Raw genomic sequence first — 57378 nt, 5'->3', positions numbered from 1 at the left:
CAAGCGCATGCTGGCGGCGGTAGGCAATCACGTGGCGGCGCTGCACCGGCTTCGGGTGGGCGACATCGTCCTGGATCCGGAGCTGGCGCCCGGCGAGTACCGTGCCCTGACCACCCAGGAAATCGCCAGTGTCAGCCAGGACTGATCAGATCCGCTCGAAGCGCTTGGCCTGGAGGTTCTTGCGAACGGCGCCGGCCTCGAACACCTCGCCGTTCATGGCGATGTAGACACCCGGCGGCAGCAGTTGCACCGCCGACCAGGCAAAGCCCAGGTTGAACACGGCATCGGTACGGCGCATCCGCGCCGGCTGCATGGCTCCGAACAGCACGATGGTCCGGTCGGTCAGTAACGACAGCCGTTCCGCCGTCTCGGCCAAGGTATCCGTGCCATGGGTGATCAGGATCTTCTTCCCCTCACAACCGGCCACGGCATCGAAAATCCTGTCCCTGTCGTCATCGGTCATATCCAGACTGTCCTTGCGCAACACCTCGTGGACACGATAGCCCTCGTGGATGTTGGATTCCGACAACAGTTCGGGCAACAGGGAATCACCAATCTCGAACTTGCTGCTGGCATCAAAATACACCTTGTCGATGGTGCCGCCGGTGGTGAAGATCTCGATCATGGTTCGGGTCAGCCCCTGTCAATTCACTGTGGAAGGGCCGTTGTCAGCAACCGCGTAGGAGGCGTTCTTTTCCTGCTCGTAGCGGCGGGCCGCCTTTGCAACGGTACCGGTTTCACCGGAAGCCAGCCAGCGCTTGATGCGCCCCGAATCCCCCAGTGGCGAACGGGTGCCCAGGGAGTCCAGCAGGACCGTCACGACCTTGTCACCGTTCATGTCTGAAACCATCACCAGGCAACGCCCTGCCTCGGACAGGTAACCGGTCTTGCTCAACTGGACGCCCCAACTGTCCCGGTGCACCAGCGGGTTGGTGTTACCGAAAGAAAGACTGTACCTCGGGTTCCGGAAGTGGGCACGGTAATAGCCGGTGGTGGAATACTCCCGAATCTCGGGATGCTTCAGGGCAGCATTCACCAGGCGGACCAGGTCCGAGGCCGTGGAGATATTGAGCGCCGACAACCCGGTGGGATCCACGAACCGGGTTCCGGACATACCCAGAGCCCGGGCTTTTTCGTTCATCGCTTCCACAAAGACGTCATAGCCGCCGGGATGATTGCTGGCCAGGGTGTAGGCGGCAAAGTTCTCCGAGGACATCAGCGCGATCCGGATCACCTCGGACCGGGGCAGGGTCGAATCCACGCGAATCCGGGTGTAGGCATTATTGGCCGCCGGGGTGTGACGTTCATGGAAGATGAGCGGTTCATCCAGGGGCTGGCCGGATTCCAGCACCACCAGGGCGGTCATCAGTTTGGTGACCGAGGCGATGGTCACCTGCCGGTCCGCGTTCTTGCCAAAGACCAGATCATTGTCACCAACCCGGGCCACTGCGGCATTTACCGATGCCAGATTCGGCCCCGTACCGGCCTGCACGGCAGTTACAAGTACCATCGCCAGAAGCAGCAACGCCCCGCTTGTCAATTTCCCGATCATGCCTGTCACTGCTCCCCCTGTATCGAGCTCCGGTGATAGCGCCCCACTATATCAGCGAGACGAATGTCTGACATGTCACATTTTCCCTGAAGCGTCCTGGCCAGCAAATGCAAAATAACTTAAAAATCTGTAAAATTTCCGTTAATTCATGAAGTTACAAAATATTTCCAAACGTAGCCGAACTGTAACACTCCGCATTTTCGGCCCCCAGGAAGCCCCGGATGGATTCGCAAGCCCAAAGTCATGCCAACCCGCGAGCCCCCGACTCCGCTCTGCAATACCCGGCGACCTGGCTGAAACGATGGTTGCCCCTGATGATGCTGTTGGCCAGCGTCACCTATGGGCTGACAGCCAGCCTCTGGCTTGCACCTGGCAATGGCGCCCGGGAATTATCGGGTATCCGGCAAACGTCCGTAGACACCCCGGTTTCCACCTCTCCCCGGTGGGCTTACCGCATCCAGTCACTGGCGACGATACTTGCCAGCCGATCCTGGGCCGCGCCAGAAGGCTGGACCCGGGTCGATCCCGAAAAGTCCGGCGTGGGTTACCCCTACCGCCCTGTCACTTACCGTCTTCAGCTGGAAAACAGCTCCGATTCGCCAGCTCAGCAGAATCTGATTGTTTCCGCCCCCTACCTCGACCACCTGGCGCCGGCACTGATCCATCCGGACGGACGCACTGAACAACTCGCGATCCTGGGCGATCGCTACCCGTTCGATCGCCGTTATGTTGGCCTGCCCCAGTGGATCTGGCCCATTACCCTGCAGCCCGGTCGGACCACTCTGCTGGTGGAGGTAGAGAATAACGGGCCCGTGCTCCTTCCCGTTTCGCTGGCCACAGCGGACGAAGTGGCCAGCCAGGGTGCCGCCAACCTGGTCTGGAAGGCATTCATTACAGGCCTGCTGGTTTTCGCGCTGTTACTGAACCTCAGCGTTGTGGTCAGGCTCCGGCGTCCGGGTCTGGCCTGGCTCAGCGTACTCATGGTAGCCGTCATTCATAGTCAGCTGGTGATGGACGGGTTGGGATTCTGGCTACTATGGCCCTATCACCCTGAATTGAATGCGCTTTTGGGGATCACCCTCCCCCTTTGCCTGATTGCGCTGTGTGAGTTCACTCCTCACTTCCTGTCCGTTGGCAGATCCTCGGCCAGGCTTCTGCGCATGTTCAGCCTGCTCGGTAGTCTGCATCTCCTGGCAGCCCCCTTTGCCATCAAACTGATTGGCCAGGATAGCTTCCTTGTAACCAGCGTTCTGGGCGGCGCCTTTATCTGCGCTCTGGCATTCTGGCACCGGCACCATGTCTACGGCCGCTACTTTGCCATGTCCATTCTGGTCATCCTTCTGGGTGCGACGATAACGTCCCTGCGCACCATCGGCTGGCTACCCGTCAACACCGTGACCGACTCTGCTTTCTTCCTGGGGGCCGCCCTGGGCTCGCTGATCCTGACCAGCGGCGTTGGCCGGTTGCTGGTGCAGGAACGCAAGCGCCTTATGGGGTCCGATATCCGTGTTCGTCAGGAACGGCAGCTCAGAACCAGGATCGAACAGGAATACGACCAGCTGATGAAAACCCACCGGGTAACCGGCAAACCCAACCGGCCCGTCCTGGAAGAGGCACTGGAGGCCATTAACAGCAGCCAGTCACCCTATACCCTGTGCACCGTCCGGCTGGCCAGATTCAACGAGCTTGAGCAGGCTCTTGGCTACCACACGGCGGAAGACCTGCTGAAGCAATACCTCAGACAATTGAACAGTGTCCTCAAACGTTGCCTGGGCGGCCGTCTGATTACCATTAACGGCCAGGGTCTGGCCACGCTCGACACCAGCAACCATGCCTTCGCCTTTTATCGGGACCCGAACGCAGGACTGGCGGACCCGGCGCTTGATGCCATCACCCGGTGGTTGGGCAAGAACTTCCGGGAAGGCCGGTTCTCCTTTTCCTGGGCTCCCAAGCTTGGCCTGGCGCACGCCCCCGAGCACGGCAGGGATGCGACCACCATCCTGTCATCCGCGGGATTCGCCTCGCTTGATGATTCCCGGCCGCTATCGGTGTACGACCCCTCGGTCGCCAGCCGCCTGTACCGCCAGCAGATGCTGATCCTGGATGTTGAGGAGGCTCTGAAGGCCGGTGAAATGTGGCTGGAGTACCAACCCAAGGTAAACATCCGGGATGGCCGGACAGACTCCCTGGAAGGACTGATCCGTTGGCATCACGGCGAGTTTGGCAGAGTGCCACCAGACCAGTGGATCCCCCTGGCGGAGGAGGTCGGCATCATCCATACGGTGACCCTGTGGGTGCTGGACCGCGCCTGTCAGGACTTTGCCGCCCTGCGCGACCGGTTCGGCCAGAATATCTCCGTCTCGGTCAACATTTCTGCCAAGGATCTTGCACAGCCCGGCTTTCACAGGGTTGCCGCCCGTATAACCCGTCGCCATGGCCTATCACCGGAGAACATCATTCTGGAGATTACCGAAACCGCCATGATGAGCGACCCCGCCCTTGCCCGGAAAACCATCAGCCTGCTCAGTGGTACCGGTTTCCGGATTGCTCTCGACGATTTTGGCGCCGGACACTCCTCGCTCGGGACGCTGGCCACCTTCGACCTGGATGAACTGAAGATCGACCGGAGTTTCCTGAAAAACATCATGCGCTATCCCAAGCGCCAGCGGATTCTCCGGGTAGCCCTGGAGCTGGGCCAGAGCCTGGATCTGGATGTGGTTGTGGAAGGGGTCGAGGACGAAGCCATCGCCATCTGGCTCCAGCAGTTCCCCGGCCTGCATGGCCAGGGTTACTACTGGGGCCCTCCGGTCCTGCCTCAGGAGTATTAGGGCAGATCGGTTACCGCACCCCTGGAGGCCGAACTGACGGTCCGGGCGTATTTGGCCAACACCCCACGAGTCACCCTCGGCTCCGGCGCCTGCCAGGCCTGGCGCCGGCGTTCCATTTCCGCCTCGGATACGTCCAGCTCGATGCGGTTTCCGACGGCGTCAATGGTAACCGTGTCGCCATCCTCCACCAGTGCAATGGGGCCGCCTTCCGCTGCCTCCGGGGTGATATGGCCGACCACGAAGCCGTGGCTTCCACCGGAAAACCGTCCATCGGTGATCAACGCCACGTCACTGCCGAGCCCCTTTCCCATGATTGCGGACGTGGGGCTGAGCATTTCCCGCATGCCGGGACCACCTTTCGGGCCTTCATAGCGGATCACCAGCACATCGCCGGCCACCACGGTGCCGTCCAGAATCCGGGCCTGGGCCTCCTCCTCCGAATGAAAGACCCGGGCGCGACCGGTGAAATGGGTGCCTTCCTTGCCGGTGATCTTGGCCACCGCACCGGTAGGCGCCAGATTGCCGTATAGAATGCGCAGGTGGCTGTCCGCCTTGATGGGATCCTCGAAGGCATGGATGATGTCCTGTCCCTCGGGATAGGGCTCGACGTCCGCCAGGTTTTCCGCCAGGGTCTGGCCGGTTACCGTCAGGCAGTCGCCGTGCAACAGCCCCCGCTCCAGCAACATCTTCATCAATGGCTGGATACCGCCGATGGCCACCAGCTCGGACATCATGTAGTGGCCGCTGGGCCTCAGGTCCGCCAGCACGGGGACCCGTTTGCCGATCTCGGTAAAGTCTTCCAGATCCAGGTTCACACCGATGGTGCTGGCCATCGCCAGCAAGTGCAGCACCGCATTGGTGGAACCGCCCAGGGCAATGACCACAGTGATGGCATTCTCGAACGCCTTGCGGGTCATGATATCCGAGGGCCGGACACCCTTTTCCAGCAGGTTCAGTACCGCCGCACCGGCGGCCCGGCAATCCTCCGCCTTGGTCTCGGAGACCGCATTCTGGGCCGAGCTTCCGGGCAGGCTCATGCCCATGGCCTCGATGGCCGAGGCCATGGTGTTGGCGGTATACATCCCGCCACACGAGCCGGGGCCGGGTATGGCGGTCTCCTCGATCTGTTTTACCTCGATGAGGTCCAGATCGCCCCGGGCATGGGCGCCGACTGCCTCGAACACGGAGATGATATCGGTGTGGTTCTTACCGGGCATGATGGTGCCGCCATAGACAAACACCGATGGCCGGTTCAGCCGCGCCAGCCCCATCAGGCAGCCCGGCATGTTCTTGTCGCAGCCGCCGATGGCCACCAGACCGTCAAAGCCCTCGCAGCCGGCGGTGGTCTCGATGGAGTCGGCAATCACCTCACGGGAAACCAGGGAGTACTTCATGCCTTCGGTGCCATTGGCGATACCGTCGGACACCGTGATGGTATTGAAGATCAGGGACTTGCCGCCCGCCTCGTCGGCACCGGCGGCGGATTCCTCGGCCAGCCGGTTGATGTGCATATTGCAGGGCGTGAGATTGCTCCAGGTCGAGGCAATGCCCACCTGCGGCTTGCGGAAATCCTCATCGGTAAAGCCCACGGCCCGGAGCATGGCCCGACTGGCGGACTTGCCAATGCCATCCACCACCGGAGATGAGTATTGACGGCGTTTGTCGTCTGTCATGGCAGCCTCCAGATCTTCAGGAATTATCGGCTCAGGATCTCAGATTCGTCGGTTAACCTCAAAATACCCACCGGAAACAATATGCAGTTCCGAATGACCTGCATCAAGGGGTCCCGTTCTGCCAGCTTTTACAATCGTTGACAGATCTTCCCAGCCACGGAGGCGTCCAATGCCATCGCCAACTCAATCCCAGCCGGTGCCGGGCACCGGTCATTCCCGCCCGGCATACGATCTGTGGCGTCGTGGCTACGGGGTCGTTCGGCACTCAGAGGCCACCTGCGCACAAGTCCAGGCGCTGGCGGAGCGCCTGGTGCAGCGCGGACTGCAACCAGACACCGAAGCAGTCTATCGCAAACTCGTGGCGCTGGACCGGCTCACCAGTGCCGGCCTGTGGCTGGTGGTGCACATGACCTACAGCCGACGTGTGGACGTCACCGGAGCGCCCCTCACCCCCCAGGATTTCAAAACCAGCCCGGAAGGCCACACCGGTGGTGCGCTCAACATGGTCCCGGCCTACGCTGCCTACCTCGCACTCAACAGCCTGACTGGCGAGACCCGAAGCTGGCTGATGGGCCAGGGCCATTGCGTGGCCGCGGTGGATGCACTCAACGTCCTGAGCGGCAATCTCCATCCCGAGCAGCAGGAGCGTTACCTGGGCGCTGAGGGCCTGACGCGACTGGTTGGGGATTTTTACAGTTATCGGCAGAACCCCGATGGTTCCATGGCGACGCCGATCGGCAGCCACGTCAACCCGCATACCGCCGGCGGCATAATCGAGGGTGGCTACCTGGGGTTCGCGGAACTCCAGTACGCCCACATGCCCCTGCCCGGAGAATCCCTGGTGGCCTTCCTCTCTGACGGTGCCGCCGAAGAACAGCGTGGCAGTGACTGGGTCCCACGGTGGTGGCGGCAGGAAGACTGCGGGCAGGTTCTGCCGATCATGATTGCCAACGGCCGGCGCATCGAACAGCGCACCGAGCTGGGCACCCGGGAAGGCCTGGAACGGTTCGAGGCGCACCTGAGTCACCGGGGCTTTGACCCGGTCCGTTTCGACGGCCGCGATCCGGCGGCCTTTGTCTGTGCCCTGTTCTCCATGGAGGAGGCCCTGAAGGACCACGGGCAAGCCGCGATCAAGGGCGAGATACGTTATCCGGTGCGTATCCCCTATGGTATTGCCGAAACCGTCAAGGGTTACGGGTTTTATGGCGCCGGCAGCAATGCCGCCCACAACCTGCCCCTGCCCGGCAATCCCCGGATCGACGCCCGGGCCCGGGAGCTGTTCCACACCCACATCGCGCCACTCTGGGTCAGTCCGGACGAGCTTCAGGACGCGGTCCGGCAACTGACTGACCATGGCCTTCATAACCGGCCCCTGGAGCGTGATCATCCGCTGGCACGCCGTAACCCGGCGGACCCGGTGATTCCCCGACTGACTCCGTGCCGGGAGCCGTCATCATCACCCATGAAGGCCGTCGACCACTTCTTCCAGGCCCTGGTTACCCAGAACCCCGGCCTGCGGGCACGGGTCGGCAATCCGGACGAACTCGCCAGCAACCGTCTGACAGGTATCCTCAAAGCCCTCAAACACCGGGTCAACGATCCCGAGAACGACCAGGAGGATATCCACGGCAAGATCATCACCGTGCTGAACGAGGAAGCGGTGATCTCCGCGTGCCTGGCCAACAAGGCCGGGATCAACCTGGTGGCCAGCTACGAGGCTTTCTGCGTCAAGATGCTGGGGGCAATCCGCCAGGAACTGATTTTCGCCCGGCACCAGAAAGTAGTCGGCCGGCCGGCCCTCTGGCTCGGGTTCCCGGTCATCGCCAGCTCCCACACCTGGGAAAACGGCAAGAATGAACAATCACATCAGGACACCACCTTCTGCGAGAGCCTCCTGGGCGAGATGAACGATGTCTCCCGGGTGATCTTCCCGGCGGACTACAACAGTACCCTGGCGGCGCTACCCTCGGTCTACACCGATCGGGGGCGACTGACCTGCATGGTGGTGCCCAAGCGGGAGCGCCCCTGTGTCTTTGACGCCAGTGAAGCCGATATCCTGGCCCGACAGGGCGCGCTGGTGGTGGATGAAGACACCTGTGCCGGGGAACCTCTGCTACTGATTGCCAACGGGGCCTATCAGCTCTCCGAGGCAATCCGGGCCTGCGAGCGCCTGCGGGAGACCGGAACCCCCTTCCGGCTGGTCTATGTGCAGGAACCCGGCCGTTTCCGCCAGCCCCGGGATACCCACGAAGCTACCGTCTGCGCTTCGGAATTCGAGCGGGAACGGCTTTTCCCCCATCGTCTGAAACGCCGAGTCTGTCTGACCCACATGCGCCCGGAGGTCTTCCGGGGGCACCTGCACACCCTGTTTCCGGAGGCGGCCCATACCCGGGTATTGGGCTACATCAACCAGGGCGGCACCCTGAACGTGGCCGGCATGCTATTCGCCAACCGGTGTTCCTGGGGTCACGCGCTGGCCGCCTGTGCCCAGGTGATGGAGCAGCCGCCGGGCGAATGGCTGTCCAGCGCCGAACTGGCTGCCGTGGAAGGCCGGGGGGATCCGTCGGTCATTACCCGGGGCCTGCCCACCGCCTGAGCCAGGGCATACTCGGGCGGCTTGCCAGCGGGCCCCGGGAAGCCGGGCAAGCCTCCGGTTTGTGCGCTAGTATTCCTACTTTGATCAGTGGATAGCGAGTCTGTTTTATGGAGTTGCCCGCATACCTCAAGGTCATGGCCGATAAAGGAGCCTCGGACCTGTACTTCTCCACCGGTGCTCCGGTGATGATCAAGATCGAGGGTCATACCCGGCCCATCACCCAGAACACGCTGCCCCCGGGCACCGTCAAGCAGCTGGCCTATTCGGTGATGAATGACCGGCAGCGGGCGACCTTCGAGCGGGACCTGGAACTGGACATGGCCATCGGCGTCAATGACATCGGCCGTTTCCGGGTCAATGTGCTCTGGCAACGGGGCGAGGTGTCGATGGTGATCCGCTACCTGAGGAACGATATCCCGTCAATCGAATCCCTCGGCCTGCCCGGAATCCTGGAGCAGCTGATCATGGAACCCCGTGGACTGATCCTGGTGGTGGGCGCCACCGGCTCTGGCAAGTCCACGACGCTGGCATCGATGATTGATTACCGGAACCGCCATCGTAGTGGCCATATCCTCACCATCGAGGATCCCATTGAATATACCCACAGCCATGGCATGAGCGTGATCAACCAGAGGGAAGTGGGGGTCGACACCCACTCCTATTCCGATGCACTGAAGCGGGCCATGCGCGAGGCACCGGACGTGATCATGATTGGCGAGATCCGGGACCGTGAGACCATGAAACAGGCCCTGACCTACGCCGAAACCGGGCACCTGTGTATCTCCACCCTGCATGCCAGCAACGTTGACCAGACCCTCCGACGCATCGTGAACTTCTTTCCCGATGAGGCCCACCGGGAACTGTTCATGGATCTCAGCCTGCACCTGCGGGCGGTGGTTTCACAGCGCCTGTTACGCAGCTTCGACGGCAAACGGGTTCCGGCGGTGGAAGTAATGCTGGCCAGCCCCTACATCAAGGAACTGGTCAACAAGGGTGAGATCGGAGGCATCGGCGAGGTGATGGAGAAAAGCCGGGAGATGGGCATGCAGACCTTCGACCAGGCCATCCTGGACCTGTATCACCAGGGCAAGATAACCAAGGATGAGGCTTTCGCCAATGCCGATTCCCGACACAACCTGGAAGTGGCCATCCGCCTGGAGCAAGGCAAGATGGGCGACAGTTCAGGACTTCGGATCGACGACGGCAACTGAAAACCCGCGGCTAAAACCTCGAAGGGAGCCCACCTGGCTCCCTTCTTTCTTTGGCATTTCGTGATTATCTGGCGACGCTGTCGCCGATCACCCGCTGACGAACACCGGACCGACGCCGAAATTCCAGAGAATGACGGAACCGACACGGGTAGACACCAGGATCACCAGGGCCACGGTCAGCAAGGCACCGGCATACATGACTGCCCGCTCCTTCTCGATTCCCATGACGATCGGCAGGCCATCATACATGAGCCAGGCGCCATAGCAGGCCGCAATCAGGAACACGATCGCGTTGAACCAGGGCACCGGGTATAGCAGGGCGAAGCCCGCCAGGAACAACGGTGTGCAGGAGTATGCCGCCAATGCAATGCCGTTGGACGGCACGTGCTCTTCCTTGGCGCCGTAGGTTCTCGCCATCCAGTTAATGGCGTACCCGAGGGCAAAGACCCCCACCAGCATGGCGAGGTAGGTCAGCACACTCAGTTGCAGGGCACTGATTTCCGTCAGCTTGATCAGCCGTTCGTTACCCACCGTCCAGCCAAAATAGGCCGTCGAGATGTAAGCACAGATCGGAGCGATCGCCGCCAGAACCAGAACGTAGGCCACGTACAGACGTCGTGGGGTCTCGTGTTCTTTGCGAATGGACACCCACTCTTCATCGGGGTGCGTGAAAAGACCGAAGGCATGTTGCAGGAGCATGGACACCCCCTTTTCTTGCTGTTGTTGGTATGGTTAGGTACGTTTCCCGCACGCTTCTGGATCTGAGAACGGTACCTGAACTTAACTATAGTCAAGAATGAGGGGGTGAAAAGGCAGCTTTAATGCCTTTTTGTTATTTCGAAAGGGCTTTCAGATCCTTTGGTTCTGGCAGGGCCCCCTGAACCTTTCAGGAGGCCCAGACAATCAGGCCTGGCGGGGATCGGTCTGGGCCACCCAGGGCTTGTCCCTGCGGCTGTCCCTGAACGCCAGCAGGCTTTCAACACCGGTGAAGTCCACCAGATCCCTGAAGTCGAGCCAGTCCACCAGGCAGTACAGACAGATTGCCGGATAGTTCCAGGCCTCGAATTGTCCTTCCTCGACCTGGGCCGCCAGGGTCCGCAGGGTGGTCATGATCCGTTCCCGCTGCAGGTTGAAGAACATCAGATCGGCGTCGACATCAATGCCGGAACGCTTGGATAACAGCAGGGTGACAGCAGAATCATTGGCCCCATCGATCAACGTCAGCTGGTTCTGCTGGTCCCAGGTCAACGGATCACGGTTCTGTTTGGCGCTGATGTAGCGGGCGATGATTCGGGAGTCGTAGATTTCCTGCCCCTCATCCTCGATCATGGGAATCTTCAGCGCCGGATTGTTGCGCCGCAGCTCGTCCCGGTCCTCGCCGTAGATATCCAGGTTGATGAACTCATAAGGTTCCTCATCCAGCAGGATACGGATGCGGCGCACGTAGGGAGAGGTGGTGGATCCAATCAGCTTCATATCTGCTCCGGTTGTCAGGTTCCCAGCAGGGATTCAGGTTCTGTATACGGATACCCGGTGGCTTCGGCCACTTCCCTGTAGGTCACCTTGCCGGCCATGACATTCAGGCCCGCCAGAAGATGGGGATCATCCTTCAGGGCCTGTTTCGGCCCCCTGTTGGCCAGGGCAGCAATAAACGGCAGGGTGACATTATTCAGCGCCAGGGTGGACGTTCGAGCCACCGCACCGGGCATGTTTGCCACGCAGTAATGTACCACACCATCGACAATGTAGGTCGGATTGTCATGGGTGGTGGGTTTAGACGTCTCGGCACAGCCGCCCTGGTCGATGGCCACATCCACGATGACACTACCCTCGGGCATGCGCCGGACCATGTCCCGGGTAATCAGCTTGGGCGCCGAGGCGCCGGGAATCAGCACGCTGCCGATCACCAGATCGGACTCGATAACTGCCTGGTCAAGGGTGTGGGCGGTAGAGAACAGGGTGGAAATCTGGTTGCCGAAGCGGTGGTCCAGGTGCCGGAGCACCTCCATATTGCGGTCCACCACCGTCACCTGGGCGCCCAGGCCGACCGCCATGGCGGCCGCATTCTGCCCTACCACGCCACCGCCAATGATGGTGACCCGGGCCGGATTGACCCCCGGCACACCACCGAGCAGGACGCCCCGTCCACCGAGGTATTTCTCCAGACAATGGGCACCCGCCTGAATCGACATACGGCCGGCCACTTCGGACATGGGGGCCAGCAGCGGCAGCCGGCCGGCGTGATCGGTGACGGTCTCATAGGCAATGCAGGTAGCCCCGGATTTCACCAGGTCATCGGTCTGCTCCTGGTCCGGAGCCAGGTGCAGGTAGGTAAACAGGGTGTGCTCCGGCCGGAGCATGGCCCGCTCGCCGGCCTGAGGTTCCTTGACCTTGATGATCAACTCCGCCTGTTGGAACACCTCCTCTGCAGTAGCCACTAACCGGGCACCGGCCTGCCGATAATCCTCATCAGAAAAGCCGATGGCCGTTCCGGCCCCTTCCTGTACATACACCTCATGGCCATGGCCACACACTTCATGAACCGACGCCGGAATCATGCCGACCCGGTACTCATGGTTCTTGATCTCCTTCGGAACCCCGACTTTCATGGACAATCTCCTGCACTGTGCCAAAGTGAATCCGTGAGTCTCTGGCTCAAGTGTAGTAAAAAGGACGGTATTCCGGATGACGCAAATGAATGCATCGGTTTTCCGGCCAAGGCCGTATCAAATGGCACAAGAAAACCAGAACCAGAAGGAACAGGAGGAAGCATGAACCCGATCAGAACGACAACTCTGGCAACCGCTCTTGGCCTCTCCCTGGCCAGCACAGGAGTCCTCGCCGAAATGCAGACCGAAACCATCGAATACACGATTGATGGCACCACCTTCACCGGCTATCTGGCCTGGGACGATGAGGATGAGGGCCAGCGCCCCGGCGTGCTGGTGGTTCACGAATGGTGGGGCCATAACGAGTTCGCCCGGGACCAGGCAGAAAAGCTGGCGGCCGCCGGCTACACAGCGCTGGCGCTGGACATGTACGGCTCGGGCAAGGTCACCGACCACCCCGACACGGCCCAGACATTCATGCAGGAAGCCACCAAGGACATGGATCAGATGAAGGCGCGCTTCCTCAAGGCCAAGGAACTGCTGCAGAACCACGAGAGTGTCGATGGCGACCGTATTGCGGCCCAGGGTTACTGCTTCGGCGGTGCGGTGGTGCTGAACATGGCCCGCCTGGGCGTGGATCTGGATGGTGTGGTGAGCTTTCACGGCGCGCTGGGCAGCCCGATCAAGGCCCAGGCCGGTGAGGTGAAGGCCCAGGTTCAGGTCTACACCGGCGGCGCCGACCAGATGGTCCCCTCCGATCAGGTCGCCGGCCTGGTCAAGGAAATGCAGGATGCCGAAGTGGACCTTACCCTGGTGAGCTTCCCGGGTGTCCGGCACTCCTTCACCAATCCCGGTGCCGACAAGGTCGCCGAGGAATTCAACATGCCCATCGGTTATGACGAAGAGGCTGCCACCCGCTCCTGGCAAGGCACCATGGAGTTCTACCAGCGTATCTTCGCCCAGTAAGCGGCAACCAGCGCGCGTCCCGGAAGCTCCGGGGCGCGCCCCTACCTTTTCGGCTCCAGGGCGCCAGCGATCGTTGCCCGCACCTCGTCCATTAGCACCTCCACCGGCTTGTCCGAGGCACTCACGGGGGGATGGATGACAATGTGGATTTCGCCACTGGTAAAGGCGGCATGCCCCTTGGGCAGCCGGTCATGGGAGCCGACAATGGTGATCGGCAGGATCGGCAGTTCGCCATCCCGGGCAATCACGAACCCGCCCCGCTTGAAAGGCAACAGTTTGCCGTCCCAGGAACGGGTCCCCTCGGGAAACAACAGGATACCGGTACCATCCGGCAGTTGGGCGACGCCCTGCTTGATGCTCTCAAGAGCGTCCGCGCCCTTTGACCGGTCGATGAACAGGTTCCGGGACGTTTCCAGTGCCAGGCCGAACAGGGGTACCTTGCGCAACTCCTTCTTGATCACCCACCGGTACTGCAGACCCAGGGCCAGCACCAGGGCGGGCGGATCGAAATAGGAGGCGTGGTTGCTGAGAATGACGTAACGCTGGCCCGGCTGGATATGTTCCTTGCCTGTGACTCGCAGGCGGATGCCGCACACCTTCAGGATAATCCAGGCATAGATCTGGGTGCCGTGGAAGGCGGCATCACCCCGCTTGCCGGCAAGGGCGGCAATCACGATAGGAAGGAACAGGATCAGGGTAAGCAGGACCGCCCAGAACAGGATCCAGGTGGCTTTCAGAAATCGCAACAGCATGGAGGGAATCCCTGTATTTCTCGACAACCGGTTAAACGAGCAACAGGGGAACAAAGATTACATACTGCCGGGGAAATCACAAAAAAAGGCAGCCGAAGCTGCCTTTTTTGCGTGTTGCTGAATCCTTCAGGGATTACAGAGCAACAACGTTCTCCGCCTGAGGACCCTTCTGGCCCTGAGTTACGGTGAACTCGACCTGCTGGCCTTCAGCCAGGGTCTTGAAACCGGAGCCCTGGATGGCGCTGTAGTGAACGAATACGTCCGGGCCGCCTTCACGAGTGATAAAGCCAAAGCCTTTAGCTTCGTTGAAGAACTTAACAGTACCGGTAGTAGTAGACATACTTAAACTTCCTGAAATCAATCATTTACTCTACTGCCTCACGCCACAACGGCGTTTGGTCAGCGTTTGCGGAAATACAGAACTCGCTTAATCAAAAACAGGACGGCACTACTGACTACAGGTACGTCTTATTCATGAAACGCTTTACTGACTCTTTCCTTGAGATCCAACTCTACGCGGGAATCCCGGGAATGCCAAGCGAAATTTCAAAGATTTATGTAGGTAAAGATACCCACCGCCAGGGAGTCATCCCCTGATCAGGGAAAAGGTGTAAAAACCGAGGGCGGTCATCAGGATAGAGCCCACCACGTGGGCGAGAATGCCGGCCATCGCCATGCCCCATTTCCCTTCCTGGAGCGCCGCAAACATTTCCAGTGAAAACGTAGAGAAGGTGGTCAGGGCCCCGCACAGGCCGGTGATGGCAAACAGGCGCCACTCGGGCGAGAGCGACGTGCCGTGAGTGAAATAGCCCATGAGCAGGCCAATCAGCCAGCCACCACTGAGGTTGGCGACCAGGGTTCCATAGGGAATGGCATGGTAGGTGGTATTGAGCCAGAGCCCCAGCGCCCACCGGAGGTTGGCACCGATCACCGCACCCATACTTACCGCCAGAACCGATAGCCACATGCGTGTTTACTCCACCCTGAACACGGAAGGCGCCCAACAGGGCGCCTTCCATTACACTACGGAATATCCGGCAATGATCAAGCCGGATTGTGGTCAATCACGGTTTCCTGGTTGCGGGCAAAGGCATCGAACGGGAAATCGTCTACGGTCAGCATTTCAAGGACAACCTCCTCGTACTGCCGCATGAAATCCGCCTCCTCCTTGGTATAGATGCCTGCCTTGAGAGCCGCCTCAAACCGCTCCTCGGGATGCAGGGCCGTCATCGGCAACTCACCCTTGGCGTAGGCCTTGGTCACCTTGCGGTACAGCTGCTCGGCCTTGTCGTAATCCTTCAGCAGGCCATTGTAGCGGGCTACCGGGTTCTCGACCGTGCCCTCACCGTCGGTGCTCCAGATACTGGCCAGCAGCTTGTGGCGGATCGGGGTATCGGTGGAAATGGCCCTGGCAAGCTTGCGGGCCAGGCTATCGTGGGGCGCATCCCAGCGACGCCCCAGGGGCATGGTGATTGCCCGGAGCGCCAGCGCCACCGACCGGTTCGGCAGGTTCTGCAGGAATTCGTCCAGGGCGTTCTCCGTGCGGTTGAGCAGCAGCTCCAGGCTGTATTCCATCACCTCCCGCTCGCCTTCAACCGGCTGGGTCTCATGCCAGTTTTTCAGCACCATGGACGCCAGGTACAGGTTGGAGAGCATGTCTCCCAGGCGGGCAGAGATCAGCTCACGCATTTTCAGCTCACTGCCCAGGGTGGTCATGGCGGCATCGGCGCACAGACCGAAGGCGGCGCTGAACCGGGCCACCGCCTGGGCGTAGCGGCGACTGGAGCTGTCAAATGGCACATCGGCACGGCCCAGCCCCAGCGCCTGGGTAAACGCCCGGGACGCGTTGCCGAAAATCAGACCGGCGTGGCCGAAAAACGCCTTGTCGAAGGCCCGGATATCGTCGTTGTCCTTGGCCGCCAGCTCCTCCAGAACGTAGGGATGGCAACGGATCGCACCCTGGCCGAAGATCATCAGGCTGCGGGTCATGATATTGGCGCCTTCCACGGTAATGGATACCGCGGCGCCGCTGTAGCCGATGCCAAGGTAGTTACGTGGCCCCAGGGTCACTGTCTTGCCACCATGGACATCCATGGCGTCGGTAAGGATCCCGCGCTGGAACTCGGTCAGATGGTATTTCAGGATGGCCGACGGCACCGCCGGTTTCTGGCCGTTGTCGATCATGTTGGCGGTGTGGTTCACCGCGGACTGGGCGATGTAGGTCTTGGCGGCGATGCGGGCCAGGGGCTCCTGTACGCCTTCCATCTCGGCCACCGGGGTATTGAACTGGCGGCGGATACGGGTGAAGCCACCGGCAGTCCCCACCGAGTAGGCGGCAGCGCCCGCTGCGCCCGACGGCAGGGTGATGCAGCGACCAACCGACAGACATTCCACCAGCATGCGCCAGCCCTCACCGGCCATCTCCTGGCCACCGATGATGTAGTCCAGCGGGATGAAGACATCCTTGCCCCGGATCGGGCCATTCAGAAATGGCGTACCAATGGGGCAGTGGCGACGGCCGATTTCCATACCCTTGGTGTCCCGGGGAATCAGGGCACAGGTAATACCGTAGTCTTCGGTGTCTCCGAGCAGGCCATCGGGATCGAACATGCGGAAGGCCAGACCAACTACCGTCGCCACCGGTGCCAAAGTGATCCAGCGTTTCTCGAAGTTGAGCCGGATGCCCAGCACTTCCTTGCCGTCCACCTCCTGCTTGCACACGATGCCGGTATCTGGCAGCGAGGTGGCATCGGAACCGGCGCGCGGGCCGGTCAGGCCGAAGCAGGGAATCTCCCGACCATCGGCCAGGCGCGGCAGATAATACTTTTTCTGTTCTTCGGTGCCGTACTTGACCAGCAACTCGCCGGGACCGAGGGAATTCGGCACGCCGACGGTGACCATCAGCATTTCGTTTGCAGCCAGCTTCTGCAGCACCGCGGTCTGCGCCTTGGCGGAGAATTCCAGGCCGCCGTATTCCTTGGGAATGATCATGCCGAAGAACTTCTCTTTCTTCAGGAAGTCCCATAGCTCTTTCGGCAGGTCCGCCCGCTCCACCGCGATATCCCAGGCGTTACACATGGAGATGGCGTGGGTGCACTGGTTATCCACGAATGCCTGCTCTTCCTCGCTCAGGCCGTTGTTGCGGTTGATCAGCAGGCTGTGCCAGTCCGGCCGACCGGTAAACAACTCGCCATCCCAGCCAACGGTACCGGCTTCAAGGGCCACCTTTTCGGTGTCGGAGACTTTCGGCGCCACCTTCTTGAACATGGCAAAGATACGAGGAGTCAGCCAACCCTGGCGAAAGCCCGGCAAGCCGGCCGCGGCCGTGGCAGCGGCACCGAGAAACAATATCAGGGCCAACCAGCCGGAGGCGAAGATCCAGGACAGGAATCCCACCACCACCATCACACCGATGGCCGGTTTGGCCCCGGCCTCACGGCGCATGACGATCAGAAGGCCCGCCAGCGCTACCACAAACAGAATGAAAGTCATCATAGGTTTTCTCTGTCCTCCATGGATTGCGAGAACTCCGGCGGCTGACGGCTGCCAGCCGGTCCCGGAGCACCAAGACTACACTGTGTTACGTTCACGGTACCTCATCAGATGAGGGCTGACCAGCAATTGCTTCCCAGTCAGGGAGTTACCGCCATCAGGCGGTCACAATCACGCGAATCCCCTCCAGGGCCAGGCTGGCATGACTGACCGCTTCCCGGGCCGCCGCCAGCTGGTTGCGGAAATAGTCGATCTCCTCATCCCGAATGGCCGGGTTTACCTTCTGCAGGGCCTCTAGCCGGCGGATTTCCGGGCCGAAAACGGCCTCGACACCGGCCAGCGCTTTCTCCTTCATGGGCTCCAGGTGCGGTTCGGACAGGCGCTCGGCGTGATCCACCATGGTCTCCACCTGGGGCCGGATCTGGGGCACGATCGCCTGTGCGGTGCGACGGCGGATGTTGGAGCACAGCTCATTCAGCCGGTCGTGGGGCAAGGCGGCAGACAGCTCCTTGCCATTGACGTCCACCAGCAGCCGCAGGGGCGACACCGGCAGGTAACGGGTCAGCTGCAGCGACTCCGGCGCCGGGCAATGCACGGTGAACAGGGCCTCCATCAGCAGGGTCCCCGGCGGCAGTGCCTTCACCGAGAGGCTGGCCAGTGCGGCCTTGCCAAGCCCGGAACTGGTTACCGAATCCATCACCCCGGTCACCATCGGGTGCTCCCAGCTCATGAACGCCAGATCTTCGCGCTCCAGGGCCTGCTCCCGGCTCCAGGTCACTGTCAGGCCGTCTTCCGGCAGGTCGCTGACATGCCCGGCGTGGTAATGCTCACCGGGCTTGAGCACATCCGAGTGCTCCCCGTGGTCTTCCACGTCCACGCCGAGGATGTCGAAGGCCTCGATCATGTAATCCCGGACCTGGGCGGAAGCTTCTTCCTCCTCGATCCGGCCGATCAGCTCCTCGGCCACGTCCCGGCGGCAGGAATTCAGCTCGATCAGGGCATCCCGTCCGTTCTGCAGCATGGTCTTGAGCCGGGCGGTTTCCCGGGAAGAGGCCTCGATCAGTTCATCCAGCACGCCGGTGTCGCCATCAATGGCCTGCTGCCACTTGTCCTGGACCGCCTCCTGGACGGCCACGCCCACGGCGCAGCTCTCGGCAAAGGCATTCAGCCCGTCATGGAACCAGCGGTACTGGACTTCCTGGCTGGTACCCTCCAGGTACGGGATGTGGATCCGGATGGCGTCGGTCTGGCCAATGCGGTCCAGCCGTCCGATGCGCTGCTCCAGCAGGTCCGGGTTGGCGGGCAGGTCGAACAGCACCAGGTGATGGGCGAACTGGAAATTCCGGCCCTCGCTGCCGATCTCGGAACAGATCAGGGCCTGAGCCCCCTGTTCGCTGTCGGAGAAATAGGCCGCCGCACGATCCCGTTCCACCAGGCTCAGATGCTCATGGAACGCCGCACTGCGGATCCCGGCACGCAGCTGCAGATAATGCTCCAGCGCCATGGCCGTCTCGGCGTGGGCACAGATCACCACCACCTTGGCCGGACGCAGGCCCAGCAGGGTCTTCTCCAGCCAGGCAACGCGGGGGTCCTCGGCCAGCCAGCGCTCCTCGTCGCGGCCATGCTCGGGACTCAGCCCCTCCAGCCCCACATCGAGGCCGTCATAGAGTTCCGGGCATGGCAGCGGGACCGGCTCCGGCTGGCGTTCGGGGAAGCCCCGGATCGCCGCGCGGGTGTTGCGGAACAGGATCCGGCCGGTGCCGTGGCGGTCGAGCAGGGCGTCGATGATGGCCTGGCGGGTATCGCTTTCCTGCTCCAGCTGGTCCAGTTCATCGCCGAGCCAGCCGCGCAGGGCCTCGCGGTCCGCATCACTGATCGCCTCATCCTGTTGCAGGCGACGCACCACCTGGTTGATGGTTTCGTAATGGGCTTCCTCTTCCCGGAACGTCTCCAGGTCGTGGAAACGGGCCGGATCCAGCAACCGCAACCGGGCGAAGTGGCTGGCGATGCCCACCTGCTCCGGTGTGGCGGTGAGCAGCAGCAAACCCCGGGTCCGGGCCGACAGGGATTCCACCACCTCGTATTCCGGGCTCGCCGCCTCCGGCGCCCAGGCCAGATGATGGGCCTCGTCGACAATCATCAGGTCCCAGCCAGCGGCCAGGGCATCCTCGCGGGCACCGGCGTTCTTGGTCAGGAAATCGAGACTGCACAGGACCAGTTGGTCGGTCTCGAACGGGTTTTCCGAATTCTCGTCACCAAAGATGTGGTTCACCAGGGCGTCAATGTCATCCTCATCATCCTTGAGGGCGTCATAACGTTCCTGGTCGATGATGGAAAAGCGCAGGTTGAACCGACGCAGCATTTCCACCAGCCACTGGTGAATCAGGGAATCCGGAACCACGATCAATGCCCGTTTGGCGCGACCGGTGTGGAGCTGGTAATGCAGGACCAGGCCAGCCTCAATGGTCTTGCCGAGGCCGACCTCATCCGCCAGCAAGACCCTCGGCGCGTGGCGCCGGGCCACTTCCTGGGCGATGTAGATCTGGTGCGGCAGATGCTGGGTGCGCGCACCGATCAGCCCCTGGGCCGGCGACGCCCGCAGACGATCCTGGTGCTGAACGGTGGCGTAACGCAGCCGGAATGCCCCGTTACGGTCAAACTGACCGGCAAACAGACGCTGGTGCGGGGCCGAGAAATTGACCGATCCGGCCAGCTTCACCTCGGAAATCTGGTGGATGTTCTCGCCGTCATCGGCGTGGTACATGAGCACACCGCCCACGTCCTCCACGGCGCGGACGGTGTAGCGGTCGCCGTCAAAGGTCTCGATCTCTTCGCCTATCTGGAAGACGATGCGGGACAGGGGCGCGTTGTCGATGGCATAGGTGCGCTCCTCGTCTGCGGCTGGAAAACCCAGGGTGACCCGACGCCCGGAAATATCCGTGACAATCCCCAGGCCCAGCCCGGTGTCGCTGTGACTGACCCAGCGCTGACCAATGACAAAATCCGATGTTTCCAAGAAGCCTCCAAACCGAAATTACTTGCCGAAATTTTTGCAGAACTTATTTGAGAGCCGGGCCGTTTTCCCGCACCCAATAAGCGGTGGCGCCGCAAACCGCCGCCGGCACCACCACCAGGTTCAGCACCGGCACCATCGCCGCCAGCGCCACCGGCAACCCAAACCCGAGGGCCGAAAGCCGGGTGTCACCCAACAGCCGGCGCAGGGCGGGAAAGCTGACCTTGTGGTTATCCGCCGGAAAGTCCACATATTGCAGGGCCATCATCCAGCAGTTGAACAGGAACCAAAGCACCGCCGCCACCAGGTTGACCACGGGAATAAGACCGATGATGAAAAGGCCGATGGCGCGGGGCAGGTAATACAGGATCTTCTGGACCTCCCGCCACAGGGCGCGGGGAATGTCCTTGATAATCAGCGCCCAGCTGTCATCGGTATTGATTTCCTGGCCGGTCAGGTGCTTCTCGGTAAGCTCGGCCAGGTAGCCGTAGAACGGGGAACCGATCAGGTTGGCGACAATGACGAACCCGTAGGCGAGCATCAGCAGGATCACCGCGCCGTACAGAATCCAGAACAGCCAGTCGAGGGCCTGCAGCCAGGTCCAGTCCGGCAGGAATCCCATGGCCATGGCAATCAGCGCCGCAAAGCCCTCGGCCATGAAATAGAACATGATGCCGAACAGGAAGATGTTTATAACAATGGGGATGACGACGAACAGGCGCAGGCCGGGCTGTCGAATCAGGCGGAAACCCTCCCCCAGGTAACCCAGTCCGCGAAAAAAGTTACCCTTGAGCATGGCTGGCTGATCCTCCGCTTCAATGACAGTGACGGGGCGCAAAGCATATCATGTTGGAAAATATCCCACAGCCCGGAAGGACTCTCGGAAACTCCCCATGGCATCATTGAAACAACTCGGTCAGGCCCTGCTTCACAACCGGACACTCTGGCGGGTAGCACTGGCCGTGTCCCTCACCGCCATCGTGATCCTGGCCACCATGGACACCCGCTACCCCATGCCATCCACCCCCAGCGACAAGATCAACCACCTGATCGCGTTTCTCGAGCTGACCATCCTGACCCGTCTGGCCTGGCCGGAACTGCGGGCACTCTGGTACGTGCCGGCACTGTTGCTGTTCGGCCTGGCCATTGAACTGGTGCAGGCGACCCTGCCCTACCGGGATTTTTCACTGAAAGACCTGCTTGCCGATGGCATTGGCATCGCCATTGGCCTGCTGCCGTGGCCGGGACTGCCCAGGGCCGGAAAGTTGGATTTGAGAGATTCGCCCGAATCCTTGTGAGATATTTCCTACATTGCTGTGCGAGCTTTCAGCATCAATGGGTGCGAAGGTATCGGAACGCCGCTTCATTGCGCGTTAACCCATTGATCTGATTGAACCAGCCCGGATGTGATACAGCATTTCAAAGGCAAAACTCTCTCCCGTCAAACGTTTGTCAACGTTCCCTTGCTATAGTGATTTCGTCAGGGATGACAAGGAAGTGGACGACGCATCGGATGCACCCCGGCATGGAGCGCGGGGAGAGGCAGGGACACAGGGACGCCTCGCTTAAGGGATAATTAATCGGAAAGCCGGCCAGGATGCTGGCGCCAGGGAGCGGAGACCAGGGACCAGCAACAAGGCAGTTGCCCCAGCGCATGGACGCGCCGACCTGTTCCGAAAGGGTGGCCAATGGCCACCCTTTGTTTTTTCAGCCCCCGGCTTTCGCCCGATAGATCCTCACCCTGTTGAATTCCTCGAATTCGTTGAGATCCGGCCAGGTTCTGGCTTCGATCACTGCCTGTTTTTCATAACAGTCGTTACCGAGATTCCTGACCCGGGAATCCGCCAGCAGAACCTCTGGCGCCGCCGCCAGAAATACCTCCAGTAGAGGGCGATTTTCCGGATCGTAGAGCACGTCTGCCGCGGTCACCAGATCAATGCCCTCGGGGCGCCGGTTCCAGTCATTGCAAAACTCCAGCATCACACCGTTGAGCGCGGCATTTGCGGCAGCAGCATCCAGCGCCGCCGGATCCAGGTCACAAGCGATCACCCGCGCCGCACCGGCCAGCGCGGCCGCCACCGCAACCACACCCGACCCGGTTCCGAAGTCCAGCACCACCTTACCCCGGACAACTTCCTGATGCTCCAGAATCCACCGGGCCAGCACCTGGCCGCTGGCCCAGCAGAACGACCAGTAGGCGGGTTCCGCCACCACCGCCTGGGCCTCGTCATGGGACAGGGGGCCTTCCAGTACTGCCGGGTCAAACAGGTACAGGGGAATTGCCGGACAGCTCGAGGGCCGGGTCTCTGCCACTCGCCCTCGACTCAGGGTCTTGCGCAAGTGCTCGTTCAACCGTTCCGGTGACATTTCCCCTCCAGTTCCGGATTCAAAAGGCCGGCTATTGTACCCGCCCGAAGGCCCGGAGACAGCGGCCGATGGTCAGAAAGACGCCGGATCCGTTATACTCTCGCCTCACATTTTCAACCTCCAGGTCCGTGCAATGGCGACCCGACCCGACACCGACGACTACCTGTCACTGTTCCTCAATGACGTGCCACTGATGGACGTCCGGGCACCGGTGGAGTTTGCCAGAGGCAGCTTTCCCAGTGCCGAGAATGCGCCACTGATGAACGATGAGGAACGGCACCGGGTCGGGATCTGCTACAAGGAAAAAGGCCAGGACAAGGCCATTGAGCTGGGGCACCAGCTGGTCTCCGGCGACATCAAGGCCCAGCGCATCGAGGCCTGGAAGCGGTTTGTTGCCCGCCATCCGGACGGTTACCTGTTCTGCTTTCGTGGCGGACTACGCTCCCGCCTGACCCAACAGTGGATCAGGGACTCGGGCATCGACTACCCGCTGGTCAAGGGCGGCTACAAGGCCCTGCGCCGGTTTCTGATCGACAGCCTTGAGGAGTTCATTGAAAAGAGCGAATTCCGGGTGCTCAGTGGCCGCACCGGTACCGGCAAAACCCGGGTCCTGCATCAGCTGCTCAACCCGGTGGACCTGGAGGGCCTGGCCAACCATCGTGGCTCGAGTTTCGGCCGCCGGGTCACACCCCAGCCTTCCCAGATCGATTTCGAGAACCGCCTGTCGGTGGCCATGCTCAAAGCCCATCACCTGACTGGCGGCCCGATTTACCTGGAAGACGAGAGCCGCCTGATTGGTCGCTGTGCCCTGCCCGAAAGTCTGCGGGAACGCATGGCCAGTGCCCCTTTGCTGGTGCTGGAGCAACCCATGGAAGAACGTGTCGCCATCATCCGCAAGGACTACGTGGAAGACATGCATGCCGACTACGTGGCCCGGGATGGCGAGGAGGCCGGCTGGCTGAACTTCAGCGACTACCTGTTGTCCGCCATGGACCGCATCCGCAAACGCCTCGGAGGCGAGCGCCATAAGCAACTCCGGGCGCTGATGGAAGCTGCACTGTTGGCCCAGGAACAGCAGGGTGACCTGCACGGCCATGATGCCTGGATCGAAGCGCTCCTGACCGACTACTACGACCCCATGTACGACTACCAGCTCAACCGGAAAGAGGGGCGGATTCTTGTCCGTGGAGGCCCCGAGGTAATCACCGAGCAAGCCAACCTGGCCCGGCCTGCGTAAATCTCCGGCCTTACCGGTTTTCCCCGCTGTTATACGGCTGACGCAAATGTCTGCTATAAACAAGGCTGGAAGGTACCGGTTTTATCAGCTTTTTTCGAAGCCTGAACTCACTCTGAAAAACTCTAAGGAACAAGGAGCCCCTTGATGGAAGACCTCATTGGCGCCAACGGGCGCGCATCCGAACTGCTGGATCAGGCAATCGCCCTGGTGATGACCTACGCTCCCAAGGTGGTGCTGGCGATCATCACCCTGGTGATCGGTATGTGGCTGATCAACAAGCTGATAGGCGTACTTGATGCCAAGCTCAGCCAGAAAGACCCCACCCTCAACAAGTTCCTCTGCGGCCTGATCGGGGCGATCCTCAAGATCCTGCTGCTGATCTCCGTGGCCTCCATGGTGGGCATTGCCACCACCTCCTTCATTGCCATTATCGGTGCTGCCGGTCTGGCAGTCGGCCTGGCCCTGCAGGGCAGCCTCGCGAATTTCGCCGGCGGCGTCCTGATCCTGATCTTCAAGCCCTTCAAGGTTGGCGATGCGATTGATGCCCAGGGTTACCTCGGCTCGGTGCGTGAGATCACCATTCTCTACACCATCGTCGATACCTTCGATAACCGCCGGATCGTCATCCCGAACGGCCAGCTGGCCAACGCCAGCCTGACCAACCTCAGTGCCTACGAGACCCGTCGTTGTGACATGACCTTCGGTATCGGCTATGCCGACGATATCGACAAGGCCAAGGACATCTGCAAGCGCCTGATCGAGGAAGACGAAAGGACGCTAAAAGATCCGGAACCGCTGATCGTGGTGGGCGCCCTGGGGGAAAGCTCCGTCGACCTGACCGTCCGCGCCTGGACCAAGTCCGGGGACCTGTGGCCGTTCTACTGGGATATGCAGGAGCGCGTGAAGAAGGCCTTCGACGCGGAGGGCATCAGCATCCCGTTCCCCCAGCGCGACGTCCATCTGTATAAAACCGAGTGAACCGTATCGCAATTGATACATCCGGTTACTCGCAAACTGCGTAACCTCAACTAAGATGAGCAGTAAAGGCAGGGTGTTGAACCGGCACCCTGACGAACCCCGGCGGAGCCAGGTTCCTCGACGCCCAATGGCTCCGGGACGCTGTCATTGCTGGTAGGAGGTTGTCACTATGCCGGTACAGCAGTTGAAGGATTACCTCGACCAGGCAGGTGTGGAATACATGTGCCTGTCCCACCCCCCGGCGTTCACGGCCCAGGAACTGGCCCACCACGTCAAGATTGCAGGCGACCGCGTCGTCAAGACCGTTATCATCGAACTCGATGGCAAGATGGCCATGCTGGTGATGCCCGCCACCTGGCGTATCCGCTGGGACCGCCTGTCACAGATTCTGGATACCGATTTTGTCGACCTGGCCGATGAACAGGAATTCCAGGATCGTTTCCCGGACTGCGAAGTGGGTGCCATGCCGCCGTTCGGCAACCTGTTTGGCATGACCGTCTATTGCGCCGAATCGCTGACGGAGCAACCGGAGCTGGCCTTTGCGGCCGGCAGCCATACCGAATCGGTGCACATGAAGACCTCGGACTTCCTGAACCTGGTGCAGCCGATGGTACTGAATCAGGGCTTCGTGAAACCCGGCGCCCGCAAACCGGCCTGGCTGGTGAAACGCCGCCGGCACCGGGAGCTGGACGAGGAACGGGTGTCCGGAGCCGCCGGCTACTGACAACCCGGCCCCGGGTTGATCCGGGTCGCTTGTCTGAATGCCTCCATCGCGTAAACTGACGGCATCAGACAGGAACCCGCTATGACCCAAGCATTTGATATTGTCATTGTTGGCGCCGGCATGGTCGGTGCCGCACTTGCCACCGGACTGGGCCGTGAAGGTCTCTCGGTCGCGGTGATCGACCGGGCCTCTGCGCCCCCATTCAAACCCGAAGCAGCCCCCGATATCCGGGTATCCGCCCTGAGCGTTGGCAGCGAACGCTACCTGGCCAGCCTGGGCGCCTGGTCCCGTATTCTCGACATGCGGACCACCCCCTACCGTCGCCTGGCGGTCTGGGACGAGACTCCGCACCCTCTCAGCAGCCTGGTGCCACGTCGGTTGACGGAAGTGACCTTCGATGCCATGGATCTGGGCGCTCCGCATCTGGGGCACATCGTGGAAAACTCCGTCACCCAGCAGGCACTCTGGCAGGCGGCCGAGTCCGAGCCGGGTGTTTCCATTATGGCGGGTTCCGGTGTTGCCAGTGTGGCCCAGGATGAGGATCAGGCGACGATCACCCTGGAAGATGGCCAGACCCTGAGTGCCAGACTGGTGATCGGTGCCGATGGCGCCCAATCCCGCATCCGCGATATGGCCGGGATCGGGGTCACCCGGGACCAGTACGGCCAGCAGGCCATGGTCATTTCGGTGCGTTACCGAGGGCCGGTGGAGGACATCACCTGGCAGGGCTTCTACCCCTCCGGCCCCCGGGCCTTCCTGCCACTGCACAGTGCCGGCGAAGCCTCCCCCGGGGAAAGCTGGGCGTCACTGGTCTGGTACGATGCCCCCGAGCAGCTGGCACGCCTGAAAAGCCTGGATGACGAGGCCCTGATGGCCGAGATCCAGAGCGCCTTTCCCGAAAATCTTCCGGTACTGACCCACATTGATGCCCGGGCCAGCTTTTCCATTGCCCGCCAGCACGCCAAGCATTATTTTGCCGGGAGAATGGTTCTGGCGGGCGATGCAGCCCACACCATCAACCCGCTGGCAGGCCAGGGTGTGAATCTCGGATTCCAGGATGCCCGGAGCCTTCAGACCATGATCCGGGAAGCCCTCCGTGCCGATGGCGATCCCGCCAATCCGCACTGGCTGGCCCGCTACGAGCAGGAACGCCGACCTGCTAACCGGCGGATGATGATGACCATGGATCTGTTCTACCATCTGTTCAGCAACCGCATCCCGCCGGTCCACCTGCTGCGCAACCTGGGCCTGGGAACCGCCCGCGCCCTGCCCTTTGCCCGCAACCGGGTTGCCCGTTACGCCATGGGCATTGACGACCAGTTACCGGCGGTCCTGAAGCAGCTTGCCGAACGGTTACCCGGCCTGGGCCGGCTTTGAAAGATCACGACTGAAAACAAACAAGGAGCCACCATGTCAGAGACGATTTTTTCCAAGATCATTAACCGCGAAATCCCCGCCGATATCGTCTACGAGGACGATATCAGCCTGGCGTTCAGGGACATCAATCCCCAGGCGCCAGTGCACCTGCTGGTGATTCCCAAGAAGGCGATTGCCTCCATCAACGAGATCGAGGAAGGTGACCGGGAGCTGGTGGGGCACCTGTATTACGTGGCCAGCAAGCTGGCGAAGGAGATGGGTTTTGCCGAGGATGGTTACCGGACGGTCATGAACTGCGGGGAGAATGCCGGGCAGACCGTGTTCCATATCCATCTGCACCTGCTGGCCGGCAAGCCCTTTGGCTGGCCGCCGTATACCGACAAGATGAAGCAGGCCTGAGGGCTGGCATGAAGACGGGGTCAAAAGCGTGAAGACGGGGTCAGATGAAAGCTTTCATCTGACCCCGACCTGGGAGCAAACTCCGAGTCAGCGACCAACCACCCGCTCGGCTTCTTCCACCGGCGTGTGGCGCACATCTTCGCCCTTGACCATGAAGATCACGTTCTCGGCGATGTTGCAGGCGTGGTCACCCACCCGCTCCAGGGCTCGGAGCACCCACATCACCGACATGCACCGGGAGATGTTCCGGGTATCTTCCATCATGAAAGTCAGCAGGGTGCGGGCTGCAGCCTGGTATTCCTCGTCCACCCGCTTGTCTTCCTTCATGATGCGCAGCGCCTGCTCGGAATCGAGCCGGGCGAAGGCATCCAGGGAGTCGTGCAGCATGCCGAGGACGTGGGTGCCGATGTGGCGCACTTCCACATAGCCCCGCGGCGCCTGGCCTTCCTCGGACAGCTTGATGGCCAGCTTGGCAATCTTCTTGGCTTCATCGCCGACCCGCTCAAGGTCCGCCACCATCTTGATCACGGATATGACCAGTCGCAGGTCCCGGGCGGTGGGCTGGCGACGGGCGATGATCAGGGTCGCTTCCTCGTCCAGATCCATCTCCATCTTGTCGACCTGTTTGTCCTTGGCGCGGATCTGCTCGGCCAGGTGGCCGTCGCCGTCCACCAGGGCCTGGATGGCATTCTCCACCTGGGCTTCGACCATACCGCCCATTTTCAGGAACTCGGTCTTGAGCTCCATGAGCTCGTCGTTGAACTTGTGGGAGATATGATCTCCGTAAACATCGTCCTTCTTTGTAGGCATACTATCTTTCTCCAAAATTCCCCGGTTCCGGAATCAGCCGAAGCGACCGGTGATGTAGGATTCGGTCAGTTCATGTTCCGGCGAGGTGAATACCTTGTTGGTCTCGTTCACTTCCACCAGGTGGCCGAGGTGGAAATAGGCGGTGCGATGGGATACCCGGGCCGCCTGCTGCATGGAGTGGGTCACGATCACAATGGTGTAGCTCTCGGACAGCTCGGCAATCAGCTCTTCGACCTTGGCAGTGGCAATGGGGTCCAGCGCTGAGCAGGGTTCGTCCATCAGCACCACTTCCGGACTGACCGCAATGGCCCGGGCAATGCAGAGACGCTGCTGCTGGCCACCGGACATACCGGTCGCGGTGGCATCCAGGCGATCTTTCACCTCATCCCAAAGGCCCGCCTTGCGCAGGCTGTTCTCGACGATCTCGTCCAGGTCCGATTTCCGGTTGGCCAGGCCATGAATCCTGGGACCGTAAGCCACGTTGTCATAGATCGACTTCGGGAACGGGTTGGGCTTCTGGAACACCATACCCACCCGGGCGCGCAGTTCTACCACGTCCCGCTTGGGATCGTAGATATCCTGGTCATCCAGGTGCAGCGAGCCTTTGACCCGACAGATATCGATACTGTCGTTCATCCGGTTCAGACACCGCAGGAAGGTGGACTTGCCACAACCGGACGGTCCGATAAAAGCAATCACCTCATTGCGGGCGATGTCCAGGCTGATGTTCTTGATGGCGCGGTCCTGGCCGTAGAACACCTCGACATTGCGTAGTTTGAACTTGGCATCGTCCGAGAAGGGACGACCCACTGTCTTGCCCTCCTCGATCACGGTTTCCGCCGGCTTCTCTTCCTGGACAGGAACAACATTTTCTTCAGGCATTTCAGCTTCACTGGTTACCGTTGTATTCAGGGTATTCATGGAGATTCTCCTTACCACCTGCGCTCAAGACGCTTGCGCATCCAGATGGCCAATGCATTCATACTGATCAGGAAGGTCAACAGCACCATAATCGCTGCCGACGCGCGTTCGATAAAGGCAAGTTCCGGACTGCCCGCCCACAGGAAGACCTGCACCGGCAGCACCGTGGCCGAGTCAAAGAAGCCATCCGGTACATCCACGATGAACGCCACCATGCCGATTAGCAGCAGTGGCGCGGTTTCGCCCAGCGCCTGAGCCATACCAATGATGGAGCCGGTCAGCATGCCCGGCATCGCCAGTGGCAACACGTGGTGCAGGACTACCTGCATCTTGGAAGCTCCGATACCTTCTGCAGCCTCGCGAATCGACGGCGGCACACTCTTGATCGCCGCCCGGCTGGAAATGATGATGGTCGGCAGGGTCATCAGAGTCAGCACCAGACCACCCACCACCGGCACCGAACGGGGCATGCCGAACAGGTTGATAAACACGGCCAGACCCAGCAGACCGAAGATAATGGACGGTACCGCCGCCAGGTTGTTGATGTTCACCTCGATGAAATCGGTGAGCTTGTTCTGGGGCGCGAACTCTTCCAGGTAGATGGCTGCCGCCACACCGATCGGGAACGACAGGATCAGGGTCACGAACATGGTCAGCAGGGAACCCACCACGGCGCCAAGAATACCGGCTTTGGAAGGGTCCCGGGAGTCACCGTTCTGGAAAAAGACATCGTTGAACGAGGTCTCCACCACACCGTCTTCCTGCAACTGATCCACCCATGCTTGCTGCTGTTCGCTCAGCTTGATGGAATAGGCCTCGTCGCCAGCATGCTTGGCGTAGACATCCACGTCCGTATGGGCCAGGAACGTCATGGTCCGGGTGGTGTTCAGCCACTCCGGATTTTCCTTCAGTCGATCCCTCAGCGTCACCGAGGCGTACGGATTGATGAGATCGCGCACCGCATCCCGATCGGCTTCCGTTGCGGATGGAATCTCCCGGATCAAAGCCTGAACGAGAGGCTCGACGAAATCCGCCATTTTCAGTTGGCGCTCGTCCGTAGCGTCGTCCAGATACATCATTTCGCCATCAATCTGGACTTCCATCGTCAGGGTCGTCTTCATGAACCCGGTATAGCCCTTGCCGATGATGTCGGCAAACAGGATCACCAGGGCGGCGAGGGCTACCGCGATTGCCGCGATGCCGTAGGCCCGGAAACGACGTTCCTTGCGATAGCGGCGCTTGAGTGACTGGCGGACGATCTCCGCCTGAGAGCGTTGGTCAGTCATACTGTTCCCGATATTTACGTACAATTTTCAGGGCGATCACGTTCAGCAGCAGCGTGGCCAGGAACAGCATGGCACCCAGAGCAAAGGCGGCCAGTGTCTTGGCGCTGTCGAATTCCTGGTCACCGGTGAGCAATGTCACGATCTGCACAGTCACGGTGGTGACAGTTTCCAGGGGGTTGGCGGTAAGGTTCGCCGCCAGGCCAGCTGCCATCACCACGATCATGGTCTCGCCAATGGCACGTGATACCGCCAGCAGGATACCCCCCATGATGCCCGGCAGCGCCGCCGGGAAAATGACCTTCTTCATGGTTTCCGACTGGGTGGCACCCAGGGCGAGTGAGCCATCCCTCAGGGACTGGGGCACCGCGTTGATGACGTCATCCGATAGCGACGAAACGAAAGGAATGATCATGATGCCCATTACGCCGCCGGCAGCCAGGGCGCTCTGGGACGAGGCTTCAATTCCGAGCGAAGCTGCCAGGTTACTGATGAATGGCGCCACGGTCAGGGCTGCAAAGAAGCCATAAACAACGGTGGGAATACCGGCCAGCATCTCCAGTAATGGTTTCACGATGCTGCGTACCCGCTTGTTGGCATACTCGGACAGATAGATCGCCGAGAGCAGTCCCACCGGCACCGCCACCAGCATCGCGATGGCAGAAATCAGCAGGGTACCGGTAAACAGCGGTATCATGCCGAATGCACCCTCGGCGGCAATCTGATCCGCCCTCAACGCCGTTTGAGGACTCCAGCTGGTACCGAAGAAAAACTCGAAAAACGAGATCTTCTCGAAGAATCGGAAAGTCTCGAAAGCAACCGAGAAGATGATGCCGAGGGTGGTCAGAATGGCCAACGCGGCACAGGCAAAGAACAACCACTTCAGAATGGACTCCACCTGTTCCCGGGCGTTGATCCTCGGACGTATACGCAGCCAGCCAAGGAAGCCGGCCAGCACCGCTACCGAAATCACCAGGGCGGACATCAGCATCCGGCTCTGGCCCCGCAAAGCCTTCAACCGCTCGGCTGCTTCCGCGATCGGGGCTTCAACAAAACCCGGGGGCAAAGCGCCACTGGCCACATTGCTGATCTTGCTCAACAACAGACTCGCGTTGCCTTCATCCGCGGGAATCATTTCCGGCGGCAGGGAGCCGATCACCAGCATCTGAATGACCTTGCCCTGGAATGCCGCCCACAATGCCAGCACAATCAGCGCGGGGATCCCGCACCACAGGGCTGCTCGGGCGCCGTAATAGAATGGCAGGGACTTGAGATGACGGATCCCGCCCAGGGGCATCGCCAGCGCCCGGGACCGGGCATAGCCCAAACCGTATGCGACGACGGCCAGGACCAGGGTCAGTAGAAGGAGATTGGCAGGTTGCATGAATTATCCTGTCTGACGCTTCAAATAGGCAACAAGTGTAAAGACTTAAAGTGAGTTTCGCACTTGGTGCTTTTTACGTACGAAAGGGTGCGAGCCCGTGAGGACTCGCACCCTTGTCAGTTACTTGTTTGTGTAACTGGTTTACATCAACTCTTTTTTCTGCAGGTTCGGCATGTTGGCTGCCTTGTCCTGCAGGTCCATCAGAGCATCACGCGGCGGAACAATCAGGCCAACGCTCTTGAGGTAACCGTTGGGACCCATGGCAGCCGGGCTGACAAACTCCTCAACGTACTCTTCCATGCCCGGGATAACACCGATGTGGGCTTTCTTCACGTAGAAGAACAGGGAACGGGCAACCGGGTAATCATCGGCAGCGATCGCTTCAGCGGTCGGCACCTTGCCGTTCAGGGTCGCGGCCTGCAGACGGTCAGCGTTCTCTTCCAGGAAGCTGTAACCGAACACACCGTACATGCCGCTGTCATCAATCAGCTTCTGCACGATCAGGTTGTCGTTCTCACCCGCTTCGATGAAGGCGCCATCTTCACGGATGCTCTGGCAAACGGCTTCCATATCGTCTTCGCTCATGTCAGCGACGGCGGGCAAATCTTCACAGCCACCCTGCAGGGCCAGCTCGTTGAAGGAGTCACGGGTACCGGAAGTCGGAGGCGGACCCATTACACGAATGGCAACGTTCGGCAGGTCAGAATCAATCTCGCTCCAGGTCTTGTACGGGTTCGGGATCAGTTCCTTCTCGTTCTCCGGGTTCGGTACTTCCTTACCCAGGGCCAGGAACAGTTGCTCGAGGGTGATATCCAGGTTATCAGCTTTCTTGGAGCTGGCGATCACGATGCCGTCAGAACCGATACGGAACTCGGTGATGTCGGTGACACCGTTACCCTGGCAAAGGTCGAACTCGGAAGGCTTCATACGACGGGAAGCATTGGTGATGTCCGGGTGTTGGGTACCAATGCCCTGACAGAACAGTTTCAGACCTCCGCCGGAACCGGTGGATTCCAGCTTCGGGGTGGCGAAGTCAGTCTTGGTGCCGAAACGCTCGGCTACCACGGTAGCGAACGGATAAACAGTGGAGGAGCCCACGATGCTGATGGTGTCACGGGCCATGGCCGGTGCAGACATGGCAGCAACAGAGCCAGCCAGTGCAACGGTGGCGAATGCTTTGTTCAGTTTCATCACGTCAAGTCTCCATTATTTGGTTAGGACGTTGTGTCGGATGTGCTTTACCGATGAGTGCATCCTAGGAGGTCTCTGTGACAGCTTTGTTACAACTATTGAAATATAGTCGTCATCGTGCAAATTTTCTTGCAGCATGCGTTCAGGCCATTAACATGCGGGGTTAAAACAATTCCAGCACTTATAAAGGCAGGCTCCATGACGGCTTTTGACGATGACAGACCCGCACCCCGGGGTGAGCTCACCCTTCAGGTAATTCCCCTTCCCGTTGATACCAACGCCAATGGCGATGTCTTCGCGGGCTGGCTGGTCAAGCAGATGGATATCGCCGCTGCCACCATGGCAGGGCGCATTTCCCAGGGCCGCAACGCCACGGTTGCCATGGACCGCATGGAGTTCCTGTCGCCATTGCGGGTAGGCTCCCAGGTGGGCTGTTACTGTGAGCTGGTAGATATCGGACGTAGCTCCATGAAGATCAATGTCGAGGTCTGGACCCTGGACCGTACTGCGAAGAACCCCAGGAAAGTCACCGAGGGGCTGTTTGTCTACGTGGCCATCGATGAACATGGCCGGATCCGGGAGGTGCCCGAGCAGGGCCTCTGACCGTCATTGCCAGCCGTGTAACAGACGGGCGTAGTTCAATCGTTCCCACGTTTGAGCGTTCGGGGCGTTTTCCAGGGAGAGGACACCTCGGGCTTCGGCCAGTGAGTCGTAGCCCATTGCCGACAGTCTGCTCTTCATCTCCTCAGTGATCCTGGCCAGAGCCTCAGGCCCTTCAGCCAGCAAGGCCGAGACCACCTGCACAGCCGTGGCGCCCGACAGGATCGCTTTTGCCGCATCGTCCCCACGGTGGACGCCACCCGAAACGGCCATCTCAAGTCCGGTTCGGCCAAACAGCATGGCAACTCCGTGTAGCCGCAGCGGCAGTTCGGCGCTGGACGACAACACCACGTCCCGGCTCAATGCCAGCTCATCGAGATCCATATCCGGCTGATAGAATCGATTGAACAACACCAGTCCCCGGGCCCCGGCGGCTTCCACTCCGGCCACAAACGCCGGTAGCGCCGAATAGTAGGGCGACAGTTTGACACTGACCGGAATGCTGACCTGCTCGGCCACCGAGCGCACCACTTCCAGCTGTCGCTGTTCCAGCGTCGCGGCGGTATCGGCAGGATCCGTGGCCAGATCGTAGAGATTGAGTTCGATGGCCGACGCACCGGCGCTTTCCAGTTCCCCCGCATGCTGAATCCAACCGCCGGGGGAAATGCCATTAAGCGAAGCAATCACTGGCACATCCAGCGCGCTTTGCAGCTGCTCCAGGCGTTTGATGTAGCTGCCGGAACCCATCTCGAACACCTCGGATTCGGGAAAGAACGAGCGCGCCTCGGCATCCATATTGATGCGGGAATCGATAAAACGATGGGCCGCCATCTGCTCGGCCACCAGCTGTTCCTCGAACAGGGAGTGCATCACCACCGCACCGGCGCCGGCATCAACACAGGCCTTCAGGGCGCCCAGGTCATCGGTCAGCGGGCTGGCGCCCACCACCAGGGGCGAGCGCAGATTCAACCCGAGCCATCGGGTACTGAGGTCAGTCATGGTGGTCTGCTCCCTGGTCCGGATCGGCTGGCGACTCATGGGGTTCAAAGTGGATACCTGCCAGCTGCATGTACAGCTCACGCTGCTCCTTTGCAGCCTCGCCGGCAGCGGCGGCCAGCTGCTCGTAGCGCTGCGGGTCTCTCAGTTCCAGCATGCGAAAGCGGGCCTCCTCCTGCATGTAGGTTTTCATGGGTACCTTCTGGCGCACGGAATCCAGCTGCAGCGGCGGCAGGCCCTCGTCGATGCGCCGGGGATCAAACCGGTACAGCGGCCAGGCCCAGCTGTCCACCGCCCGCTTCTGCTGGGCCGGCGAATGCACCAGGTCGTAGCCGTGGGCGATGCAGGGGCTATGGGCAATGATCAGGGCGGGGCCATCGAAACTTTCGGCCTCCTGCAGGGCCCGGGCCGCCTGGTTGCTATGGGATTGCATGGCAATCTGGGCGACATAGACATGGCCGTAGCTCATGGCCAGCAGGCCCAGATCCTTCTTGCGGGTCTCTTTGCCGGCGGCGGCAAACTTGGCCACGGCGCCCATTGGGGTGGCCTTGGATTGCTGGCCGCCGGTGTTGGAATAGACTTCGGTGTCCAGCACCAGCAACTTAAGGTTCTGGCCGGAGGCCAGGGCGTGGTCCAGGCCTCCGTAACCGATGTCGTATGCCCAGCCGTCGCCACCGATCACCCACACGCTCTTGGGGCACAGCTCATCGGCCAGGGTTTCCAGTTCCTGCACCTCCGGACCCTGCTGATCCGCCAGCCAGGCACGCAACCGGCCTATCGCCTCGCGCCGTGCTGCCATGGCGGCCTCGTCCAGAGTCGTGCAAGGGCCAGTCAGGCCGCTGTATAGCTCGTGAGGCAGGTGATCCCTCAAGGCATCCAGCAATTGCCGGGCCCGACCAACCAACCTGTTCAATCCCAGGCGCATGCCCAGGCCCAGTTCCGCAGCCTCTTCAAACAGGGAATTGTTCCAGGTCGGGCCCCGGCCATCGGCATTGACCGTGTATGGGGTGGTGGGCAGGTTGCCGCCATAGATGGAGGAACAGCCGGTGGCGTTGGCAATCAGCAGCCGGTCACCCAGCAACTGGGTCAACAGACGGATGTAGGGGGTTTCGCCGCAGCCGGCGCAGGCACCGGAGTATTCAAACAGGGGAATCAGCAGCGGCAGCGATTTGAAGTCCCTGGGAATCCGCTCTCTGGGCACTGCCGGCAGGTTGCGGAAGTACGCCAGGTTCTCCGCCTCAACCTCACGGTGCTGCTCGATTGGCTGCATGTTAATGGCTTTGCGTTTGGGCTGGGTGCGGTCCTTGGCCGGGCAGACTTCGACACACAGTCCGCAACCAGTGCAATCATCCGGAGCCACCTGCAGACGATAGTCCAGGCCCTCGAGTTCGGGCGTGAAGCCCTCCGGCACCACTTCAAACGCGTTCGGCGCGCCCTTTACCGCCTCGGGTTCAAAGACCTTGCTGGTGATGGCGGTATGGGGGCAGATCATCGCGCAGAAGTTGCACTGCACACACAAATCCGATTCCCAGATCGGGATTTCCTGGGCGATGCTGCGTTTCTCGTACTGGCTGGTGCCGGTGGGCCAGGTGCCATCCGGCGGGAAGGCACTGACCGGCAGCTTTTCGCCCTGACCGTCCATCAGCAGGCGGGTAACCTTCTGCACGAAATCCGGCGCATCCTCCGGCACTCGCGGCGGTCGACTGCGGGTGGCTGTGACCTCCTCAGGCACCGGCACTTCGTGGAGGTTGTCCAGGGCGGAATCCACCGCCTCGACATTACGGCGCACCACTTCTGGCCCGCGGCGGCCCCAGGTTTGGCGAATGGATTCCTTGATATGGTATATGGCTTCGTCCCGGGGCAGGATGTCCGCCAGGGCGAAGAAGCATACCTGCATCACCGTGTTGATGCGCCGGTCCAGGCCGGCTTTGTCGGCCACGCTGGCCGCGTCGATCACAAACAGTCTGGCCCTTTGTTCCACCAGCACCCGCTGGGCTTCCACGGATAACCGGTCCCAGACTTCCTCCGGTGCCCAGGGTACATTGAGCAACACCGTGGCCTCCGGCGCGGCGTGCTCCAGCACATCAAACTTTTCCAGAAACTGGGGCGCATGTACTGCGACAAACTGGGCCTGGCGGATCTGGTAGCTGGAACGGATCGGGTGTGGCCCGAACCGTAAATGGGAGACGGTGGTGGCACCGGATTTCTTGGAATCGTAGACAAAATGGCCCTGGGCAAAGAGGTCAGTCCCCTCCCCCAGAATCTTGATACTGGCCTTGTTGCTGCTGACGGTGCCATCGGAACCAAGCCCGAAGAACAACGCACGCCGGGTGTCGGGTGACTCGATATCCAGTTCGCTATCCACCTCCAGCGAAAGCTGCGTTACATCATCGCGAACACCGACGGTAAAGCGGGTTTTTGGTGATGACTCGCTAAGCTGGTCAAACACCGCGCAGACCATGGCCGGGGTAAACTCCCGGGAGGACAAGCCATAGCGCCCACCGATCACCCGTGGCAGGTTGGGGCGATCGCCCCGGCTGAAGGCTTCCATGAGTGCGCCGCTGACTTCCAGCAGCAGCGGCTCACCCTGGGCACCAGGCTCCTTGGTGCGGTCCAGCACCGCCAGGTGCTTCACGGTATCGGGCAGCGCCTCGAGAAAACGCTCGGTAGCGAAGGGCCGGAACAGGCGCACCTTGAGCACCCCCACTTTCTCGCCCTGCCCCATCAGCCATTCCACGGTTTCATGGGCGCATTCGGCACCGGAACCCATCAGGATGATCACGCGCTCGGCCTCCGGGTGGCCCACGTAATCGAACAGCTGGTAATACCGGCCGGTAATGCCGGCAAACCGGGCCATCACGGTTTCCAGTCGCTGCGGGAAAGCCTCATAGAAGGGGTTGATGGCCTCCCGGGCCTGGAAAAAGGCATCCGGGTTCTGGGATGTTCCCCGCAGTACCGGCCGGTCTGGGGTCATGCGGCGGTTGCGGTGCGCTTCGATGCCTTCATGGGGCACCAGCGCTTTCAGTTCGTCGTCGCTCAGCGCGGTAATCTTGGCAATCTCATGGGACGTGCGGAAACCATCAAAGAAGTGCAACACCGGCACCCGGCTTTCCAGAGTGACAGCATGGCCAATGGCGGCCAGATCCTGCGCTTCCTGCACCGAACCCGAGGCCAGCAGGGCGAAACCGGTGCCCCGGGCGCTCATCACATCGGAATGGTCGCAAAAAATGGAGAGTGCATGGGTGGCCACGCTGCGGGCAGCCACATGCATACACAAAGGCGTGAGCTCGCCGGCAATCTTGTACAAGTTGGGCAGCATCAACAGCAGCCCCTGGGAAGCAGTGAAGGTGGTCACCAGCGAACCCGCCTGCAAGGCACCGTGCATGGCGCCTGCGGCACCCGCCTCGGACTGCATTTCCACCACCCCGGGCACCTGGCCCCAGAGGTTGGGCTTACCCAGCGCGGCCCAGTCATCCGCGTGCTCACCCATCACCGAGGCGGGGGTGATCGGGTAAATGGCAATGGTTTCACTCAGTCGATAGGCCACCGAGGCCACGGCTTCATTGCCATCCAGGGTCTTGAACGCCATCACTACCCCTCCTTGTTAGTGCTCGCAGGCTCTATGGAGTCTAGGCGGAGCCCCTAAGGGCCGCAAGCGGTACCATCCGATTCACTGTGGCAACAGACATTGCCTGAGCTATCCAGCACCACATTGCAACGCCGCGCCAACGCCTCCCGCAAACGCTCCCTCGCGCGCCGGATCCTGGCCTTGGTGGCCGGCAATGACAGCCCCTGCGCTTGGGCGTAGGCATCCTGGGACATGGGCCCAAGATCACAGGCCTGGAGAATGTCGCGGTCGCTTTCCGCCAGATCCGGCAGGGTCGCGTTGATACAGGCATCCAGTTCATCCACCGGTGCCCGCTGCGGAGCACGCTCATCAGGCAGATGATCCGGCACCGGCACCCAGTGCTTGCGCAGGCGATGGCTGTCGGTAAGTGCGTTGCGAGCCACCCGGAACAACCAGGCCCGGGGATTCTGCAATTCACAGAAATCCTGCCCTTCGCGCATGGCCTTGAAAAACACATCCTGCAACAGGTCATCCGCCATGGCCGTCTCTTTCATCTGGCCGATCAGAAAGCCGCGAAGCTCGGCCTGGTGGTCGTGCCAGGCTTTTAATACACAGTCAAAGGCCATCTCGATCAGATCACCTCCAGGGCCAGGGCAATGCCCTGACCGCCGCCAATACAGAGGGTCACAATGCCCCGCCGCAAGCTGTCACGTTTCATGGAGTGCAACAGTCGGGTGGTCAGTACCGCCCCGCTGGCACCGATGGGATGGCCATGGGCAATGGCACCACCTTCCACGTTGACAATATCCTCGGCAAAACCAATCTCGCGAAGACAGGCGAGGGTGATGGCGGCAAACGCCTCGTTAATCTCCACCCGGTCAACATCAGACACTTTCCAACCCGCCCGCGACAGCGCCTGATTTACCGCCGGTACCGGCCCCAGGCCAAAGAACCCCGGTTCGACCGCACCCACCCCAAAGCTGACCAACCGTGCCACCGGTTCCAGGCTCTGGTGCTCGGCCCAGCCCCGATCAGCCACCACCATGGCCGAGGCGGCACTGTTCAGCCCGGGCGCGTTGCCGGCTGTAATGGTCCCGTCCTTCCGGAAGGCGGGCTTCAGGCGGGCCAGGGATTCGGCGGTCGTGTCCGCACGATTATGCTCATCCCGCTCGAATCGGGTTGTTCCCTTACGACCGGGCACTTCCACGGCAACGATTTCTGGCTCGAACAATCCTCTGGCCTGGGCCTCGGAAAACTGTTGTTGGGACCGAAGCGCCCAGCGATCCTGATCGTCGCGGGAAATGCCATACCGGGTCACCAGGTCTTCCGTATGCCAGCCTGAATGCTGGCCGCTGAACGCGTCGTTCAGGCCATCCATCAGCATGCTGTCATGGAGAACCGTATCGCCCATGCGCGCACCCCAACGGCCCTGGGGCAGCAAATAGGGGGCCCGGTCCATGTTTTCCATACCGCCGGCGACCGCACATTCCGCGAATCCGGCCCAGATATCCGTGGCCGCCGTGGCAATGGCCTGGGCGCCGGAACCACAAACCCGGTTAACGGTCAGCGCCGGCACCTCCACCGGCAAGCCCGCACCAATCCCGGCCTGACGGGCCGGATTCATCTTCACCCCGGCCTGGATCACATTGCCCATCACTACGGAATCAATCCTGTCCCCAGCCAATCCGGCCCGGGACAGGCTTTCACGGATGACCACTGCACCGAGTTCCGGTGCCGACACGCTCTTCAGGCTACCGCCGTAGGTCCCTATTGCCGTCCGGACCGGACTGCACAACACCACATCCCGCTTAGTCATACTCTGTCTCCCTTGCTGTTCAATCGGCCCGGCGCAATACGCCGTTCAATTGGGTGCCCGGTGCCACCGTGTTGAAGACGGTACCGTATTTCCTCACGTTCTCATGGAGCAGTTCGAGACGGCGATCATTTTCACCGGTGTCCACGATGATCTCGTAGTCAATGGACTCCATGCAGGGCGGTGTGTCCTGGCGCACCCCATGAACCCGGACCTCAACGCCTCGAAGCTCGAATTTCAGGATGGGCGTCACCCTCTCGATACCCTTGATGATACACGCGGACAACGCTGCCAACAGCAATTCCGCAGGATTGAAGGCATCGCGGCGGCCTGCCATATCGGTGTCGAGCACGATCTCGGCATCTTTGCACTGGGCCCGACTCCCGTGCGCGTCTTCTCGACGCGTAACCACATCAAATGTCATTTTTCCGTTTGGATCTGCCATCGTGACCATGCTCCCGGTTTTTGCCATTCATCAATGTTCATCGTGATAAACGAACGGCCCATTCAAAGGCCTCACTACCATCATTGTGTCCGGATTCTAAGATAGCAATCTTTCGACGGCGTTTTGTGAGCAAGGGGCAACGGCGTGAGGGGGCAGGCATCTATTAGATGTGGGCAAGCCGGTACCCACCAGCAAGCCCATGAAGCGGGCTCAAGTATTTCAGCGCCACTTCATAAAAGGTCTATCGACATGCTATCAACGGAGAATCACCAAGGGTTTCTTTGCAGTTTCGAGCATTCTGGTGGTGGTACTGCCCACTAGGAACCGACGAATACGGGAATGACCGTAGGCACCCATGATCAGCACGTCTATGTCATGCTCCTCCTGGTAGGCGTGCAGGGTTTCCTCCACGTCGCCCTGACGGATGGCCAGATGTATTTCCATCCCCTGCTCCGCCAAGGCTTCCTCTGCCCGCTTGAGCTGTGCCTGATGCTCTTCGGTATCCGAGCCGACCATAACCAGATGCATAGGCATTCCCTTGAATACCGGCGTCCCGGCCAGTAACTCGATGCTTCGGAACGCCGTCGGGCTGCCATCGAACGCCAGCATGGCACTCTTCGGTGCCTCGAATTCGTCCGGAACCAGGAAGACCGGCCGGTGAACACTCCGAATGACGGTCTCCAGCTGGCTACCAACATGACGACCAGCGGCGGCACTGCTCTCACCATGAAGCCCCATCACAAACAGCCGGGATTCGGGCTCCAGTTCCACCAGGGAACCGGCGAGTTCGTCGTGGCGCTGGCGTTTGACGGGTTTCTCGACGCCAGCAGCCAGAACCCTTTGCTCCGCCTCGTCCAGTAGCAGGTGGCCTTGCTTGAGGGCCAGCTTACTGCGCTGCTGGTCCAGATTAACCAGTTCTTCCTGCAGCTGCTCGCGACTCCCCAGGCCGATGCTACCGGTCATATCCGTTCTGGCGGGGTACTTCTCCTCATCCAGCACATGAAGCAACATCAAGGGCTCGCCCATACGCAGGCTGGCCCAGGCCGAGTAGTCGCAAACCGCCGGGGCAGCATGGGAGCCGTCAATGCAGGCCACAACATGCAGAGGCTTCTGAACACTGGTTTCACGATTGTCAGTTGTCATCGCATTTTCTCCGTTAGTGGGCCATCAAGCGTTCTACGGCATCGGGTTTGTCGTGGACGCCAAACCGATCCACGATCGTTGCGCTGGCTTCATTCAGCCCGATCACCTCGACATCCGAACCTTCCCGGCGGAACTTGACCACAGCCTTGTCCAGTGCGGCAACGGCGGTAATGTCCCAGAAATGGGCACGACTCAGATCGATGACCACGTTATCCACCGCTTCCTTGAAATCAAAGGATTCGATGAACTTTTCGGAGGAGCTGAAGAACACCTGGCCGACGACGTTATAGGTGCGGGTATCCGATTCCTCATCGAACTCCGAGGTAACGAGCATGTAATGGCCGACCTTGTTGGCAAAGAACAGGGCCGCGAGCAAGACACCCGCCAGAACACCGAACGCCAGGTTGTGAGTGCCAACCACCACAATCACCGTCACCACCATCACGATATTGGTTGAGAGCGGATGCTCCTTCAGGTTCTTGATAGACCCCCAACTGAAGGTACCGATCGACACCATGATCATTACCGCCACCAGGGCCGCCATGGGAATCTGCACCAGCCATTGATCCAGCACCAGAACCATCACTAACAGGAAGACCCCCGCAGCCAGGCTGGAAAGCCGGGTACGACCGCCGGATTTGATGTTGATGATGGACTGGCCAATCATGGCACAGCCAGCCATGCCACCGAGCAGGCCTGAGCCGATGTTGGCGATGCCCTGGCCCTTGCACTCGCGATTGCGGTCACTGGTGGTGTCGGTCAGATCGTCCACGATGGTGGCGGTCATCATGGACTCCAGCAGCCCCACTACGGTCAAGCCCACGGAATACGGCAGGATGATCATGAGAGTTTCCAGGTTTAACGGCACGTCCGGCCACAGGAAAATTGGCAGGGTGTCCGGTAACTGGCCCATATCACCAACGGTTCGGATATCGATGTTGTAGACCATGGCAACGGCGGTCAGCACCACAATACAGATCAATGGCGAGGGCAGGGTTTTGCCGATAACCGGAATCAGTGGAAACAGGTAGATGATGCCCAGGCCAGCCGCTGTCATGGCGTAAACATGCCAGGTAACATTGGTCAGCTCTGGCAGCTGGGCCATGAAAATAAGAATCGCCAGTGCGTTCACAAACCCGGTTACAACAGAACGGGATACGAAGCGCATCAGTGCCCCAAGCTTCAGGTAACCGGCAACAATCTGCAGGATACCCGTGAGCAATGTTGCGGCCAGCAGGTACTCCAGACCGTGCTCCTTCACCAGCGTGACCATCAACAAGGCCATGGCGCCGGTTGCGGCGGAAATCATGCCGGGTCGGCCGCCAACAAAGGAAATGACGACGGCGATACAGAACGACGCGTACAGGCCTACTTTCGGGTCAACACCGGCAATGATGGAGAAGGCGATGGCCTCCGGAATCAAAGCCAGGGCCACCACAATACCGGCGAGCAGGTCGCCGCGAACATTGGAAAACCAGTTGTTTCGTATACTGCTGAGCATATTCACTTAATCCGGTTAAAGGTTACAAAAACGATCAAGGCGCAACCTGCCAATCAGGCTGCGTCGTTTCTTGTTATTTGTTGATTACAAAAACTGGATGACGGAAATCAGGCCAATGCCGCCAAGTACCAGAGTGTAGGGAAAGGCCATGACAACCATGCGTCCATAGGACAAGCGCACTAGTGGCGCAACGGCTGACGTCAGCAAGAACAGAAATGCCGCCTGGCCGTTGGGCGTAGCCACGCTGGGCAGGTTGGTGCCAGTATTAATGGCCACAGCCAGGTCCTGGAAATGCGACTGGCTTATAGCACCTGCATCCAAAGCCTGTTTGATCTCACTGATGTAAACGGTAGCCACGAAGACATTGTCGCTGATCATCGACAACAATCCGTTGGCAATGAAGAACATGGCCGGCTGCTGTGCCTCCGGCTGGGCCAGGACAAAATCAATCACCGGCTTGAACAGATGCTGTTGGTGAATTACGGCCACCACCGCGAAAAACACCACCAGCAGGGAGGTAAACGGCAGTGATTCCTGGAAGGCTTTTCCGATCTGGTGTTCGTCGGTCACCCCGTTGAACGAAGTGATCAGGATAATCACCAGCAGACCAATCAGACCCACCTCCGCGATGTGCAGAGCCAGCCCGGTAACCAGGACCACGGCCGCCACTGCCTGGACCCAGAGCGCCGCCTGATCGGCTTTCGTCCGTTTTTTACGCTCATTATCGGCAAATTCTTCCAGGACCTGGCGGACGGGCTTGGGCAAGCGTGCGCCATACCCGAACCAACGCAGCTTCTCCAGGAACCAGCAAGTTGCCAGGCCGGCCACCAGAACCGGCATGCTGATCGGCGCCATGCGCTGGAAAAACTCGCTGAAGTTCCAGCCCACCACCTTGGCTATCAGCAGATTCTGGGGCTCGCCCACCATAGTGGCCACACCACCAAGGGCGGTACCGATAGCACCGTGCATCAACAGACTACGCAGGAACCCACGGAACTGAACCAGGTCCTCCCGGTGGAGCTCGATGACATGCTCATCGCTCTGGGCGTTGTGATCCGCATGGTGGTAACCGCGCCCCGAGGCGACCTTGTGGTAGACCGAGTAAAAGCCGACAGCAACAGTGATAATGACCGCAGTCACGGTCAGCGCATCCAGGAAAGCGGACAAAAGGGCGGCCGCCGCACAGAACAGCAGCGAAAGCGCCGACTTTGAGCGAACGCCCACCAGGATCTGGGTAAACGCCACCAGCAAGAGCTGCTTCATGAAGTAAATACCGGCCACCATAAACATCAGCAGCAGGATGACGGGCAGGTTGACCAGCACCTCGTGGTAGACAGCTTCCGGCGTAGCAAGGCCAACCAACAGGGCTTCGACTGCAAGCAGTCCACCGGGGAGCAAGGGATAACATTTAAGCGCCATGGCCAGGGTGAAAATGAACTCGCCCACCAGCAACCAGCCGGCGGCAACGGGCCCTATCAGCCAGACCACCAGTGGATTGATCAGCAAAAAGAGAAGAATGGTTTGCTTGTACCAGGCCGGCGCATTGCCGAGAAAATTGTGGGTAAAACCAGAGATAACCGTTTTGGGCATTGCCAGACAACCGAAGTTCCGTTCGCGAAACGTTGAGACAAACGTATCCATGCACCCTTTCACGGCACTATGAATAGAGTTGTGAACCTTGCTCAACAGGTAAACCAGGGAGGGTGTAGAGCTTGAACGCTAGGGCGGAGGGATCGTCACAGTCGGGTATCGGTTTCTTTGATAAAGGTCATGAATTGCATAAAAGAGGGCGCGGAGTCTATCAGACCCCGGCGTTAAAAGTAAGTTGTCTACGTAAATTTTCTTAGAGCTGTAAGTAAAATGCCCGTGACATTAATGTGGAGCCATAAGAAGCGGAGTGACCTCGCCCGTCGCTGTCAGGGTTAGCCGGTGCATGGCGCGGGTGCACCCGACATAGAGCAGGTTCCGGTCCATATCCGTCTGGTAGTTGGACTCATTCACCTCCGGCAATACCACGTAATCAAACTCCAGGCCCTTGGCCAGGTGCGCGGTACATACAATTACGCCCGGCGCGAAGCTCTGACTGTCCTCGCCGAGCAGCTGCAACCTGTCACTTTCACCCTCAAGGGCCTTGTGCAGCCGTTTTGCCTGCTTCAGGGTCTTGCAGATAATGCCCAGGGTGTTGAACCGGGAATCTTCGAATTCGGCAATTCGCGCCTTGATGGCGTCGATTTCTTTTTTCCGACTGTTGAAGGCCAGCACCTCCGGCTCGTCGCCGTGGCGCTCAATGATCTCCAGGTCCGGATTCGGCGAGATCCGCTGGGCGAAACGGGCAATTTCATAACTGGAACGGTAACTCTTGTTCAGGGTCACGCAGGTCGCGTCACGGAAGGCGCTCTGGATATCGGCCACGGCCGAGGCGCTGTAGGGATTCACCGACTGGAACGTGTCTCCCAGTATGGTCCGCTTGCAGGAAAACAGGCGGGCGATCACCGCGTATTGCACCGGCGTGTAATCCTGCATCTCATCAATCAGCAGGTGTTTCACGTTGCGCCAGGGCGAGCGGATGCCTTCCAGCCGCATTTTGAGGTAGATCAGCGGGAATACATCCGCGTACTCCAGCTTGCCGCCTTTTGCAGGTTTGAACATGTCCGGTTGTCCGGCCCACTCGAAAAAGCGCTTGTAGGTTTCCCGCAGGGTGGACTGCTTGACCATGCCCTTGATGGCGGTTTTCAGCTCCTTGCGTTGCTCCGGCATCAGGTCGTAGTTGTACTGAATGCCGATCTTCTGCTCGATTTCCCGGGCCACCTGGTTCACCCGGGCGGTCGTATCCAGGTTTCGGTGCTTGCGGAAAGTTTCCTCCAGCAGCCAGGCTGGCACCAGCCGGCGGGCAATCCAGAGATCCTCCGAGGCGAAGCGGTGCTTTTCCACCTCATCGGCGTAGCGACCCAGCTGCTTGAGGAAATCCGGGCTGGCCTTGTAGCGAAGCCGCTGCTTCATCTGCTCGTCGTTTTTCTCCAGCAGTTCCGCCGTCTGCTCGAAGAAGGTCTGGAAGCGATACTGGTCTTTCAGCAGCTCCTTGCCCAGTGTTTCCATGCCGATTTCGTTGACGGTCTCCTCCCCCAGCTCCGGCAACACGTTGGAGATGTAGTCGGCGAACACACTGTTGGGCGAGATAATCAGAATGTCTTCCGAGCTCAGCGTGTCCTTGAACCGGTACAGCAGAAAGGCAATGCGGTGCAGCGCAATGGAGGTTTTACCGGAGCCGGCCACCCCCTGGATGATCAGGGTCTTGGCGTGCTCGTTGCGGATGATGGCATTCTGGTCTCGCTGGATGGTGGCCACGATGTTCTTCATACCGTCGTCGGTGGCCCGGCCCAGTTCGTCCTGAAGCACGTCGTCCACCACGTTCACGGCGCTGTCGATCATCAGCTCGATGCTGCCGTTGCGGATACGGAACTGGCGTTTGAGTTCGATATCGCCACTCACCTGCCCTTCCGGGGCCTGATAGCTGGCCGGGCCGGTCTCGTAGTCGTAGAACAGGGACGCTATGGGCGCGCGCCAGTCATAAACCACGTTTTCTTTATCGACCTCGTCGTAAAAATGGTGCACGCCGATGTAGACAGGGTGAGGCTGTTCATTGCCCGACATCCGGAAATCGAAGCGGCCGAAATACGGCGATTGCCGCAGCTTGATCAATCGCTTGCGCTGGTCCAGCACGAATTCCCCGGTCGTCACCGCCTGCTGGATGGATTCCCGGGCGGAAATCTTCTCGATGTGGTCCATCTCGTCGCGACTATTCCACAGGTATTCCTTTTGCGACTGGATGTCGTTCTGGTAGGCCTCCAGGCGCTCATCCGCTTCTTTCAGGGCTCGCTCAAGACGGAACTGAACGGCCTCAAGTTGGCGGGCTTCCTCAAGTTTCGCCATGGAGGACTCAACGTTCATATTGCTCATCAGGCTTGGTTGCTCCGATCGGTCTGGAGAAATTGGTCAAACAGGGACTGGTACTGACCGGCCAGTTCCGAGGCGCGCCAGGCATCCGGCTGACACGGGGCGGACGTCTGCTGAAGCAGCTCCTCCAGACAGTCCGCCGCAGCCTCCGCCTCCCGGTCCGCATCCTGCTCGTGACTCTCATAACGGGAAAGGTCCGGGACATATTCACGGTAGGCGAGCCGGTCAGGCGCCAGTGGCATACAGCCGGAAGCCATGGCTTCCAGCATGGAGAGCCCCTGGAAATCATGGAGGGCGGTGGAGAGAACAATGTCGGCCTGGCCCAGCAGCCGATCATAGTCTTCCCGGCTGTCCAGAAATCCCCACCGTTCAATGCAGTCGCCGAACTGCTCATGGATCTGGTCAAACGCCTTCGGGTGGTTGCGGAACCGCTCGCCCACCACACTCAACCGGAACGGGAGTGCGCGCTGATCCAGGGCCTGTAAAAGCTTCAGCAGGCGCTCCGGCCCCTTGTCGTATTCCCAACGGTGATTCCAGAGCAGGTGCGGGCAGTCCCGGTTGTAATCTCTCTCGCGGGAGACAAACAACCTGTCTTCAATCGGCACCGGGATTACCCGGGATTTCTCCCGCAAACGGGCAATCAGACCATCCGGGACGCCGTCGGGCATCTGGTCGAGAAATTCCCAGGCGCCATCAAGAAAGCTGTCCCGGTTCCAGGCGCTGTTGAAGACCACCTGGTCCGCGGAGATTGCACTGTAGAGATTCACCATCTGCGGTTCGGCGCTGGATCTCTGTTTTTTGGAGACCGGAAAGGCAAACTGGTTCTCGTGCATGTACAGAATGCAAGGCGTCTGGGCCAGATGTGGGTGAAAGCTTCGTAGCGAGGCCAGGTCCACCATGGAGGTGGCGATCACCAGGTCCCAGTGTTCTTGCAGGGCCCGTTCGTTCAGCCAGCTCAGGGGGTTGCCGCGAATACGCCAGCGGAAGAACCGGGGCGGCAACGCCAGGGTCTGCCAGTGGTAGTCACCGAACATGCCGGTGAGCTGGTCCCGCCAGCGTTTATGGCTGGCCGCATCGTAGCCGGACAGCAGCAGAACCCTGGGCAGGTTGTTCTGCAGCAAAAGGGATTTGTTCATGGTGCTGTCCGGCTCAGGCCACCTCTAATCCGCGATACTCGCGGGTCGTGTGGAAGGTAACCTCCGGCCATTTTTCTTTGGCCAGCTCCAGAATCTGGCGGGTGGGTGCCAGGAATGTCAGCGACCCGGAAGCATCCCGGGCCAGTCTGCGGTGATTCGCCTGCTCGAATTTTTTCAGCATTTGATCGGTGTCCGCCGTTACCCATAGAGCCTTGTGGATGTTTACCGGCTCGAAGGTCGCGTTCACCCTGAACTCGGATTCCAGGCGCTGGGCCACGGTTTCAAACTGCAGTATGCCAACGGCACCGAGCATCACTTCACCGCCCTCAAGGCGTTCGAAAACCTGGATGGTGCCTTCCTCGCCCAACTCCTTCAGAGCGCGCTTCAATTGCTTGGTTTTCAGCGGATCTTTCAGGCGCGGAATCCGGAACAGCTCCGGTGAGAAATAGGGGATGCCGCCCAACTCCAGGTTCTCGCCTTCGGTGAGTACATCCCCGATTTTCAGGCGGCCGTGGTTCTGGATACCGATGATGTCGCCGGCAAAGCCTGTCTGCAGCCGGCTGCGGTCCTGTGCCATAAACGTGATGGCCTGGGAGCAGCGGAACTTCTTGCCGGACTGCACGTGTTTCATGGCGATGCCGTCAAAGTACTGTCCGGAGCAGATACGGACAAAGGCGATCCGGTCCCGGTGCTGCGGGTCCATGTTCGCCTGGATCTTGAACACAATGCCGCTGAACCGGGTTTCGTCCGGATGTACGGTGCGGGTTTCCGCCGCCCGGGGGCGAGGTGCCGGCGCCCAGTCCACCAGCGCCTTCAGGATGTCCTGAACGCCGTAATTGTTGATCGCTGAGCCAAAGAAAACCGGGGACAGCTCACCGGCCAGAAACCGGTCAAGGTCAAAGGGGGTGCCGGCACCGTTTACCAGCTCGATTTCTTCCAGAAAGGCCTCGTGCTCAATGGGGTACTCGGCCTTCAGGGTTTCGTTGTGGATACCCTCGAAGACCTGGCTATCGGAGTGCACGTGATCCTGCCCGGGATCGAAGCGCACCAGCTGGTCATCGTGGATGTTGTAGACGCCGGCAAAGCCCTTGCCCATCCCCAGAGGCCAGGTAACCGGTGAGCATTCGACGCCCAGCACCTCTTCGATCTCATCGATCACCTCGAGCGGCGGGCGCACCTCCCGGTCCATCTTGTTGATGAAGGTGATCACCGGCGTATTACGGGAGCGGCACACTTCCAGCAGTTTGATGGTCTGGGATTCCACACCCTTGGCCGCATCGATTACCATAAGCGCGGCATCCACCGCCGTGAGCACACGATAGGTATCCTCGGAAAAATCCTGGTGGCCGGGGGTGTCCAGCAGGTTGATCACACAGCCATTATGCTCGAACTGCATGGCCGCGCTGGTCACGGAAATGCCCCGCTGCTTTTCCACTTCCATCCAGTCGGACGTGGCGTGCTTGCTGCTCTTACGGCCTTTGACGGTTCCCGCGGACTTGATGGCTCCGCCAAACATCAGCAGCTTTTCGGTGAGCGTGGTTTTACCCGCATCCGGGTGAGAAATGATGGCAAACGACCGACGGCGCTGAACTTCCGAATGGATGTCCGGCGATCCCTGAACGGCCGAGGCGGCCACGGGTTTTGTACTCATGAATTAAAAATCCCCTGTAGCAATGAACCTGATTGGGCAGGACGACTTGGTTCACTACAGGGCTAGGGCGGACAGACGTCCGACAGTGGAGAAAACCTGTTCTCAATGGATGGGTTCAACAACATAGGCAGAGACTAACAAACCTGAACAGACCGGTCAAAAACCAATCAATCGAGAGACCAAACAGGATTCCACGTGATAGTTCCGGCATTCATGCGAGAAAACCCCAGACTGGCGGTGTTCGCGTTACTGGCGACCGCCTCTTCGGGTTTCGGACAGACATTCTTCTTCTCGGTATTCGGTAGCGGAATTCGTGAAACCTTTGCCCTGCAGAACAGCACTTATGGCCTGATCTACAGTCTCGCCACACTCACTTCGGCAATCCTGCTCCTGAAACTGGGCCCACTGGCGGATCGATGGTCTCTCAATCGAATCACCATCCTGGCGGTCGCGGTTCTGACCGCCGGGTGCCTGACCATCGCCGTTACTCCGCACTGGCTGTTGCTGATACCCGGGTTTCTGCTGGCGCGGCTGGGTGGTCAGGGACTGATGGGCCATATCGGCCTGAGCACGGCGGGGCGATACTTCAAACACAATCGCGGCCGGATCATGGCCCTGACAGCGGGCGGTTTTCCCATTGCCGAAGCCATCCTGCCGCTGTCCGCCGGGCTGATTCTCGCCACCAGTGGTTGGCGTACCCCGTGGTTCATCGCTGCCGGAATTCTGCTAGCGGTGTTGCTGCCTCTGCTGCTCTATTTATCCCGACATGCCGCACATCCTGCATCGCTGTCAGGCGATAACGCCGACCGGCACGAGGACCAGGATGCCACTGTCGCTTTCAGCCGCGGCCAAGTTCTGAGAGATCCGGGCTTCTATCTCATTCTGCCCGCCGCTCTGATCGTGCCGTTTACCGTCACGGCCATCCTGTTTCACCAGTCCGCTTTTGCCGAAATACGGGGATGGTCAACAGAGCAGATTGGGCTGGCGTTCACGGGGTTTGCAGCAGGGCACATCATCAGCCTGTTCTTTGGTGGCCCATTGGTCGACCGGATCGGTGCCCAGCGATCCCTGAGCTATGGCCTGATCCCTATCTTCTGTAGCATGCTGGTACTGGGCCTGACGGATTTCACCTGGACGCCCAATCTCTACCTTGCCCTTTGCGGCATCAGCCTCGGGTTTATCGGCGCAGCGGGCGGCGCAATTTGGCCAGAGCGCTACGGCGTTCGACACATCGGGGCGATCCGCTCCGTGGCGCAGGCGAGCATGGTGTTCTCCACCGCCCTATCGCCGATTCTTGTGGGTGTCCTGCTGGATGCTGGTGTGGCAACCACTGGCATTGGGGTTCTGTTTGCGGTATTGGTTCTTGGCAGCGCAGTTCTGGCCCAGACTGCAAACGTGCCGAGGCTCGGCCATAGGGCCTGAAACTCACAGAGCAAATGAGGTATTCGAATGTCTCCGGAAGAACTGGGAAAGTTTCGTCAGCTCCTGCTCCAACTCCGCGAAGACCTGCTTTCAACCAGTGAAGTCCGGGACGAAAGCAGCGGAACCGTTCACCTGGACCAGCAAAGCGTTGGCCGCCTCTCCAGAATGGATGCCCTGCAGAGCCAGGCGTTGGCCAAGGCGGGCAAGGAACGGGCAGAACGCCAACTGAAAATGATCGAAGCGGCTCTGACGCGAATTGACAACGACGAGTACGGGGAATGCATGGAGTGTGGCGAGCCGATCAACCCGAAGCGCCTGGAAATCGACCCCACCACGCTCTACTGCATTGATTGTGCCCGCTAAGCCTCTGGCACCGGCTTGCGCCCCCTGGCCAGGGACCAGAGCCCCATCACCGGCCCGGGCACCAGCAACCACGCCACCCACACGTCCAGCTGGCTCCAGAGTCCGCTGGTGAGCCAGATGGCGGGGAGGGTCAGACCGAAACCCACCGCATTCATCACCGCCAGCGACGAACCCACCGACTCCCTGGGCGCGGTCGCGGCGGCCAGGGCGGAGAACTGGGGTGAGTCGGCAACCACGCTCAGGCCCCAGGCAAACAGAAGCACGATGAGAATGATTGATGGCAGCCCACCCAGAACCGGATAAAGCAGGCAAATGATGCCGGACATTGTCAGCGCGCGCCGGGCCACCCATTCGCTACCCTTGCTGCGACTGAGCCGGCCCCCGCCCACGCAACCCAGGCCACCAATACCGATTACGGCAAAGGCCAGCCAGGGAATCAGGCCATCCCCTGCCCCAAGGCGCTCCAGCTCCCGACCAATCAATAAAGGCGTGAGTGTCCAGAACGCATAGAGTTCCCACATGTGGCCGAAGTAACCCCCGGCCACCGCCCGGAACCTTGGCATTCGCAATGCTGCCAGGCCCTGGCTCAACGGAATCGGACCGCTGCTGTTCGGAAGGTGGGGGCCGTCACCGAGCAGAAAAACCAGGCCTCCGCCCACCAGAGCGAGCATTGAGGCCGCCAACAGGGGCAGTTCCCAGGGCATCCCCAGCGTTGCCCCGCGCATCAGATGCGGCAGGGCGGTACCCAGGGTAAGCATGCCCACCAGCCAGGCCAGCGCTGCGCCGGCGTACTTCGGCGTCCAGGCGATCACCATTTTCATGCCCAGGGGATAGATACCCGCCAGGCAAAGACCGGTGGCGAATCGGAGGATGAAATCCAGGGGTGGCTGCCCGGCCGCAAAGACAAATCCGCCATTAACCAGGGCGCCCAGCAGGCTCGACAGGGCAAAAATCCGGCTGGCGCCAAAGCGGTCCGCCAGACCGGTCACGGCGATGGTCAGGGTGCCAACGATAAAACCGGCCTGAACCGCCAGGGTCAGTCGGCCCAGATCGGTCTCGGTCAGCCCCAACTGGGCCGAGAGGGACAACCAGACGCCATTGATGCTGAACCAGAGGGAGGTGCCGAACAACTGGGCCAGCACAATCACAGGCAGAGGAAAACGCCGCAGTAACTCGATCATTGTTATTGTCTTCGTTGTTGAATCATGGCCTCAAGACTATAACCAGGACGCTCCATGAACACATGCTACTTTGGTGCCTTGCTCCGGATCAGCAAATTTTTATTAGAACGGGAGTATCCTTTTTGTCAGTGATTCGTCACCTAATCAGCCATCATTATCAACGCCAAAACAAGGGCGATCGTACCCATGCTTGAGATATTCACCCTACTGGCCAACTGGCTGACCTATGATCTGATCGGTCTGAGCCCGGAAACCAAACTGGGCACGTCCATCCATTTCTTCATTGAGGACACCACCAAGATCCTGTTCCTGCTGGTGGTGATGATCTACGTGATCGCACTGGCGCGGGCATCTCTCAACCTTGAGCGGGTGCGGGCCTATATCCAGCAGAAGCACCGGATGGTGGGCTATTTCTTCGGCTCCGGTTTTGGCGCCATTACCCCGTTCTGCTCCTGTTCCAGCATTCCGCTGTTCCTGGGCTTCACCAGCGCCGGCATTCCCCTGGGTATCACCATGGCGTTCCTGTTCACCTCGCCTATCATCAATGAGGTGGCGGTGATTATGCTCTGGAGCCTGCTGGGCTGGAAGTTCACCGTGGCGTACATCGTGATCGGCATGGCGGTGGGTATCGTTGGCGGCATGATTCTGGATGCGATCAAGGGCGAGCGCTGGCTGAAAGACTTTGCCGCCAAGGCTTATCAGAAAGCGGCGGCCGAAGCCCAGAGCCACCCGGGCAGTCCTGAAGTGCCTGAAGCACCAAAAATGAGCTTTCAGGAACGGCATGAGTTTGCCAAGGACGAACTGAAGGAAATCGTCGGCCGGATCTGGAAGTGGGTGCTGATCGGCGTTGGCCTGGGTGCCGCCCTGCACGGCTTTGTCCCCGACGGCTGGTTTGCCGAAAACCTGGGCTCCGGCCAGTGGTGGAGCGTACCGGCGGCCGTATTTGCCGGGCTGCCCCTGTATTCCAATGCCACCGGTGTGATACCGGTGATGGAAAGCCTGATCGTGAAGGGCCTGCCGGTGGGCACCACCCTGGCCTTCTGCATGGCCACCGTCGCGGCCAGTTTTCCGGAATTCATCATGCTCAAGCAGGTCATGACCTTCCGGCTGCTGGCTATCATCTTTGTGATCCTGCTGGCCAACTTCATGGTGGTCGGCTGGGTGATCAATGCCATCGGACCCTGGCTGTTCGCCGGGTTCTGATCAAACCGTAACGGATACAACCAACACGTTGGAGAAAGCTATGAAAACATTCGAGGTTCTCGGCACCGGCTGCCGCAAATGTGTAACCACCGCCGAAAGTATCGAGCGGATCGCCAAAGAACAGGGCCAGGAAGTGACCGTGGTGAAAGTGACCGATCCTGCGAAAATCATGGAATATCAGGTCATGTCCACCCCGGCCGTCGCTGTTGACGGCAAGGTGGTTCACAGTGGCTCCATTCCGGAGCATGACAAGATTGTCAGCTGGCTGAACGGGTAACCCCATGAGCCCAAAAACCGTTGATGTTCTGGTGATTGGTGGCGGCCAGGCCGGGTTGGCCACCGGCTATTTTCTGCGCCGCCACAAACTGGACTATCGGGTGCTGGACCGTGAACCAGCACCGGGTGGTGCCTGGCGCCACGGCTGGGACTCGCTGCAGCTGTTTTCGCCAGCGCAGTGGAGTTCCCTGCCCGGCTGGCAGATGCCGGAGACCGAGGATGGTGAGTGGCCGAAGCGGGATGAAGTCATCGATTATCTGGATCGTTATCAGAGCCGTTACGACATCCCGGTGGACCGGCCGGTGACGGTAAAATCAGTCACCGGAGGTGGCGATGGACTGGTCGTCGAAACCGACCATGGCACCTACTACGCCCGGGCGGTTGTCAGCGCTACCGGCACCTGGAGCCATCCGTTCATACCGTCGGTGGAGGGTATAGAGAATTTTCAGGGCGAGCAGATTCATTCTGCCCATTACCGGCAACCCGAGGCCTATGAGGGCAAGCGGGTTCTGGTGATCGGCGGTGGCAATTCGGGTGCCCAGATCTACGCCGAAGTCTCCCGGGTGGCCAATGCCAGTTGGGTGACCCGCCACCCGCCCAAGTTTCTGCCGGATGATGTGGACGGCCGGGCTCTGTTCGAAATGGCCACCGAGAAGTGGAAAGCCGAACAGGAAGGGCGCGAATACACACCTGCCGGAACCCTGGCGGATATAGTCATGGTGCCTCCGGTCATGGAAGCCCGTGAACGGGGCGTGCTGGAAACCCGGCAAATGTTTACCCGTTTCACCGAAGACGGTGTGGTCTGGCCCGATGGCCAAGAGGAAACGGTCGATGCCGTTATCTGGTGCACCGGGTTCCGGCCAGCCCTGGACCACCTGGAAAGCCTGGGTGTGGTGGAAAGCGATGGACGCGTGAAAACGGACGGCACACGTTCCGTAAAGGAACCACGGTTGTGGCTCGTCGGCTATGGCGACTGGACCGGTTTTGCCTCTGCCACTTTGCTTGGGGTCATGCGCAGCGCCCGGGCTGCTGCGCATGAAATCAAAGAGCACCTTGAGAGCTAGTGTCCCGATTGGTTAAAAATCACCGGCCGCTTCTCTGGCAACATCAGTGATAGCAGCGAAGCGGTAGCCACCAGTCCGGCGGATATCCACAGACATGCCTCAAGGCCATAGGCCTGGAAAATCCAGCCGGACAGGATGGTTCCCAGCAACCGGCCGGCTGCATTGGACATGTAGTAGAAACCCACGTCCAGCGATACGCCATCGCCACGAGCGTAGCTAACGATCAGGTAGCTGTGCAGGGAGGAATTGATGGCGAACAGCACCCCGAACAGCAGGAGGCCGCCGATGACCACGGTTTGCGCCGGCCAGCCTGCCATCAGGGCACCGGCAATGGCGGCTGGAATGAGTGCCAGACCTGCCGCCCAGAGCACGGCGCCGGATTTGCCATTGGAGTGGCCGGTGATTTTCGGGGCAATGGTCTGGATAAAACCATAGCCGATAATCCAGCTGGCCATGAAACCACCCACCTGCCAGTGGTCCCAGCCGAACACGGTGGCCATGTAGACCGGTAGCGCCACCACAAACCACACATCCCGGGCACCGAACAGAAACATCCGCGCCGCCGAGAGCACATTGATGGCCCGGCTTTTTGACAGAATCTCGCTGAACTTCGGTTTCGCCTTGCTCTTGCCCAGATCCTGCCCCAGCAGGAATAGACTGGCGAGCCAGACAGCGCCCAGTGCCACCGCCATGATAATGACGGCACCCTTGAAGCCGGCCGCCATCAACAGCACACCACCAAGGAAGAAGCCGACGCCTTTCAGAGTGTTCTTGGAGCCGGTGAGAATGGCCACCCACTTGTACAGGGTGCCCTGCTGCTCGTCCGGCACCAGCAACTTTATGCCACTCTTGGCGGACATCTTGTTCAGGTCCTTGGCAATGCCCGACAACGCCTGCGCTGCCATCACCCAGGGCACTGTGAGTATCGCCGCCGGTACCGCCAGCATGGCCAGTGCCACAATCTGCAGGAAAAGCCCGATGTTCATGGTGCGGTTCAGGCCCATGCGGGCGCCGAGGTAGCCACCCACCAGGTTGGTCACCACCCCGAAGAACTCGTAGAAGATGAACAGCAGGGCTATTTCCAGAGGCGAGTAGCCGAGCTGATGGAAATGCAGCACCACCAGCATCCGAAGGGCCCCATCCGTCAGGGTGAAGGCCCAGTAGTTACCGGTGATAACCAGGTACTGTCGGATGGCGGCCGTCATATCAGGCAGAACCTACCTTGCGGGCCAGCTCGACGGTGCGGTTGGCGTAACCCCACTCGTTGTCGTACCAGGCGTAGATTTTCACCTGGGTACCGTTGACCACCATGGTGGACAGGGCATCGACGATGGACGAGCGCGGGTCGGTCTTGTAGTCAATGGACACCAGCGGGCGCTCTTCGTAGCCCAGAATGTCTTTGAGTTCCCCCTCGGCCGCTTCTTTGAGCAGTTGATTTACAGTCTCACGATCAGTGGCCTTCTCCACTTCAAAGACACAGTCGGTCAACGAAGCATTGGTCAACGGGATACGCACTGCATGGCCATCCAACCGGCCTTTCAGTTCCGGGAAAATTTCGATGATGGCGGTGGCTGAACCCGTGCTGGTGGGGATCAGCGAGCTGCCGCAGGCCCGGGCCCGGCGCAGGTCCTTGTGGGGTGCATCCAGAATGGTCTGGGTGTTGGTCAGGCTGTGGATGGTGGTGATGGAGCCGTGCTTG

At 60.2% G+C, this 57378-nt stretch carries 47 protein-coding genes and 2 pseudogenes; 17 read left to right on the top strand and 32 right to left on the bottom strand.

The window, feature by feature from the left end; genetic code table 11:
* Positions 1-145 (top strand): annotated as a pseudogene (locus ACESMW_RS06605) (16S rRNA pseudouridine(516) synthase); the annotation flags it as partial.
* Here the strand turns inward: ACESMW_RS06605 and ACESMW_RS06600 are convergent.
* Positions 146-625 (bottom strand): asparaginase domain-containing protein, encoded by a 480-nt coding sequence (locus tag ACESMW_RS06600; RefSeq protein WP_372986263.1) that lies wholly within the window; start codon positions 623-625, stop codon positions 146-148. It lies immediately after the preceding pseudogene.
* An 18-nt stretch (positions 626-643) separates the two neighbouring features.
* A complete protein-coding gene (gene pbpG, locus ACESMW_RS06595) occupies positions 644-1552 on the bottom strand; it encodes a D-alanyl-D-alanine endopeptidase (protein ID WP_372986262.1) in 909 nt (302 codons plus the stop codon).
* Positions 1553-1773: 221 nt separating this feature from the next.
* Here pbpG and ACESMW_RS06590 point away from each other — a divergent pair, with 221 nt between their 5' ends.
* Entirely contained in the window at positions 1774-4380 is a 2607-nt protein-coding gene (locus tag ACESMW_RS06590) for an EAL domain-containing protein (RefSeq protein ID WP_372986261.1), read from the top strand.
* On the opposite strand, the gene ilvD is transcribed toward ACESMW_RS06590, so the two are convergent.
* Entirely contained in the window at positions 4377-6053 is a 1677-nt protein-coding gene (ilvD, locus tag ACESMW_RS06585; protein ID WP_372986260.1) for a dihydroxy-acid dehydratase, read from the bottom strand. The genes ACESMW_RS06590 and ilvD overlap by 4 nt on opposite strands.
* Before the next feature lie 169 nt (positions 6054-6222).
* Here ilvD and ACESMW_RS06580 point away from each other — a divergent pair, with 169 nt between their 5' ends.
* Positions 6223-8649, top strand: coding sequence for a xylulose 5-phosphate 3-epimerase (locus ACESMW_RS06580; protein WP_372986259.1), 2427 nt, complete (start codon positions 6223-6225; stop codon positions 8647-8649).
* Positions 8650-8756: 107 nt separating this feature from the next.
* The gene (locus tag ACESMW_RS06575; protein WP_372986258.1) at positions 8757-9860 is read left to right on the top strand and encodes a PilT/PilU family type 4a pilus ATPase; all 1104 of its coding nucleotides are present in this window, start codon (positions 8757-8759) and stop codon (positions 9858-9860) included.
* 87 nt (positions 9861-9947) lie between these two features.
* Here ACESMW_RS06575 and ACESMW_RS06570 read toward each other — a convergent pair whose 3' ends face one another.
* The 3 genes from ACESMW_RS06570 to ald form a co-directional block, all read right to left on the bottom strand.
* Positions 9948-10559 (bottom strand): Yip1 family protein, encoded by a 612-nt coding sequence (locus tag ACESMW_RS06570; protein ID WP_372986257.1) that lies wholly within the window; start codon positions 10557-10559, stop codon positions 9948-9950.
* Positions 10560-10763: 204 nt separating this feature from the next.
* On the bottom strand, positions 10764-11336 hold the full coding sequence (locus ACESMW_RS06565; protein ID WP_372986256.1) for a glutathione S-transferase N-terminal domain-containing protein: 573 nt from the start codon (positions 11334-11336) through the stop codon (positions 10764-10766).
* A 14-nt stretch (positions 11337-11350) separates the two neighbouring features.
* Positions 11351-12469: an alanine dehydrogenase gene (gene ald, locus ACESMW_RS06560; RefSeq protein WP_372986255.1), complete on the bottom strand. Its 1119-nt coding sequence runs from the start codon at positions 12467-12469 to the stop codon at positions 11351-11353.
* A 162-nt stretch (positions 12470-12631) separates the two neighbouring features.
* Here ald and ACESMW_RS06555 point away from each other — a divergent pair, with 162 nt between their 5' ends.
* Positions 12632-13435 (top strand): dienelactone hydrolase family protein, encoded by an 804-nt coding sequence (locus ACESMW_RS06555; RefSeq protein ID WP_372986254.1) that lies wholly within the window; start codon positions 12632-12634, stop codon positions 13433-13435.
* A gap of 41 nt (positions 13436-13476) precedes the next feature.
* Here the strand turns inward: ACESMW_RS06555 and ACESMW_RS06550 are convergent, their stop codons facing one another.
* From ACESMW_RS06550 to cysZ, 6 genes are all read right to left on the bottom strand, one after another.
* Entirely contained in the window at positions 13477-14187 is a 711-nt protein-coding gene (locus ACESMW_RS06550) for a lysophospholipid acyltransferase family protein (RefSeq protein WP_372986253.1), read from the bottom strand.
* A gap of 133 nt (positions 14188-14320) precedes the next feature.
* Positions 14321-14527: a cold-shock protein gene (locus tag ACESMW_RS06545; RefSeq protein ID WP_008172950.1), complete on the bottom strand. Its 207-nt coding sequence runs from the start codon at positions 14525-14527 to the stop codon at positions 14321-14323.
* Positions 14528-14773: 246 nt separating this feature from the next.
* Entirely contained in the window at positions 14774-15154 is a 381-nt protein-coding gene (gene crcB / locus ACESMW_RS06540) for a fluoride efflux transporter CrcB (protein WP_372986252.1), read from the bottom strand.
* A gap of 77 nt (positions 15155-15231) precedes the next feature.
* Complete coding sequence (locus tag ACESMW_RS06535) at positions 15232-17682, bottom strand: acyl-CoA dehydrogenase (protein ID WP_372986251.1); 2451 nt, start codon at positions 17680-17682, stop codon at positions 15232-15234.
* 154 nt (positions 17683-17836) lie between these two features.
* The gene (gene rapA / locus ACESMW_RS06530; protein ID WP_372986250.1) at positions 17837-20695 is read right to left on the bottom strand and encodes an RNA polymerase-associated protein RapA; all 2859 of its coding nucleotides are present in this window, start codon (positions 20693-20695) and stop codon (positions 17837-17839) included.
* A gap of 43 nt (positions 20696-20738) precedes the next feature.
* Positions 20739-21488: a sulfate transporter CysZ gene (cysZ, locus tag ACESMW_RS06525; RefSeq protein ID WP_372986264.1), complete on the bottom strand. Its 750-nt coding sequence runs from the start codon at positions 21486-21488 to the stop codon at positions 20739-20741.
* Positions 21489-21585: 97 nt separating this feature from the next.
* Between cysZ and ACESMW_RS06520 the strand changes: the two genes are divergently transcribed.
* Positions 21586-21990 (top strand): VanZ family protein, encoded by a 405-nt coding sequence (locus tag ACESMW_RS06520; RefSeq protein ID WP_372986249.1) that lies wholly within the window; start codon positions 21586-21588, stop codon positions 21988-21990.
* A gap of 409 nt (positions 21991-22399) precedes the next feature.
* On the opposite strand, the gene ACESMW_RS06515 is transcribed toward ACESMW_RS06520, so the two are convergent.
* Positions 22400-23059: a 50S ribosomal protein L11 methyltransferase gene (locus ACESMW_RS06515; protein WP_372986248.1), complete on the bottom strand. Its 660-nt coding sequence runs from the start codon at positions 23057-23059 to the stop codon at positions 22400-22402.
* Between the two features lie 133 nt (positions 23060-23192).
* Between ACESMW_RS06515 and mnmH the strand changes: the two genes are divergently transcribed.
* The 5 genes from mnmH (at position 23193) to ACESMW_RS06490 (ending at position 27774) form a co-directional block, all read left to right on the top strand.
* Positions 23193-24296, top strand: coding sequence for a tRNA 2-selenouridine(34) synthase MnmH (gene mnmH, locus ACESMW_RS06510; RefSeq protein WP_372986247.1), 1104 nt, complete (start codon positions 23193-23195; stop codon positions 24294-24296).
* 144 nt (positions 24297-24440) lie between these two features.
* The gene (locus tag ACESMW_RS06505) at positions 24441-25274 is read left to right on the top strand and encodes a mechanosensitive ion channel family protein (RefSeq protein WP_372986246.1); all 834 of its coding nucleotides are present in this window, start codon (positions 24441-24443) and stop codon (positions 25272-25274) included.
* Positions 25275-25443: 169 nt separating this feature from the next.
* Positions 25444-25998: an aminoacyl-tRNA deacylase gene (locus tag ACESMW_RS06500; RefSeq protein WP_092003236.1), complete on the top strand. Its 555-nt coding sequence runs from the start codon at positions 25444-25446 to the stop codon at positions 25996-25998.
* Positions 25999-26079: 81 nt separating this feature from the next.
* Positions 26080-27375, top strand: a complete 1296-nt coding sequence (locus ACESMW_RS06495; protein WP_372986245.1) for an FAD-dependent monooxygenase — start codon at positions 26080-26082, stop codon at positions 27373-27375.
* Between the two features lie 33 nt (positions 27376-27408).
* Positions 27409-27774 (top strand): histidine triad nucleotide-binding protein, encoded by a 366-nt coding sequence (locus ACESMW_RS06490; protein ID WP_372986244.1) that lies wholly within the window; start codon positions 27409-27411, stop codon positions 27772-27774.
* Between the two features lie 87 nt (positions 27775-27861).
* On the opposite strand, the gene phoU is transcribed toward ACESMW_RS06490, so the two are convergent.
* From phoU to ACESMW_RS06465, 5 genes are all read right to left on the bottom strand, one after another.
* Positions 27862-28584, bottom strand: a complete 723-nt coding sequence (gene phoU, locus ACESMW_RS06485; RefSeq protein WP_372986243.1) for a phosphate signaling complex protein PhoU — start codon at positions 28582-28584, stop codon at positions 27862-27864.
* A gap of 33 nt (positions 28585-28617) precedes the next feature.
* Positions 28618-29505 carry a phosphate ABC transporter ATP-binding protein PstB gene (pstB, locus tag ACESMW_RS06480; protein ID WP_372986242.1) on the bottom strand — a complete coding sequence of 296 codons (888 nt, stop codon included), beginning with the start codon at positions 29503-29505 and terminating at the stop codon, positions 28618-28620.
* 11 nt (positions 29506-29516) lie between these two features.
* Positions 29517-30791 carry a phosphate ABC transporter permease PstA gene (gene pstA, locus ACESMW_RS06475; RefSeq protein WP_092003221.1) on the bottom strand — a complete coding sequence of 425 codons (1275 nt, stop codon included), beginning with the start codon at positions 30789-30791 and terminating at the stop codon, positions 29517-29519.
* Positions 30784-32172 carry a phosphate ABC transporter permease subunit PstC gene (pstC, locus tag ACESMW_RS06470; protein ID WP_372986241.1) on the bottom strand — a complete coding sequence of 463 codons (1389 nt, stop codon included), beginning with the start codon at positions 32170-32172 and terminating at the stop codon, positions 30784-30786. Before pstC ends, pstA begins: the two co-directional genes overlap by 8 nt.
* Before the next feature lie 141 nt (positions 32173-32313).
* Positions 32314-33366 (bottom strand): substrate-binding domain-containing protein, encoded by a 1053-nt coding sequence (locus tag ACESMW_RS06465; protein WP_372986240.1) that lies wholly within the window; start codon positions 33364-33366, stop codon positions 32314-32316.
* 195 nt (positions 33367-33561) lie between these two features.
* On the opposite strand from ACESMW_RS06465, the gene ACESMW_RS06460 reads away from it, so the two are divergent.
* Complete coding sequence (locus tag ACESMW_RS06460) at positions 33562-33966, top strand: acyl-CoA thioesterase (protein ID WP_092003211.1); 405 nt, start codon at positions 33562-33564, stop codon at positions 33964-33966.
* Between the two features lie 3 nt (positions 33967-33969).
* Here the strand turns inward: ACESMW_RS06460 and ACESMW_RS06455 are convergent, their stop codons facing one another.
* From ACESMW_RS06455 to ACESMW_RS06405, 11 genes are all read right to left on the bottom strand, one after another.
* On the bottom strand, positions 33970-34962 hold the full coding sequence (locus tag ACESMW_RS06455) for a dihydroorotate dehydrogenase-like protein (RefSeq protein ID WP_372986239.1): 993 nt from the start codon (positions 34960-34962) through the stop codon (positions 33970-33972).
* Positions 34955-38548, bottom strand: a complete 3594-nt coding sequence (gene nifJ / locus ACESMW_RS06450) for a pyruvate:ferredoxin (flavodoxin) oxidoreductase (protein ID WP_372986238.1) — start codon at positions 38546-38548, stop codon at positions 34955-34957. The genes ACESMW_RS06455 and nifJ overlap by 8 nt, the downstream gene beginning before the upstream one ends.
* A 53-nt stretch (positions 38549-38601) precedes the next feature.
* Positions 38602-39153, bottom strand: a complete 552-nt coding sequence (locus ACESMW_RS06445) for a sigma-70 family RNA polymerase sigma factor (RefSeq protein ID WP_372986237.1) — start codon at positions 39151-39153, stop codon at positions 38602-38604.
* A 5-nt stretch (positions 39154-39158) separates the two neighbouring features.
* Complete coding sequence (locus tag ACESMW_RS06440) at positions 39159-40343, bottom strand: thiolase family protein (RefSeq protein WP_372986236.1); 1185 nt, start codon at positions 40341-40343, stop codon at positions 39159-39161.
* Positions 40344-40362: 19 nt separating this feature from the next.
* The gene (locus tag ACESMW_RS06435) at positions 40363-40752 is read right to left on the bottom strand and encodes an OsmC family protein (RefSeq protein ID WP_372986235.1); all 390 of its coding nucleotides are present in this window, start codon (positions 40750-40752) and stop codon (positions 40363-40365) included.
* 288 nt (positions 40753-41040) lie between these two features.
* Positions 41041-41928 (bottom strand): universal stress protein, encoded by an 888-nt coding sequence (locus tag ACESMW_RS06430; RefSeq protein WP_372986234.1) that lies wholly within the window; start codon positions 41926-41928, stop codon positions 41041-41043.
* 13 nt (positions 41929-41941) lie between these two features.
* Entirely contained in the window at positions 41942-43429 is a 1488-nt protein-coding gene (locus ACESMW_RS06425) for a SulP family inorganic anion transporter (RefSeq protein ID WP_372986233.1), read from the bottom strand.
* 84 nt (positions 43430-43513) lie between these two features.
* Positions 43514-45019: a sodium/proton antiporter NhaB gene (gene nhaB / locus ACESMW_RS06420; protein WP_372986232.1), complete on the bottom strand. Its 1506-nt coding sequence runs from the start codon at positions 45017-45019 to the stop codon at positions 43514-43516.
* Positions 45020-45301: 282 nt separating this feature from the next.
* The gene (locus ACESMW_RS06415; RefSeq protein ID WP_372986231.1) at positions 45302-47386 is read right to left on the bottom strand and encodes a HelD family protein; all 2085 of its coding nucleotides are present in this window, start codon (positions 47384-47386) and stop codon (positions 45302-45304) included.
* The gene (locus ACESMW_RS06410) at positions 47386-48519 is read right to left on the bottom strand and encodes a DUF3524 domain-containing protein (protein ID WP_372986230.1); all 1134 of its coding nucleotides are present in this window, start codon (positions 48517-48519) and stop codon (positions 47386-47388) included. The genes ACESMW_RS06415 and ACESMW_RS06410 overlap by 1 nt, the downstream gene beginning before the upstream one ends.
* 13 nt (positions 48520-48532) lie before the next feature.
* Positions 48533-50170, bottom strand: coding sequence for a peptide chain release factor 3 (locus ACESMW_RS06405; protein ID WP_372986229.1), 1638 nt, complete (start codon positions 50168-50170; stop codon positions 48533-48535).
* Positions 50171-50365: 195 nt separating this feature from the next.
* Here ACESMW_RS06405 and ACESMW_RS06400 point away from each other — a divergent pair, with 195 nt between their 5' ends.
* Both ACESMW_RS06400 and ACESMW_RS06395 read left to right on the top strand, forming a co-directional pair.
* A complete protein-coding gene (locus ACESMW_RS06400) occupies positions 50366-51592 on the top strand; it encodes an MFS transporter (protein WP_372986228.1) in 1227 nt (408 codons plus the stop codon).
* 27 nt (positions 51593-51619) lie between these two features.
* Entirely contained in the window at positions 51620-51955 is a 336-nt protein-coding gene (locus ACESMW_RS06395) for a TraR/DksA family transcriptional regulator (RefSeq protein ID WP_372986227.1), read from the top strand.
* Here the strand turns inward: ACESMW_RS06395 and ACESMW_RS06390 are convergent.
* Positions 51952-53136, bottom strand: coding sequence for an MFS transporter (locus ACESMW_RS06390; RefSeq protein WP_372986226.1), 1185 nt, complete (start codon positions 53134-53136; stop codon positions 51952-51954). The genes ACESMW_RS06395 and ACESMW_RS06390 overlap by 4 nt on opposite strands.
* Before the next feature lie 186 nt (positions 53137-53322).
* On the opposite strand from ACESMW_RS06390, the gene ACESMW_RS06385 reads away from it, so the two are divergent.
* The 3 genes from ACESMW_RS06385 to ACESMW_RS06375 are packed head-to-tail and all read left to right on the top strand — an operon-like array spanning position 53323 to position 55679.
* The gene (locus tag ACESMW_RS06385; protein ID WP_372986225.1) at positions 53323-54339 is read left to right on the top strand and encodes a permease; all 1017 of its coding nucleotides are present in this window, start codon (positions 53323-53325) and stop codon (positions 54337-54339) included.
* A gap of 40 nt (positions 54340-54379) precedes the next feature.
* Entirely contained in the window at positions 54380-54616 is a 237-nt protein-coding gene (locus ACESMW_RS06380; RefSeq protein WP_372986224.1) for a thioredoxin family protein, read from the top strand.
* A 4-nt stretch (positions 54617-54620) separates the two neighbouring features.
* Positions 54621-55679, top strand: coding sequence for an ArsO family NAD(P)H-dependent flavin-containing monooxygenase (locus ACESMW_RS06375; protein ID WP_372986223.1), 1059 nt, complete (start codon positions 54621-54623; stop codon positions 55677-55679).
* Here the strand turns inward: ACESMW_RS06375 and arsJ are convergent.
* On the bottom strand, positions 55676-56884 hold the full coding sequence (arsJ, locus tag ACESMW_RS06370; RefSeq protein WP_372986222.1) for an organoarsenical effux MFS transporter ArsJ: 1209 nt from the start codon (positions 56882-56884) through the stop codon (positions 55676-55678). The two genes, ACESMW_RS06375 and arsJ, sit on opposite strands and share 4 nt — an antisense overlap.
* Before the next feature lies 1 nt (position 56885).
* Positions 56886-57378 (bottom strand): annotated as a pseudogene (locus ACESMW_RS06365) (type I glyceraldehyde-3-phosphate dehydrogenase); the annotation flags it as partial.

The sequence above is a fragment of the Marinobacter sp. genome, assembly GCF_041690455.1.
Taxonomy (GTDB): Bacteria; Pseudomonadota; Gammaproteobacteria; order Pseudomonadales; family Oleiphilaceae; genus Marinobacter.
This window is presented reverse-complemented; position numbering and strand designations above follow the sequence as displayed.

Coding starts and splice junctions, on each gene's coding strand:
- ACESMW_RS06495 (WP_372986245.1), top strand. CDS start 26,080: ATGACCCAAGCATTTGATATTGTCATTGTTGGCGCCGGCATGGTCGGT.
- ACESMW_RS06490 (WP_372986244.1), top strand. CDS start 27,409: ATGTCAGAGACGATTTTTTCCAAGATCATTAACCGCGAAATCCCCGCC.
- ACESMW_RS06565 (WP_372986256.1), bottom strand. CDS start 11,336: ATGAAGCTGATTGGATCCACCACCTCTCCCTACGTGCGCCGCATCCGT.
- cysZ (WP_372986264.1), bottom strand. CDS start 21,488: ATGCTCAAGGGTAACTTTTTTCGCGGACTGGGTTACCTGGGGGAGGGT.
- ACESMW_RS06405 (WP_372986229.1), bottom strand. CDS start 50,170: ATGAGTACAAAACCCGTGGCCGCCTCGGCCGTTCAGGGATCGCCGGAC.
- ACESMW_RS06600 (WP_372986263.1), bottom strand. CDS start 625: ATGATCGAGATCTTCACCACCGGCGGCACCATCGACAAGGTGTATTTT.
- mnmH (WP_372986247.1), top strand. CDS start 23,193: ATGGCGACCCGACCCGACACCGACGACTACCTGTCACTGTTCCTCAAT.
- ilvD (WP_372986260.1), bottom strand. CDS start 6,053: ATGACAGACGACAAACGCCGTCAATACTCATCTCCGGTGGTGGATGGC.
- ACESMW_RS06460 (WP_092003211.1), top strand. CDS start 33,562: ATGACGGCTTTTGACGATGACAGACCCGCACCCCGGGGTGAGCTCACC.
- ACESMW_RS06375 (WP_372986223.1), top strand. CDS start 54,621: ATGAGCCCAAAAACCGTTGATGTTCTGGTGATTGGTGGCGGCCAGGCC.
- pstB (WP_372986242.1), bottom strand. CDS start 29,505: ATGAATACCCTGAATACAACGGTAACCAGTGAAGCTGAAATGCCTGAA.
- ACESMW_RS06385 (WP_372986225.1), top strand. CDS start 53,323: ATGCTTGAGATATTCACCCTACTGGCCAACTGGCTGACCTATGATCTG.
- ACESMW_RS06390 (WP_372986226.1), bottom strand. CDS start 53,136: ATGATCGAGTTACTGCGGCGTTTTCCTCTGCCTGTGATTGTGCTGGCC.
- ACESMW_RS06570 (WP_372986257.1), bottom strand. CDS start 10,559: ATGCTCCTGCAACATGCCTTCGGTCTTTTCACGCACCCCGATGAAGAG.
- ACESMW_RS06590 (WP_372986261.1), top strand. CDS start 1,774: ATGGATTCGCAAGCCCAAAGTCATGCCAACCCGCGAGCCCCCGACTCC.
- arsJ (WP_372986222.1), bottom strand. CDS start 56,884: ATGACGGCCGCCATCCGACAGTACCTGGTTATCACCGGTAACTACTGG.
- ACESMW_RS06440 (WP_372986236.1), bottom strand. CDS start 40,343: ATGACTAAGCGGGATGTGGTGTTGTGCAGTCCGGTCCGGACGGCAATA.
- ACESMW_RS06505 (WP_372986246.1), top strand. CDS start 24,441: ATGGAAGACCTCATTGGCGCCAACGGGCGCGCATCCGAACTGCTGGAT.
- ACESMW_RS06550 (WP_372986253.1), bottom strand. CDS start 14,187: ATGCTGTTGCGATTTCTGAAAGCCACCTGGATCCTGTTCTGGGCGGTC.
- ACESMW_RS06395 (WP_372986227.1), top strand. CDS start 51,620: ATGTCTCCGGAAGAACTGGGAAAGTTTCGTCAGCTCCTGCTCCAACTC.
- ACESMW_RS06415 (WP_372986231.1), bottom strand. CDS start 47,386: ATGAGCAATATGAACGTTGAGTCCTCCATGGCGAAACTTGAGGAAGCC.
- ACESMW_RS06555 (WP_372986254.1), top strand. CDS start 12,632: ATGAACCCGATCAGAACGACAACTCTGGCAACCGCTCTTGGCCTCTCC.
- phoU (WP_372986243.1), bottom strand. CDS start 28,584: ATGCCTACAAAGAAGGACGATGTTTACGGAGATCATATCTCCCACAAG.
- ald (WP_372986255.1), bottom strand. CDS start 12,469: ATGAAAGTCGGGGTTCCGAAGGAGATCAAGAACCATGAGTACCGGGTC.
- pstC (WP_372986241.1), bottom strand. CDS start 32,172: ATGCAACCTGCCAATCTCCTTCTACTGACCCTGGTCCTGGCCGTCGTC.
- crcB (WP_372986252.1), bottom strand. CDS start 15,154: ATGTGGCTATCGGTTCTGGCGGTAAGTATGGGTGCGGTGATCGGTGCC.
- ACESMW_RS06455 (WP_372986239.1), bottom strand. CDS start 34,962: ATGACTGACCTCAGTACCCGATGGCTCGGGTTGAATCTGCGCTCGCCC.
- ACESMW_RS06430 (WP_372986234.1), bottom strand. CDS start 41,928: ATGACAACTGACAATCGTGAAACCAGTGTTCAGAAGCCTCTGCATGTT.
- ACESMW_RS06580 (WP_372986259.1), top strand. CDS start 6,223: ATGCCATCGCCAACTCAATCCCAGCCGGTGCCGGGCACCGGTCATTCC.
- nhaB (WP_372986232.1), bottom strand. CDS start 45,019: ATGCCCAAAACGGTTATCTCTGGTTTTACCCACAATTTTCTCGGCAAT.
- ACESMW_RS06445 (WP_372986237.1), bottom strand. CDS start 39,153: ATGGCCTTTGACTGTGTATTAAAAGCCTGGCACGACCACCAGGCCGAG.
- ACESMW_RS06515 (WP_372986248.1), bottom strand. CDS start 23,059: ATGTCACCGGAACGGTTGAACGAGCACTTGCGCAAGACCCTGAGTCGA.
- ACESMW_RS06575 (WP_372986258.1), top strand. CDS start 8,757: ATGGAGTTGCCCGCATACCTCAAGGTCATGGCCGATAAAGGAGCCTCG.
- ACESMW_RS06535 (WP_372986251.1), bottom strand. CDS start 17,682: ATGATGACTTTCATTCTGTTTGTGGTAGCGCTGGCGGGCCTTCTGATC.
- nifJ (WP_372986238.1), bottom strand. CDS start 38,548: ATGGCGTTCAAGACCCTGGATGGCAATGAAGCCGTGGCCTCGGTGGCC.
- pbpG (WP_372986262.1), bottom strand. CDS start 1,552: ATGATCGGGAAATTGACAAGCGGGGCGTTGCTGCTTCTGGCGATGGTA.
- ACESMW_RS06500 (WP_092003236.1), top strand. CDS start 25,444: ATGCCGGTACAGCAGTTGAAGGATTACCTCGACCAGGCAGGTGTGGAA.
- ACESMW_RS06545 (WP_008172950.1), bottom strand. CDS start 14,527: ATGTCTACTACTACCGGTACTGTTAAGTTCTTCAACGAAGCTAAAGGC.
- ACESMW_RS06410 (WP_372986230.1), bottom strand. CDS start 48,519: ATGAACAAATCCCTTTTGCTGCAGAACAACCTGCCCAGGGTTCTGCTG.
- ACESMW_RS06380 (WP_372986224.1), top strand. CDS start 54,380: ATGAAAACATTCGAGGTTCTCGGCACCGGCTGCCGCAAATGTGTAACC.
- ACESMW_RS06425 (WP_372986233.1), bottom strand. CDS start 43,429: ATGCTCAGCAGTATACGAAACAACTGGTTTTCCAATGTTCGCGGCGAC.
- ACESMW_RS06520 (WP_372986249.1), top strand. CDS start 21,586: ATGGCATCATTGAAACAACTCGGTCAGGCCCTGCTTCACAACCGGACA.
- pstA (WP_092003221.1), bottom strand. CDS start 30,791: ATGACTGACCAACGCTCTCAGGCGGAGATCGTCCGCCAGTCACTCAAG.